Annotated in this window: 48 protein-coding genes and 1 riboswitch (2 of these 49 only partly in view); of the genes, 27 read left to right on the top strand and 21 right to left on the bottom strand. The window is 41.3% G+C overall.

All coding sequences use genetic code 11. The features are described from left to right. A protein-coding gene (gene dnaX, locus OQE68_RS23710; protein ID WP_180567916.1) for a DNA polymerase III subunit gamma/tau crosses the window boundary here: on the bottom strand, positions 1 to 2,066 show its 5' portion. Its footprint begins 169 nt before the window's first position; only the first 2,066 of its 2,235 coding nucleotides appear in the window; its start codon is at positions 2,064 to 2,066; its stop codon lies beyond the left edge, outside the window. A gap of 416 nt (positions 2,067 to 2,482) precedes the next feature. Further along, positions 2,483 to 2,618, top strand: a riboswitch (SAM-I-IV-variant riboswitch). 44 nt (positions 2,619 to 2,662) lie between these two features. Here dnaX and OQE68_RS23705 point away from each other — a divergent pair. From OQE68_RS23705 to OQE68_RS30995, 7 genes are all read left to right on the top strand, one after another. Then, the gene (locus OQE68_RS23705; protein WP_180567917.1) at positions 2,663 to 3,031 is read left to right on the top strand and encodes a hypothetical protein; all 369 of its coding nucleotides are present in this window, start codon (positions 2,663 to 2,665) and stop codon (positions 3,029 to 3,031) included. Positions 3,032 to 3,363: 332 nt separating this feature from the next. Next, positions 3,364 to 4,212 (top strand): LysM peptidoglycan-binding domain-containing protein, encoded by an 849-nt coding sequence (locus tag OQE68_RS23700; RefSeq protein WP_219339982.1) that lies wholly within the window; start codon positions 3,364 to 3,366, stop codon positions 4,210 to 4,212. Between the two features lie 453 nt (positions 4,213 to 4,665). After that, the gene (rarD, locus tag OQE68_RS23695; protein WP_180567918.1) at positions 4,666 to 5,562 is read left to right on the top strand and encodes an EamA family transporter RarD; all 897 of its coding nucleotides are present in this window, start codon (positions 4,666 to 4,668) and stop codon (positions 5,560 to 5,562) included. A gap of 105 nt (positions 5,563 to 5,667) precedes the next feature. Next, positions 5,668 to 6,618: a bifunctional helix-turn-helix transcriptional regulator/GNAT family N-acetyltransferase gene (locus tag OQE68_RS23690; RefSeq protein ID WP_180567919.1), complete on the top strand. Its 951-nt coding sequence runs from the start codon at positions 5,668 to 5,670 to the stop codon at positions 6,616 to 6,618. Between the two features lie 36 nt (positions 6,619 to 6,654). Beyond that, positions 6,655 to 7,407 carry an AzlC family ABC transporter permease gene (locus OQE68_RS23685; RefSeq protein ID WP_180567920.1) on the top strand — a complete coding sequence of 251 codons (753 nt, stop codon included), beginning with the start codon at positions 6,655 to 6,657 and terminating at the stop codon, positions 7,405 to 7,407. Next, positions 7,407 to 7,721, top strand: a complete 315-nt coding sequence (locus OQE68_RS23680; protein ID WP_180567921.1) for an AzlD domain-containing protein — start codon at positions 7,407 to 7,409, stop codon at positions 7,719 to 7,721. The genes OQE68_RS23685 and OQE68_RS23680 overlap by 1 nt, the downstream gene beginning before the upstream one ends. Positions 7,722 to 7,781: 60 nt before the next feature. Further along, positions 7,782 to 8,687, top strand: coding sequence for a CPBP family intramembrane glutamic endopeptidase (locus OQE68_RS30995; RefSeq protein ID WP_180567922.1), 906 nt, complete (start codon positions 7,782 to 7,784; stop codon positions 8,685 to 8,687). Here the strand turns inward: OQE68_RS30995 and OQE68_RS23670 are convergent. The 3 genes from OQE68_RS23670 to OQE68_RS23660 form a co-directional block, all read right to left on the bottom strand. After that, positions 8,662 to 9,609: a cobalamin-binding protein gene (locus OQE68_RS23670; RefSeq protein ID WP_180567923.1), complete on the bottom strand. Its 948-nt coding sequence runs from the start codon at positions 9,607 to 9,609 to the stop codon at positions 8,662 to 8,664. The two genes, OQE68_RS30995 and OQE68_RS23670, sit on opposite strands and share 26 nt — an antisense overlap. Further along, the gene (locus OQE68_RS23665; protein ID WP_180567924.1) at positions 9,606 to 9,860 is read right to left on the bottom strand and encodes a glutaredoxin family protein; all 255 of its coding nucleotides are present in this window, start codon (positions 9,858 to 9,860) and stop codon (positions 9,606 to 9,608) included. Before OQE68_RS23665 ends, OQE68_RS23670 begins: the two co-directional genes overlap by 4 nt. 65 nt (positions 9,861 to 9,925) lie before the next feature. Then, positions 9,926 to 11,119, bottom strand: coding sequence for a DUF5610 domain-containing protein (locus OQE68_RS23660; protein ID WP_180567925.1), 1,194 nt, complete (start codon positions 11,117 to 11,119; stop codon positions 9,926 to 9,928). A 140-nt stretch (positions 11,120 to 11,259) separates the two neighbouring features. Between OQE68_RS23660 and OQE68_RS23655 the strand changes: the two genes are divergently transcribed. Both OQE68_RS23655 and OQE68_RS23650 read left to right on the top strand, forming a co-directional pair. Beyond that, positions 11,260 to 12,750, top strand: a complete 1,491-nt coding sequence (locus OQE68_RS23655; protein ID WP_180567926.1) for a J domain-containing protein — start codon at positions 11,260 to 11,262, stop codon at positions 12,748 to 12,750. Between the two features lie 52 nt (positions 12,751 to 12,802). Then, positions 12,803 to 14,779: a monovalent cation:proton antiporter family protein gene (locus tag OQE68_RS23650; RefSeq protein WP_180567927.1), complete on the top strand. Its 1,977-nt coding sequence runs from the start codon at positions 12,803 to 12,805 to the stop codon at positions 14,777 to 14,779. Between the two features lie 64 nt (positions 14,780 to 14,843). On the opposite strand, the gene OQE68_RS23645 is transcribed toward OQE68_RS23650, so the two are convergent. Further along, the gene (locus OQE68_RS23645) at positions 14,844 to 15,179 is read right to left on the bottom strand and encodes a PilZ domain-containing protein (RefSeq protein ID WP_180567928.1); all 336 of its coding nucleotides are present in this window, start codon (positions 15,177 to 15,179) and stop codon (positions 14,844 to 14,846) included. Between the two features lie 238 nt (positions 15,180 to 15,417). On the opposite strand from OQE68_RS23645, the gene OQE68_RS23640 reads away from it, so the two are divergent. Both OQE68_RS23640 and OQE68_RS23635 read left to right on the top strand, forming a co-directional pair. Then, complete coding sequence (locus OQE68_RS23640) at positions 15,418 to 15,654, top strand: DUF6316 family protein (protein WP_180567929.1); 237 nt, start codon at positions 15,418 to 15,420, stop codon at positions 15,652 to 15,654. 79 nt (positions 15,655 to 15,733) lie between these two features. Then, positions 15,734 to 15,865 (top strand): hypothetical protein, encoded by a 132-nt coding sequence (locus OQE68_RS23635; protein ID WP_255490823.1) that lies wholly within the window; start codon positions 15,734 to 15,736, stop codon positions 15,863 to 15,865. Here OQE68_RS23635 and OQE68_RS23630 read toward each other — a convergent pair. Together OQE68_RS23630 and OQE68_RS23625 are read right to left on the bottom strand one after the other, a co-directional pair. Then, the gene (locus OQE68_RS23630) at positions 15,862 to 16,332 is read right to left on the bottom strand and encodes a transcription termination/antitermination NusG family protein (RefSeq protein ID WP_180567930.1); all 471 of its coding nucleotides are present in this window, start codon (positions 16,330 to 16,332) and stop codon (positions 15,862 to 15,864) included. The genes OQE68_RS23635 and OQE68_RS23630 overlap by 4 nt on opposite strands. Positions 16,333 to 16,662: 330 nt before the next feature. Next, the gene (locus OQE68_RS23625; protein WP_180567931.1) at positions 16,663 to 21,732 is read right to left on the bottom strand and encodes a M91 family zinc metallopeptidase; all 5,070 of its coding nucleotides are present in this window, start codon (positions 21,730 to 21,732) and stop codon (positions 16,663 to 16,665) included. A 271-nt stretch (positions 21,733 to 22,003) separates the two neighbouring features. Between OQE68_RS23625 and OQE68_RS23620 the strand changes: the two genes are divergently transcribed. Beyond that, positions 22,004 to 22,519: a GNAT family N-acetyltransferase gene (locus OQE68_RS23620; RefSeq protein ID WP_180567932.1), complete on the top strand. Its 516-nt coding sequence runs from the start codon at positions 22,004 to 22,006 to the stop codon at positions 22,517 to 22,519. On the opposite strand, the gene OQE68_RS23615 is transcribed toward OQE68_RS23620, so the two are convergent. Further along, the gene (locus OQE68_RS23615) at positions 22,516 to 22,755 is read right to left on the bottom strand and encodes a hypothetical protein (RefSeq protein ID WP_180567933.1); all 240 of its coding nucleotides are present in this window, start codon (positions 22,753 to 22,755) and stop codon (positions 22,516 to 22,518) included. The genes OQE68_RS23620 and OQE68_RS23615 overlap by 4 nt on opposite strands. 42 nt (positions 22,756 to 22,797) lie before the next feature. Then, positions 22,798 to 23,199, bottom strand: coding sequence for a hypothetical protein (locus OQE68_RS23610; protein WP_180567934.1), 402 nt, complete (start codon positions 23,197 to 23,199; stop codon positions 22,798 to 22,800). Positions 23,200 to 23,586: 387 nt separating this feature from the next. Between OQE68_RS23610 and OQE68_RS23605 the strand changes: the two genes are divergently transcribed. The 5 genes from OQE68_RS23605 to OQE68_RS23585 all read left to right on the top strand — a co-directional run bounded on the left by OQE68_RS23605 (position 23,587) and on the right by OQE68_RS23585 (position 26,536). After that, positions 23,587 to 23,859: a BufA1 family periplasmic bufferin-type metallophore gene (locus OQE68_RS23605; protein WP_219339983.1), complete on the top strand. Its 273-nt coding sequence runs from the start codon at positions 23,587 to 23,589 to the stop codon at positions 23,857 to 23,859. A gap of 117 nt (positions 23,860 to 23,976) precedes the next feature. After that, the gene (gene bufB, locus OQE68_RS23600) at positions 23,977 to 24,834 is read left to right on the top strand and encodes an MNIO family bufferin maturase (protein ID WP_180567935.1); all 858 of its coding nucleotides are present in this window, start codon (positions 23,977 to 23,979) and stop codon (positions 24,832 to 24,834) included. Next, positions 24,812 to 25,408: an HvfC/BufC N-terminal domain-containing protein gene (locus tag OQE68_RS23595; protein ID WP_180567936.1), complete on the top strand. Its 597-nt coding sequence runs from the start codon at positions 24,812 to 24,814 to the stop codon at positions 25,406 to 25,408. Before bufB ends, OQE68_RS23595 begins: the two co-directional genes overlap by 23 nt. Continuing rightward, positions 25,398 to 25,892, top strand: coding sequence for an RNA polymerase sigma factor (locus tag OQE68_RS23590; protein WP_180567937.1), 495 nt, complete (start codon positions 25,398 to 25,400; stop codon positions 25,890 to 25,892). Before OQE68_RS23595 ends, OQE68_RS23590 begins: the two co-directional genes overlap by 11 nt. After that, a complete protein-coding gene (locus OQE68_RS23585; protein ID WP_180567938.1) occupies positions 25,889 to 26,536 on the top strand; it encodes a hypothetical protein in 648 nt (215 codons plus the stop codon). Before OQE68_RS23590 ends, OQE68_RS23585 begins: the two co-directional genes overlap by 4 nt. A 36-nt stretch (positions 26,537 to 26,572) precedes the next feature. Here OQE68_RS23585 and OQE68_RS23580 read toward each other — a convergent pair whose 3' ends face one another. The 4 genes from OQE68_RS23580 to OQE68_RS23565 form a co-directional block, all read right to left on the bottom strand. Next, positions 26,573 to 26,938: a hypothetical protein gene (locus tag OQE68_RS23580; RefSeq protein WP_180567939.1), complete on the bottom strand. Its 366-nt coding sequence runs from the start codon at positions 26,936 to 26,938 to the stop codon at positions 26,573 to 26,575. 154 nt (positions 26,939 to 27,092) lie between these two features. Next, on the bottom strand, positions 27,093 to 28,040 hold the full coding sequence (locus OQE68_RS23575) for a 5-oxoprolinase subunit C family protein (RefSeq protein ID WP_180567940.1): 948 nt from the start codon (positions 28,038 to 28,040) through the stop codon (positions 27,093 to 27,095). A 15-nt stretch (positions 28,041 to 28,055) separates the two neighbouring features. Beyond that, positions 28,056 to 28,739 (bottom strand): 5-oxoprolinase subunit PxpB, encoded by a 684-nt coding sequence (pxpB, locus tag OQE68_RS23570; protein ID WP_180567941.1) that lies wholly within the window; start codon positions 28,737 to 28,739, stop codon positions 28,056 to 28,058. Between the two features lie 9 nt (positions 28,740 to 28,748). Next, complete coding sequence (locus OQE68_RS23565) at positions 28,749 to 29,516, bottom strand: 5-oxoprolinase subunit PxpA (RefSeq protein WP_180567942.1); 768 nt, start codon at positions 29,514 to 29,516, stop codon at positions 28,749 to 28,751. Positions 29,517 to 30,039: 523 nt separating this feature from the next. Between OQE68_RS23565 and OQE68_RS23560 the strand changes: the two genes are divergently transcribed. From OQE68_RS23560 to OQE68_RS23545, 4 genes are read left to right on the top strand one after another with little or no spacing between them, the layout of a single operon-like run. Then, positions 30,040 to 31,035: a TRAP transporter substrate-binding protein gene (locus tag OQE68_RS23560; protein ID WP_180567943.1), complete on the top strand. Its 996-nt coding sequence runs from the start codon at positions 30,040 to 30,042 to the stop codon at positions 31,033 to 31,035. Positions 31,036 to 31,057: 22 nt separating this feature from the next. Then, the gene (locus tag OQE68_RS23555) at positions 31,058 to 31,645 is read left to right on the top strand and encodes a TRAP transporter small permease (RefSeq protein ID WP_180567944.1); all 588 of its coding nucleotides are present in this window, start codon (positions 31,058 to 31,060) and stop codon (positions 31,643 to 31,645) included. Next, a complete protein-coding gene (locus OQE68_RS23550) occupies positions 31,645 to 32,970 on the top strand; it encodes a TRAP transporter large permease (RefSeq protein WP_180567945.1) in 1,326 nt (441 codons plus the stop codon). The genes OQE68_RS23555 and OQE68_RS23550 overlap by 1 nt, the downstream gene beginning before the upstream one ends. Before the next feature lie 30 nt (positions 32,971 to 33,000). After that, positions 33,001 to 33,519: a winged helix DNA-binding protein gene (locus OQE68_RS23545; protein WP_180567946.1), complete on the top strand. Its 519-nt coding sequence runs from the start codon at positions 33,001 to 33,003 to the stop codon at positions 33,517 to 33,519. Between the two features lie 37 nt (positions 33,520 to 33,556). Here the strand turns inward: OQE68_RS23545 and OQE68_RS23540 are convergent, their stop codons facing one another. Next, positions 33,557 to 34,048 (bottom strand): hypothetical protein, encoded by a 492-nt coding sequence (locus tag OQE68_RS23540; RefSeq protein ID WP_180567947.1) that lies wholly within the window; start codon positions 34,046 to 34,048, stop codon positions 33,557 to 33,559. Between the two features lie 389 nt (positions 34,049 to 34,437). On the opposite strand from OQE68_RS23540, the gene OQE68_RS23535 reads away from it, so the two are divergent. Then, a complete protein-coding gene (locus tag OQE68_RS23535; protein WP_180567948.1) occupies positions 34,438 to 34,908 on the top strand; it encodes an Hsp20 family protein in 471 nt (156 codons plus the stop codon). A 222-nt stretch (positions 34,909 to 35,130) separates the two neighbouring features. On the opposite strand, the gene OQE68_RS23530 is transcribed toward OQE68_RS23535, so the two are convergent. Continuing rightward, positions 35,131 to 35,550 (bottom strand): hypothetical protein, encoded by a 420-nt coding sequence (locus OQE68_RS23530; RefSeq protein ID WP_180567949.1) that lies wholly within the window; start codon positions 35,548 to 35,550, stop codon positions 35,131 to 35,133. Between the two features lie 26 nt (positions 35,551 to 35,576). Between OQE68_RS23530 and OQE68_RS23525 the strand changes: the two genes are divergently transcribed. Next, positions 35,577 to 36,650 carry an IS630 family transposase gene (locus OQE68_RS23525; RefSeq protein ID WP_266195779.1) on the top strand — a complete coding sequence of 358 codons (1,074 nt, stop codon included), beginning with the start codon at positions 35,577 to 35,579 and terminating at the stop codon, positions 36,648 to 36,650. Here OQE68_RS23525 and OQE68_RS23520 read toward each other — a convergent pair. The 3 genes from OQE68_RS23520 to gbdR form a co-directional block, all read right to left on the bottom strand. After that, a complete protein-coding gene (locus tag OQE68_RS23520; protein ID WP_180571405.1) occupies positions 36,643 to 45,672 on the bottom strand; it encodes a membrane-targeted effector domain-containing toxin in 9,030 nt (3,009 codons plus the stop codon). The two genes, OQE68_RS23525 and OQE68_RS23520, sit on opposite strands and share 8 nt — an antisense overlap. Positions 45,673 to 46,095: 423 nt before the next feature. Next, the gene (locus OQE68_RS23515; protein ID WP_266195447.1) at positions 46,096 to 47,559 is read right to left on the bottom strand and encodes an ISNCY family transposase; all 1,464 of its coding nucleotides are present in this window, start codon (positions 47,557 to 47,559) and stop codon (positions 46,096 to 46,098) included. Positions 47,560 to 48,083: 524 nt separating this feature from the next. After that, the gene (gene gbdR, locus OQE68_RS23510) at positions 48,084 to 49,070 is read right to left on the bottom strand and encodes a choline metabolism transcriptional regulator GbdR (RefSeq protein ID WP_180569800.1); all 987 of its coding nucleotides are present in this window, start codon (positions 49,068 to 49,070) and stop codon (positions 48,084 to 48,086) included. A 344-nt stretch (positions 49,071 to 49,414) separates the two neighbouring features. Between gbdR and OQE68_RS23505 the strand changes: the two genes are divergently transcribed. Then, positions 49,415 to 50,296 carry a LysR family transcriptional regulator gene (locus OQE68_RS23505; protein ID WP_180569799.1) on the top strand — a complete coding sequence of 294 codons (882 nt, stop codon included), beginning with the start codon at positions 49,415 to 49,417 and terminating at the stop codon, positions 50,294 to 50,296. Here OQE68_RS23505 and OQE68_RS23500 read toward each other — a convergent pair. After that, positions 50,276 to 50,476, bottom strand: coding sequence for a hypothetical protein (locus OQE68_RS23500; RefSeq protein ID WP_180569798.1), 201 nt, complete (start codon positions 50,474 to 50,476; stop codon positions 50,276 to 50,278). The two genes, OQE68_RS23505 and OQE68_RS23500, sit on opposite strands and share 21 nt — an antisense overlap. Before the next feature lie 464 nt (positions 50,477 to 50,940). Here OQE68_RS23500 and OQE68_RS23495 point away from each other — a divergent pair, with 464 nt between their 5' ends. Both OQE68_RS23495 and OQE68_RS23490 read left to right on the top strand, forming a co-directional pair. Then, a complete protein-coding gene (locus OQE68_RS23495; RefSeq protein WP_180569797.1) occupies positions 50,941 to 53,574 on the top strand; it encodes a glycosyl hydrolase family 18 protein in 2,634 nt (877 codons plus the stop codon). 198 nt (positions 53,575 to 53,772) lie between these two features. Further along, the gene (locus OQE68_RS23490; RefSeq protein ID WP_180569796.1) at positions 53,773 to 55,539 is read left to right on the top strand and encodes a M20/M25/M40 family metallo-hydrolase; all 1,767 of its coding nucleotides are present in this window, start codon (positions 53,773 to 53,775) and stop codon (positions 55,537 to 55,539) included. Positions 55,540 to 55,588: 49 nt separating this feature from the next. On the opposite strand, the gene OQE68_RS23485 is transcribed toward OQE68_RS23490, so the two are convergent. Together OQE68_RS23485 and OQE68_RS23480 are read right to left on the bottom strand one after the other, a co-directional pair. Beyond that, the gene (locus tag OQE68_RS23485) at positions 55,589 to 56,308 is read right to left on the bottom strand and encodes a DUF1223 domain-containing protein (protein ID WP_180569795.1); all 720 of its coding nucleotides are present in this window, start codon (positions 56,306 to 56,308) and stop codon (positions 55,589 to 55,591) included. A 159-nt stretch (positions 56,309 to 56,467) separates the two neighbouring features. Then, a complete protein-coding gene (locus tag OQE68_RS23480) occupies positions 56,468 to 57,223 on the bottom strand; it encodes a TSUP family transporter (protein WP_180569794.1) in 756 nt (251 codons plus the stop codon). Between the two features lie 227 nt (positions 57,224 to 57,450). On the opposite strand from OQE68_RS23480, the gene OQE68_RS23475 reads away from it, so the two are divergent. Continuing rightward, on the top strand, positions 57,451 to 57,671 hold the beginning of the coding sequence (locus OQE68_RS23475) for a class I SAM-dependent methyltransferase (RefSeq protein WP_180569793.1). It continues 409 nt past the right edge of the window; only the first 221 of its 630 coding nucleotides appear in the window; the start codon lies at positions 57,451 to 57,453; its stop codon lies off the right edge, out of view.

The raw sequence follows: 57,671 nt of genomic DNA, 5'->3' as shown, positions 1-57,671 counted from the left end.
TGATCAAGTGAAACTTGAATTTCAGTGGCAAAATAATGCGATAGCGCCTGGCTCACCCGCTGAATCTGACTGTCATTCAGTAATACAGTATGTTCTTTGGCAATGCGGAAATACCAACGTCCAGCAGTTATTTCGACCAGCTCCATTTGCTGGGCAATGGCATTGGCTGCACCACTGATTGACAGTTGAGAGTATAACTGTGGCCAGTCTGTCGGCTGTACGGTGTCCAAAGTAAATGTTTTTGCTACCTCTTCTTTAAGCATAGTCGCCGAGGGAGCAGGTTCAGCCATTTCTGTAGTCGATAGTGGTGTTCCAGTAGGAGCCACTGTTACAGTTAAGTCCGCAGCATGCTCCCTTTCATCCACAATGGCCTGCTTAAGTGCAGAGGTATTCGCTACTGGTATATCTACTGTATTTGCGGCAACCCCTGGCACTGGTTGTTTAGGATTTTTGATAGCTGCTGGAGTAGCACTTGTCACTGGCGGCTCTACAACAGATGATGATTGCTGATATGCACTGGCTGTGGAGTATTCGTAGTCTGGCACCATCGCTTCAGAATACTGCTGATAAGCTTCTAATTCAGCCACCGACTCATTGACTGTTGCCACCGGGTTCAAGGCCCTTGATGGTTGAGCTGTCACTTGCTGGCTAGGAGGCTCGGCAACAACTGGGTCATGTGCAGCAGGCACTGGTACTTGTACAGCACTAGCAGACGCATCTTCTATTGAATTGCTTGGTGTTGAGTCTTCTGCCGGTTGAGAAATGGTTGATTCAGTGTGTGTAGGAGATGTCTCTAACGGCTGTGGCTCAGTGGACTGCTCAGGCTGAGTAGTCGCTTCAACATGGCTTGCACTGCTTGAAGTATTGGTGGTTGAAACATTGCTGGTTTGATTCGGCTGAGAGCCAAGATCATGAGGTTTATCTGTAGTAGATAAGGCCTCATTACCAGGTAGTGGCTGAGTAGGTGGTATTACCGGCCCCTGCTGAGGGCGAAAAGCCAGCATCCGCAACAACACCATTTCAAACCCTGAGCGCGGGTCTGGCGCAATCGCTAAATCCTGTCGCCCCTGCAAGCCTATCTGATAAAATAGTTGCACATCTTCTGCCGTCATGGCTGTTGCGAGTGCCAAAACCTGCTGCTGATCCCCCTGACTGTTATCGACAGCATCCGGTACCATTTGCGCTAACGCAACCCGGTGGAGTACCGACAGCATATCTGCAAGTACGCTGGCGTAGTCAGGAGCAAATTCTGCTAAGTGTGCAACGGCGGCTAATACTGCAACAGGTTGTTGACTGGCTAATGCTGCTACCACTCGATAGACCTGCCGCTGATCAATCGTACCTAACATGGCAGCGACTTTATCTTCTGTCACCTGGCCATTACCAAAAGCGATGGCTTGATCCGTCAAGCTTAGTGCATCTCGCATACTGCCATCCGCAGCTCGACCTATTTGCCACAGCGCTGTTGACTCATAACCCACCTGTTCAGCCTCCAGTACTGTTGTCAGGTAGTCGACTATCCGCTCTGGTGGCATATTTTTTAGGCCAAACTGTAAACACCGAGACAAAATCGTGATTGGTAATTTTTGTGGGTCAGTCGTTGCTAGCAAAAATTTTACATGGGGCGGTGGTTCTTCAAGCGTTTTAAGCAATGCATTAAAGCTGTGGGCCGACAGCATATGTACCTCGTCAATCAGGTACACTTTAAAACGACCACGGGTCGGGGCATACTGCACATTATCCAGCAGTTCGCGGGTATCTTCCACTTTGGTTCGGGATGCCGCATCTACTTCCAATAGGTCAACAAAACGTCCCTGATCGATTTCCTGACAAGCAGAGCATTGGCCACAAGGCTCCGAGCTAATACCCGTTTCACAGTTCAAACATTTGGCTAAAATACGAGCAATGGTAGTTTTTCCTACCCCTCGCGTGCCAGTAAACAAATAGGCATGGTGTAACCGGCCATGATCCAGTGCATTAATTAATGCCTGGAGTACATGATTTTGTCCAACCATTGCTTTAAATGTTTTTGGCCGCCACTTTCTGGCCAATACCTGATAGCTCATTTAGCTGCCTGAAGTCGCTGATTGATGAGATGTTGCATACTACTTTACTACCGCAACAGATAAAACTTCTCAGTATATCAAACTTTGCTTTTACGCCTAAAATTTTACTAAGGGACGTGCACCTGTAGGATAATAGGGAGAACCTAATTATTAAGTCATTTCTATTATCAGATATCAGACGAAAGGATACTTGAGTTGCAAGATTGATACTGCTTTAATAGCCTCACAATATTGACTACTGGTGCTATTTTTATACATCAAGTTTGACTATATTGAGCTCTGGGTAAATAGCCATTGGCTAACATAAAAATATAGGCATAACGCCTTAATCAAGAGACAAAAAGCTTTAAGACATAAGCAGTACTCAGTGACTCTTAACAGAAAAATGTAGACGTTAACTTATTACCAACTGAATCGACATACATCAAGAATAGGACTGACGTCCTTGCCAACCTGCTAACCTAAGCAAGGTGGATTCCGGTGACGGAGATGTGGCCACGGCCCAATTGAGATGCAATCGTGCATCAAGGCTAGGCAACTAAATAGGCTCTCTCAAACCAAACGTCAGTTCTCTGTTTAAGTAGCAGGAGAACACGATGATCAATCAACACCTCTTTCAGCACAATAGCGCAAGTGCCTTTGCTCCCTTGCCCAAACCTGCTGATATTACCTCTCAACAGGAACTTGCTGAGTTCGCTGGTCATGTTGAGCATCAACAATATCACTGTCTGCTCTATTATTGGGCCAGCCAGCTGTGGATTAAGCAACCAAAGCGTCATAGCAAGCCATTATGGGTAGTGTATGTTGAATACCGTGACCATACCCGTAGCTGTCGCTATCAACCTTTTTACTTTGCCAGCTTACCCTTAGCTCGCCAGTTTATCCGCCAGCAAGTTACCCATTGTGAGCTACCCAATATTTCATCGAAAGCCACCCGAGAATTTCCTATTAAACGTACACATTAAAAACCTCTTACTGAAGCAAGCAAAACCTGAAAGAAACCCAACTCAATGGGTTTCTTTAAAATGCAATGGATTTGTTTAATAGGTATACCAGCCGTTTGGAGTATGCTTTTTACCCTACAACCGCTGTTTTTCAAGCTAAAGATCACATCAACTAGCACTTCGCCCAGTTAACCAGTTTTAGAAATAAGGTCTATGCTTAACAGTAAATTCAGCACTGCTAATCCAATTCAGGTCAATTAAATAATGATGTAAAAGAATCAATGGACCGCAAACAAATAAATACAACAGCAGTGGACTGATGTATTGCTGAGATAACCAGGGAGGACATTGACATGTTAACGCACACGGTAGTAGCAGGTGATACCTTAGGGCGAATTGCTAAGCAATATTACGGTGATGCCATGCGCTATCCAGAAATCGCCAAAGCTAACAAATTAGATGACATTAATCGCCTAGAAATCGGTCAACAATTGATTATACCTGATGTAGAGCAAACACAACCAGTCAAGCAACAGCCAGTAAAAAATGCAGTGGATACCGAAGAAGCAGAGACTGATAGTCTCGTTAGCTTGTCACAACTAGAAAAGATTCTCCCCCGCACTAAAGCAGAAACTTTGTCTCATTACTGTTCTGCAATTAATCGCTGTCTTCATAAATATCAAATCAATACACCACTGAGAATTGCCCACTTTATTGCCCAAATTGCCCATGAAAGTGGTGGGTTACGCTATGTCAGTGAAAACTTAAATTACAGTAAAGACGCGTTAATACAGGTGTTTGGTAAATATTTCCCCAACGACAATCTGGCTAGCCAGTATGCCCGAAACCCTGAAAAAATAGCCAACCGAGTTTATGCTAATCGCATGGGAAATGGCAATGAAAACAGTGGTGATGGCTGGCGTTTTCGTGGTCGCGGCTTTATCCAGCTGACGGGTAAATCAAACTATCAAGCTTATAAAAAAGACAGTGGTGTCGATGTAGTTAGTATGCCTGATGAGGTTGCGCAAAATCCTACTGTTGTCGTAGATGCTGCTGGATGGTACTGGAATAGAAACAACTTAAATCGCTATGCTGATCAAGACGACATTCGTACCATTACTCGTCGTATTAACGGTGGTTTAAATGGCCTGGATGACCGCCAGCATTACCTCACCCAGGCAAAGCAAGTGCTAGGCAGTTAAACGCGGTATTGTAACAAGTTGCTTTCCTCCCCCCCATGCAGTCACAAGCTGCATGGGTATACGCTAAATTCCACTTGCCTAACTCACTCATTCGCCTTAGGATAGGCCCCCTCTTCTTTTCTTATCCTGAATCTACATTCAGCAAAAATTAAATACATTGGACCTGAGCAAAACAAGGCCTGAGGTATAAGGCTTAAGAACAAATAGTGTTTGAGTCTGCCAGGGTAGCAGACAAGTTTAGTAATGAGTGATCACTCACAATCTATTCTTACCCAAACAGTGGAAAGAGAGTAGTCGCTTACCTTTTTCTCTGTACACCACTGGCTTTCATTTTTAGTTCATCACAAGTTAACAAGACACGGTGGATTCAAGACACTACAGGCATTCAAGGCACCACTGATTGTAGTTCGGGATGCCGAATTTTTGGCATTTTCAGTAAACGAGGTTGTATTTGTGACTGCCATTGATAATCAACGAATGGGGGTAATATCTGCCCTTATTGCTTTCTTTATTTGGGGTACTGCTCCCCTCTATTTTAAGTGGGTAGCAGACGTTCCTGCTCCGGAAGTACTGGTGCACCGAGTGATCTGGTCGGTGATTTTATTGCTGCCACTACTCTGCTTCACTGGGCAACTACGCAGTGCTTTCTCTTTATTAAAAAACAGACGACAGTTCAGCGGCTTGTTATTATCCTCCACATTAGCGGCCCTAAACTGGCTGACATTTATCTGGGCCATTGGCAATGATAAAGTGCTTGAAACCAGTTTAGGTTACTTTATTAACCCTTTGACAACCCTTTTACTGGGCTATCTATTTTTAGCCGAGCGATTATCTAAAAGACAATATTTTGCCGTGTGCTTAGCCATTATTGGTGTTGCGGTTGAACTATTGAGTTTGGGTAAGCTCCCTCTGGTCGCACTGATATTGTCCAGCAGCTTTAGTGTTTACACATTAGTACGAAAAAAAATCCAGGTACCCGCCATTCCTGGACTATTTATTGAGACATTACTAATGCTGCCTATTGCTGCAAGCTATTTTATTTATCTGTTAAATACGGATACTAATTACTTTAACTGGCAACAACTAGAACACTATAAACTGATCTTTGCAGGACTGATCACAACTATTCCACTACTATTTTTTGCTGTCGCTGCTATACGTCTACCCTTATCTACCATTGGCTTTATTCAGTACATCAGTCCAACAATGACATTCCTGATGGCTATTTGGTTGTTCAATGAACCTTTTAGCTTACCAAGACTAATCTGTTTCTTTCTGATTTGGACTGGGCTGATTATTTACAGTTTTGATATGAAGTGGCAGCAAACACCTGAAAAATGCACTGAATAGGGATAGTGTTTTAAACAACTATTGCCCATAACTATCAGGTGATAGTTGCTTAATTTGGGAGTCATTTATAGAATTACGTAAGAACTTACGTAATGGATTAAATAAATGCCGGATTTCATTGCAGCGCTTGGCTCCCAAGCATTAGGCAGCCGCTTAAAGCGACTAAGCGACCACTTTATGCAGGAAGTAACCGAGATTTATCAAACGGCCACCGTTGATATGCCTCCCCGGTTATTTCCCCTATTAAATTTAATCGCCAAACAGCAGCAGGCACCTATCAGCACACTTGCCGAACAGTTAGGTGTCAGCCATGCTGCAGTCAGCCAAATGGCAAACACCATGATTAAACTTGGGTTAGCCACTAAGCGCAGTGATAGTCAGGATGAACGCCGCCAGCTGTTAACGCTCACCCCCAAAGCGGTGCAACTAATACAACAGTTGCAACCCATTTGGCAGGCCATTAAAACGGCCATAGATGAATGTATTGATAGCAGCTCACATAATTTACTTGAGGCATTACAAGACATGGAGCAAGTGCTTAGCGAAAAAAGCCTACAACAGCGAGTACAAGAAAAATTTGCCAAACCCACTCTTGATATTACGATTGTCGGCTGGCAGCCTGTTTATAAACAAGCTTTCTACCAACTCAATCGACAGTGGGTTGATGAATATTTTGAGTTTTTACCCCTGGATAAACAACAACTGGAAGAGCCAGAAGATTACTACTTACATTCAGGTGGCGTGATCTTTTTTGCTCTCATCAAGCAACAGGCAGTGGGCACCTTCGCACTATACCCCACTCAACCAGGTGTTTATGAGTTATCAAAAATGGCCGTTGATCCAACATACCAAGGCTGCAACATTGGCCAACGCTTAATTGAGCATGCTATCGCCCAAGCTAATTTGTTGGGAGCAAAAAAAATTATCTTGGAAACAGCATCTAAATTAAAGCCCGCCTTAGCGCTGTATCAAAAAATGGGGTTTACTGTTTTACCACATCCAGAAGGCGAAGCTCGATTCACCAGAGCTGATGTTTATATGGAGCTGGATTTATAAATGACCGCTCGGATTTATTATTGAGATAAAGCAGTTATGCAAGAAGTTATTTTTAACAAATTTAATCACCCTGCCAGGCTAGCTTTTTTTGCGGGTGCCAAGCAAACGATTCCATTGCTTATAGGGGCTATTCCATTTGGTATTATCTACGGAACATTAGCCATTAACCAAGGCTTATCCCCCCTTGCCACATTGGCCATGTCAATATTTGTTTATGCTGGCTCCAGTCAATTTATTGCGGTTGGCCTACTCGCCGCCGGTACGAGTATTCCTATTATTATTCTAACCACTTTTATTGTGAATTTACGACATATGCTGTATGCAGTGACGTTGCTGCCTTTTGTTAAATCATTACCACAAAAGTGGCGCGCACTGTTAGCCTTTGGCTTAACAGATGAAACCTTTGCAGTAGCAGCCAAACGTTATTTTGACGACCAGAAAAAAAATCACTCACCTATCGCTGGGCATTGGTTTTATCTTGGCTCTATGACAGCCATGTATCTTAATTGGGCGCTTTGCACCCTAATTGGGATTACAGTAGGAAAATCCCTGCCAGACATGCAAAACTGGGGATTAGACTTTGCAATGTATGTCACCTTTATTGGTATGGTAGTTCCTTATTTAGTCAAACGTCCTCAATGGGCAGCCGTTGTGAGTGCCGGACTAGTGGCAGTAGTGGCTCATTCACTTCCTCATAAAGCGGGATTAATTATTGCCGCCTTAACAGGTGTCATTGTTGGTGTGCTTTGCGAACGGTTTATTTGCCCAAATAGTAAGGAAGCTAAATAATGAACGAAGTTATTCTGATTACTGGTATGGCTGCGGTAACCTTTTTTATTCGCTATGGCTTATTTGCTGTAGCAGGTCGGTTTCACTTTCCTGCCTGGCTCTCCCAGGCACTGACTTATGTACCACCTGCTGTATTAACGGCAATTATTGCTCCAGCTTTGTTAATGCCATCAGGCCAGCAAATTGAATTATCATTGGATAACAACTACTTAATTGCAGGTATCATGGCTATATTGATCGCCTGGTTTAGTAAAAACCTACTCGCCACCATCGTATTAGGTATGGCTATTTTTGGGGCTTTACAGTGGCTTTAGTGCTGCTGTAAATTTCCCCAAACCCAACTGACCTGCCATGCTGACTCCTGAAAACTTATTGTGAATATTCAATCGCTTAACCACATAACTACCCTACTTCCCACAAATACACTGATTGTCTTCAGTTTGCTCAGCCTTGCCATTTTAAGTTACTGGCTACCTTCTCGGTCTCAAAAAGCGGTTGTATCTAGGCCTTGGTTTAGCTTGCTCTGTATTACTCTAGCTGCTGCCTGGCTCTTCTCTTTCGTTCATTTATTAGGCATTATATGGTTAGTATTATTAGGTTTTTGTTTATTTTACAGTCAGCAGTTAAATCAAGCTTGGGCTAAATACCTTTTACATACATGCGCAGTTATTCTTGCATTAGCTCTCGCTTTGCATTTATTACCGGGTTTCAACAACCCTGTTATCCTTCCCACAACTACAATTAGCCATGATGCTCCTACTTTTCAGCTATTCGCCAACTTAGATAAGGCAGTAGCTGGGTTACTTATTCTTGGCCTACTTAATACTACAGGTACTAATCGTTATCTAAAACAACTTAAAATAAATGGCCACCTAATTGCGCTTGCCATCTTAGTTCCTTTAACTGTAGGGTTAATGATGAATGTCATTCAACTGGACATAAAAATTGGCTGGATTACCTTAGTATTCGCCTGGATCAATTTACTGTTTACTTGTATTGCAGAAGAAGCCTTTTTTCGCTTATTAATTCAAGCACCTTTAGCACAGTCATTACGCAGAATAAAATACAGCCAATGGATTGTTGTGAGTATTATGGGGTTATTATTTGGGTTAGCTCATTTAGGTGGTGGCTTACAATTTGCCATCATGGCTGCCTTGGCAGGCTTTGGTTTTAGCCTAGTATACCAACGCACTCGCTCTATTGAGCTAACTGTCCTTACTCATTTTGGATTAAACATTGTTCACTTTATTTGCTTTACTTATCCACTGGCGAACCAATAGAAGCTAACTGTTCACATAAAGATTGCATAGCTAATAATATGCGAGGGGTGGGTCGTAAAATATGATCAGCTTCCAAGTAAATCACCCGGTTTTGCTGAATAGCAGGCAGTTGTTTTAATTGCGCAGACCAGCCATTTTGTTGGGCACTGCTGGGGGCTACTATCACAGAGGGTGAAGTCACTAATAATTGTTCAATACTGATGATCGGAACCAGTGGTGCTAAATCAGCAAAGGGATTAACGCCACCACAACTTGATATCACATCATTAATAATATGATTTTTATTCACTGTCATTAACGGGGTTTGACTGACCAGAAAGAAGACAGTTGGTTGCTTTTTTTGCTGATTATTTTTTGTTGAATACTGAGTTTGGAGACTTTTTAAGCGTTGTCTGAATGTTTCTGCTGCACGGTTAGCCGTTTCCTCTACACCCGCCAACTTTCCTAACGCTTCCAATTGCTCCGGAATAGCGATTAGCCGAGTCGGCTCTGAAAAATAAATCGGATACCCCTGCCGTTGTAATGTTTGAATACCCGCATTGGCGTTTCCACTTCGCCAGGCCACAATCAAATCGGGCTGTAAACTGATAATGGTTTCTACTGCAATAGCATCAAACCGCCCTACCTGAGTGATTTGCTTCGCTTGTGCAGGGTAATTACTAAAGCTAATGACCCCGACGACTTTATCACCAGCGCCTGCTGCAAATAATAGTTCTGTTGTATGAGGCGCTAAACTAATGATACGTTTGGCTGGGGAGGTCAGCTTCACCCATTGCCGGGCATCATCTTTAACAGCAATTGCTGTACTCGCCGATAGCTGGCTTGAATAAGCCCCCCCCCAGAAAAACAAGCCAATACCAAGAGCACCCGTTAATAAGTGATCAACAAGTACTTTAAAGCACCAGCCGTATTTAATTCTCATGAAGCTTCAAGCTGGGTGACAATAAACTGATCCAACTCTTCTGCCGTAAAAGGCCAGCCTAACTCGGCCTGCTGGTTTGCTAGAGCAATTACAGGGATACGAATGCCGTAACGATCAAACAGGTCTGGATCAAAGGCAATTTCTTGCGCAGTAATAGTGAAATGATAGCGCTCAGCCACTGGTTGTAATAATGCCAGTGCTTGATCACATAAATGGCAACCAGTGGTGGTATACAGAATAACAGATGACATAACAATCACTTAGCGGCAAACAAGCCGCCAAGTGTAACCAAGTCAGACTGTTTTCACCATTTTTCTTAACTCGTTAATGGTTCTAGCAGTTTCTGACTGACTTCAGCTAACCGAGGAATCAACACCCCTTCATCAGCAAACAAGTCTTCAGCTTTGGTCAATAATTCTTGTAATAAATTAACTGGCTGGTTGAAACGCTCTGCCGCCTTCAAATAGGTTTGTTGCAGTTGTTCTGCATATTCAGCCAGTGGCTGCAAGCCAGCTGCTTTACTGGGAAGCCCTGCAACTGATTGATAAGTATCAGTCGCTTGCCGTACCTCTGCTGAATATAAATTGAGCGCAAAGCTCTGTAACTGAGAGGTATCAAAGTTAAGTGACAAGGCTTTTTCAAACGCAGTGGCGATGTCACCCTCATAAAAGTCATTGGCAAGGGCAAACACATCATTAAGTAAGCCATTGATGGCCTCTTGCTCCTCCAGGTCCAACTCTCCGTTAATAGCAAGCTGAAACTGCTGATGCTGATAGTATTCAAAGCTTTCTTCTGCAACAAGCGTCTGTCTACCATTGTGGTGGGCTTGGGCACGACCACTAAATGACTGATAGGCCTCTAATGCAGAGGCTTGGATAGTCACCACATCACCGTCACGCGTGGTCACCTTGAATGAAAAGTCTTGCTGACTGAGTACACTAGCTGTTTGCACATGACTGGTTAACTGACTACCAGATAAATCCGGAGCAGTGGCTGGTGCAGCTTCAACTGGGGTCGTAGTTGCTGGTGACTCACTGGTAGATGAATCAATGGTCGTTGTGGGTAAAAAGTGATCACGAAGCTGGGATAACCCCCGCTCAATTTGTTGAAATGCGCTATCCACCCCCTGATCAATGGTTTCTGATAAACCACCTAATGCATCCAAAACTTCCTTCGCTTCTGCAAACCCTTGCTGAACCCCCGCAATTGCCTGGTCAAATAAGCGGGTTAGCTGCTCTTCACCGGCGCCATTGGCAGCCTCCTTAGCAAGCCGACTAGCCACAAACTGCAATACATTCCCTGCTACCGTGCTAGCAGAAAACTCATTGACTGGCTGTACTTTTGTAATTGAGGGATCTGGTTCTGCCAGGTTATTCAATGATGAAGGCACAACAGACTGACTCTGCTCAAGCGCTTTATGGTTTTGAGCAGATGTTTGCTTATCAAGCCCTTGATACAGCGACTGTAACAATCCATTGGGCTGGTTAAGTGTGATGGGGTTAAATGACATATGAGTCACCCTTAATCTAGTAGCAGTTCCTTAACATAGGTATCGGCACGCTTTTTTAAACACTTGAACCATTAGCTATAATAATTTTGTTTGACTTAATCAGCCCTTATCACCGATGGTTTCTAAAATGAAAAACAACTATGGCTAAACCTTCCCGCCAACAACTGTTAGCGCAACTAAAACTGCCACCCAACGCCACTCTAGAAGACATCAAAAGGGCCTACCGATATCATGCAAAGCGGCTCCATCCTGATAAAAACCCCAGTCAAGACACCACAGAAGCATTTCAGCAACTACAACAGACGTATCGGTTATTAGTTAAGGATTTTCAACAAACTTCCCTAACATTGTCTGAAAGTCACGACACATCAGCCGTAGATATTACTGAACAAGTAAAGCGCAACCAGCAGCAGCTTGCAAAAACTTATGGTGTGAATACTTCCATCGAAAAACCACCCCACCTGTCGTCAACTGCTAGTTCTGAGACAACTATACTGCCCACCTGCCAACGCTGTGGTCAGTGTAAAATAAACTTAACTAAACGACAGTTTTGCCAGGTAATAGGGTTGCTCTACAAAAGTCGCCAACGACAAGTTGAGGGTATTTGGTGTTTAAGCTGCAGTTGGCGACTAAGTTTGTGGTATAACTGCCTTAATTTAATATTAGGGTGGTGGTCACTACCGGCAGGCCCCTGGCACACGTTAAAAGCCTTTTGGTATAATGCCACCAAAAGTTATCAACCAAAAAAACAGCTTGAATTACTCGTTACTTTAGTTAACGCCCTTTATCAGCAACATGATTATGGCAAAGCCGTTAATTTTGCTTATCAGCTGTTGTCGTCTGCCCCTCCACCCAATCGTGCCATCCAACATAACTGTTATCGATTATTAGACAACCTGGGTAATCCTCTTAAACCACCACTGCCCAATCTATTTCCCTGGTACTGGCCTGTTAGTCATGGTGGGTTAATTTTATTTTTACTTATCCTCATCACCAGTCCATTGGTTATTAACATTGCGCTACAACGGTCTTATCTCCCTTCAGAGCCTTTTAAAATTCGCCCTACGCCACTTTATACTAATGAGCGGCTGGGCTTGCATTACACCCTAACAGAAACCAAGCTTTATACCGCAGCCAACCTGACCAGCCCTGTCAAAGTATTATTAGGCAGTTATCATCCTATAAAAGTAACCAAAGTGATTAATAAAACCTGGCTACAAGTGACTTATAACAATAAGCGTTACTTTACCCGTGAAGCACTTATTGGTTTTGGCAATGCCCGCACAGCCAAAAAACTGAAATGTAACCAATACCCCCAACGTAAGCCATTTAGCGGAGAGTTAATGGGCAAGCAGGTTGGCCAGCAGTCTCTCAAACTAACCAACCTTTTTAAGCAGGATACGGTGATTACTTTTTATCAAGGCAAGCACCCCGTACAAAAAGCGTTCATTAATGCCAGCACAACAGCAGTACTTCCTCATTTACCCGCCGGTATTACCCACTTAAGTGCTACTTTTGGCAAATTTTATAATCAAGCCTGTGGCCAGTTTACCTATATTACAGGCACAATAAGCCAAAATATCACACTCTTTGGCCAGCAAGCGGAGTTATCATTAAAACCCTCTGCTTAGGGATTTTTACTTTCATTGAAATAGACCTTAGGGCACCAACTCTGGACTCGCTATGGATTTCTCTTTTTACAACCAACTACTGTTAATTTTTGCCTGCTCTGTCATGGCTATTGCTGTTTTGAATAAGCTGCGTATGCCACCTATTTTAGGTTACCTGGCAGTAGGTATTATCCTTGGCCCTGCGGTTAGCGATAGTATTGCTGATTACCAAACTATTGCCTTATTAGCTGAAATAGGTGTCGTATTTTTACTATTTTCAATTGGCTTAGAGTTTTCTTTTGCTCAGCTGACCGCCATGCGCCGAATGGTATTAGGTTTAGGGGGCGCTCAGGTACTCTCAGTCACTGCTGTTATTTTTCTGGTTGGTTGGTTATTGCAACTACCGGTATCCATCGCACTACTTGCCGCTGCTGGCATGGCGCTTTCTTCTACTGCCATCGTTTCAAAAGAGCTGACTGAACATAATGAGTTAAGAACAGAGCATGGCCAAACCACTATCGCTATTTTAATTTTTCAGGATATTGCCGCCGTATTATTTTTAACCTTAATTCCCGCCTTAGGTAATGACAGTTATCAAGCACTTGGCCATGCTGTATTGCTTGCTTTAGGGAAAAGCATTGGACTTTTCGTCGCGATGTTGCTTATTGGTAAATTCTTGTTACCCAAGTTATTTCATGAAGTTGCCACTGTTCGCTCTCAAGAACTTTTTCTGCTCACTGTGTTAGTTATTGCACTGTTTGCTGGATGGATTACCCACTTTTTGTCTTTATCAATGGCATTAGGAGGCTTTTTAGCTGGTATGATGTTAGGTGAAAGTCACTACAGACACCAGATTGAACATGATATCAGACCCTTCCGTGATGTGTTGCTAGGACTGTTTTTTGTCTCAGTAGGCGCCATGCTTAACTTGCACTTATTTGTCCAAAACTGGTTTATTATTCTCATCGCTACCGCTAGCTTACTCTTAGTCAAAAGCGTATTAATTACTTTGCTTGCTCAATTATTTGGCCAAAAAAGAGAAACCGCATTAACCACTGGTCTTTATCTCTCACAAAGTGGTGAGTTTTGTCTGGCATTGATTGCTTTAGCGGGTAAACAACAACTGGTTGACCAGGAAACGCAATCTATTCTGCTAGCTGTGAGTATTTTATCCATGGTGACTACACCTTTTCTCATTCGCTATAGCAGTTTAATTATTAAATGGCTGTTTCCCCAGTCTCCTATTACCCCCGCAGATACTCACGAACAAGAAATTGCTCAGCTTGCCCATAAGCTGAATCAACATACGATTATTTGCGGCTATGGTCGGGTGGGGCAATCTATTGGTCGATTTTTAAAACAACAACAGCTGCCTTATACGGCTTTGGATGATGACCCCATCAGAATCAAGGAAGCCAGCATCGCTGAGTCTCATATTTACTTTGGCGACTGTCGACGCACCGAGCTACTTAAAGCCATAGGCGTAGGTAAAGCCCGTTTAGCCATCGTTTGTATTGATGATCCTACGCAGGCCATTACCATCACCAAAAATATTCGCAGCTTACGCCATGATATCCCAATTATTGTCAGAACTCGTGATGATACTTATTTGGATGCCCTGAAATCAGCCGGTGCAACCGAAGTCATTCCTGAGGTGATGGAGTCTAGCTTAATGATTATCAGCCATGTATTAGTCATGCTTGACCAACCCGCTATCCAGGTTAGAAAACAAATAGACCAAGTAAGAAAAGATCGTTATCAACTATTACATGGCTACTATCAAGGTGAAAAAAGCACCCTTGTGGACCCTAAAGGCAAACCCAGACAAATACTGCATGCCATCACCCTGAGGGAAGATGCTGCTTGTATCAACCTGCCTGTGAGTGAGCTGTTACAGGTTAGCCCTACTGTGGAAATACAGGATATCAAAAGAAACGATCAGTCCATTGCTGACCAGCTTGATACTCCAATACAACAGGGTGATTGCATTTTAGTGTCCGGGTTAGCTGAAGAGATAGAGCAAGTAGAGACTTTGTTACTTTCAGGCTGACAACGCCTCTAGCCTGGGTATGCTATGGGCTACTCAACTAGTTGAGCTATCCCCCTTCTGTAACCTAACCCCCTTCTGCAAATAGGGCTAAGAATTTTTGGGCTTCTGGCTGTACTTCAGTAAACTGAAGCCCAATATGAAAGTTCACCGTTCTAATCACCACATGCCTTACTTGAGCGCGCGCATAAATTGTTAAACTCTTACTATTGTGGCTGGCCTGAATCATAACGGGAATAATCTGCCTCATTTTAAAGTTAGCTCCCGTCTCTAACAAAACCCCATGCTCAGACACATTAACCGTTTTGGCAGGAATAACTTTATCACCATCTTTTATTGCGGCTTTCCAACGGACAGCCCTACGCGGGGACCGCCTTTGCTCGTGCTGCTCTTGTTCTGTCATTTGCTATCAACTACTGGCTAATACTAAGTCAACTACTCATACCAAACAGTATAGCGTTATCCGAACAACTGCATCAGGACACAGTCATTTTATGTACCGTGATCAATGGTCAGGTATTTTAACAATCTGTTAGCGCACTGCTTTTAACTTCAATTAACCACTTGATTTTATACAGCTATCACTAACCAGGCATAGTTTCTGCCTTAGTTGCAGTATAATTATTAAGGGAGTACAACTGATGAATGATCCTCGCTCAGGCGAATTATCCTATCCAGGACAGCGCTCAGATCGTTTTATTTTTAAAGAGAATTATTGGTATTTTAAAACAAGAGAAGATTTAAATATTGGCCCTTTTCGCAGCCTGGATGATGCCAAAGAAAAAGTGAAAGATTATCTAGACTTTATCTCCCTTGCCAGTTCTTCAGCCTTACAGTCATATTTTTCATATATGTACGATTTAAGAAATTATTACTAGTAAAAATAATTGGCCATGAACACCAAATTCGACATTGCAGTAAGCCGCCGTGTCGAATTAGCTATTTTAAAGGAATCTTATGATGTATTTAAATCGATTAATCAGACAACTATTTTTTCTTATTACTTTTGGCATAATGCTTTCCTGGCTACCAACACCCGGTCAAGCATCAGCTTATGCTATAAAAGATACAACAACACTAACCGACTAACTCGCACCGATTAGTTCACTTTGATCCACTTCCAACCGGTGGCTCTGGTTAAGAAAGTTTAAAAGAACAACACAGCGGTCTAAGCCCTTATCACATAAATATACTGCTTTAAAGTATTTGAAAGGACCATCCTTAAATTCAACAAGCTGATCAGGCTTAAAGATAGGTTGTCCATCTAGTAGTGCTTGCTGTTTTATTATTTTTTCAACCAGCTCATCATCAACTTCAGCAAAAGTAGCGCCAAACCTGACAAACCCCAGCACCCCCCTGGTTGAGCGAACTTTTGAATATAATGTACCCACTTCTTCAGCCGCTCTTTTTTTCAAAAAGAGATACCCTGGAAATAAGGGTTCTTCTGCACCATTTTTCTTTTTCAACCAAGGGCAATAATTCTCAAAGTCTTGATTGTTGAGGTGTTGTACAGCTCTTTTTTCTTCCTTTGGTTTTGTTCTTAGCAAATACCACATAGTTACCTAGCCAATAGTCAACAAACAAACTCAAGCCAACTTCCTTGTCCAAAAAAGAAGCAGAGCACTTAGCTCATACTGTACAACTTTCAAACATCCATTCCCAATGAGCACATCAAGTTCAGTGAGCGTATTTTTAATTAATCAAACAGGTATAATAATATAGCTCGCACTCTTCAACATATAGGGGTAACTACCTATTGAACTGACTATCCCTCTGCTTTGCACCAGATTTTGAACCCAAATCCCTAGACACCTCTTCGCTAACAAAAGAAACTACCCCCCTTTACCCTAACATCTCACATTGAGAGCACTCACTTACATTAAGACTTAAAGGCTACCAACCACTGAGGCAGGCTGTTTGTAAAGATGATGACTACTAGATGACAAGTCATGTGGTGATGATATTGCAGCCCGATGCTCCTCAAACCCAGATAGTGCTTGGATAATCTGATCAATATGCTGCTGCTCTGACGGAGTTGCTACTACATGCTGTACTGCACCCGCTGCATTTTGGATAAACTGCTGCTGAACACCATCATTAGTTACCACCAACAAATGCTGATAACTCTTACCAGAGAAATAACCAGAAATATTTATTTCACGCACAACATATTGTTCACTAGCTGTCACGTTTGCAAATGGATTGGCAAATGTTGCGATTAACAATAAATCATTTTGATTCTGCCGGGCTAGCACTTTATCAAAAGTCGTGTCAAGAATAATACTATCTAGCTTCTGATCCGTTGCATAATTATCGATCTTCACTTGGCCTGCCATCGCGCCAATTACATAGCTGTCATGACCATCATTACCTTGCATATAGTCATTGCCACCATACCCCCTAATAACATTAGCTTGCTGATTGCCAATTAAGTGATCATCGTAAACTGTGCCTTCTGCTGATAAGTGATAACGACTTGCCAAACATTTGCCTGCTCCCCACTGCCAATCAGTTAGCTTATAATCCTCCCTTTTCAATTTAGCTATACAATTAACTACCTTTATACCTTCATAGGTTTTATCCTGATAATCACTTTCATGTGCCAGGCGTTTGCTTTTATAACGACTATTAATCGACAGCACATTATCAACCAGCGAATAAGCGATACCATCTCGGGTAATAAGGCGATAATCTCTTAAGGTTTTGCCACCATAAGGAAGAGCATCCCCCACATGAGTCGTCGTATCGATTATATTTTCTAATACTATTTGACGACCATCGACCATTTTAATAAGTAAATGATGATTTTTTCGGTGATATCCCTGCTGATAATGAACTACTTCATACTGGGTTTGGATTGACACTATTTCTGAGTCATCATAATTTAAATAAAGAGTATTAACCTGTTTTGCATGCTCAGTTTGCGGTTGAGGCTTAATAACCAGCTTACCTTTACCTCTCTCCACAAAAAAGCCCGCACCAGCATGATAACCGTAGTACTTCCCTTTTCTCTTCACCATGACCAAACCAGACTGATCAAAAAAGCTAAAATCTTCCTGTTCAAAGTGACCGCCTTCATTTGTGCCTTCAATTTGGTTGACCCTTAAATCAATACCAATCCCGGTAGGCACTGAATGATAGGTTTTATCCGCTATTTTTAAATACCTGACTGCCAGCTCAACCGGTGTAGGGGCTTCCTCTACACTTGGGCGTTGCCTGGGTAACAACGGAATCAACATAAAACCATCACGGGTTTGAAAGCTTAATTTATCGTTTATTAAGAAAAGTTCTTCTGTTTGTTGTTGATACATATTTTTAATGGTTAAACGTCGATAGCCAATCGCATCAAATAAAATAACTAGATCGTTTTCAATCAGCTGCCAGTCATATATTTCATCTAAAACATACTCCAGTCGTATTAAAGAAACATCCGCGCCATCTTCAGTAATTTCCCCTTGCCTTAACTCCCGTTGCACCAAGTAGATATCCTGTCCTGATCCGCCATCCACAACAGCATGATCAGTTAACGTAATGACATCATCTCCCCCTTTGGCATAAACACGGTCACCATAGTTAGCTAAAATACGATTATTATCATTAGAGCCATAAATAATATCACTGTAACCATTGTTGCCATCGCGAGTGCCAGCACCCGAGCCCGTTGTATGTTGAATATTTTGTAATGAACCAATTTCAGAGCCTTTTGCTGCCTCACCCGACTTGCCCGTTAATTTAAGCCATACTTTTCCCTTATCTAAATCAATGATAAAGCCATAGTATTGCTGTTCTGGTGAACCGGCTTCAGCACACTTTTTATAGGTATCAGCATGTAGAGTTAAGTTATTTTCCCCTTCTTTTCCATCTAATCGAAAATAGACACTCTCAGCCTTTTGGTTTTTTACCTGACGATTATATAGAGTAGCAATATCAGCAATAGCATCTAACGACACTGAAAAAGTGAAATTATCATCTAAATCGCCACCATGTAAATTTTTATAGCCACGCCCAAATATAAATTCATTTTTTTTCTTTCTCACGCCAAAGACAGTATCATTACCATTACCTATATTGAACAGCACCGCTTTATCTTTATGCTGGGCGATTGATACAGTATTAGACAAACCACCGGCACCGTTGTAAGCATCAATATAATCATCAGAGCCCACTACCTTGGGTATATTTTCCCATTTAACAGAGCCATCACCATGCCATACTGGAACCCGTTCTAACTCCACCTTAAACTCACCAAATACAACGGTGTCAATAACGCTTGCTAGTTCACTAGCTAATAACTCCTTAGAACGCTGGTAGGTTTGTTTTAAATATTCCTCTTGAGTTTTATTAACTCGATAAGCATCAACAACCCATTGATCCATATCTTTACCCCAAAAAGCCAACCACCCTTGGCGCAATCGATAACGCCAATTGTTTAGCTCTGGGACATAATCCCACACCGCTTCTACTTGTCGAATGGCTGAGTACATTTGTGAGCCTATGATCAACCCCACACTTAACCCAAGTCCGGCAGGCCCTAATATTGAGCTACCCGTAATCACTGCAGCTACTCCCAACCCCAGAGAAATAGCGGCACTAGCAACAGCAAAACCACCCTGCACATACAAGTCTTGTCGTGCTTTATTAGACAGCCCTTTATTCTTAGCATCATGAAAGGCTCTGTGAGCACTGTAAACATCAAAAGGCAAGGTAAGAAATGAAGCCCCCAGGCCACCACCACGACCAATTAATTGCCCCAACCGAGTACTGGCTGCAACAAATCGACCACTTTGCGTAGCATTAAAAATAATCCGCTGACCGATAATATTTAATTTTTTATTTAAGATTACCTCTGCAGGAATAGCCACTAAATTGGTAACTACCCCACTACTTTGCAAAATACCATCTTCAATATTTCCCTGTTTAAATGCTTGCTCTGCTGATTTTAATCCCGCATAAATGCCCCATATTTGCATCCCTACTCCTGGGGTTTGAGAGGCTACATTGCTAATCGTAAATCGTGCCCGACTATTTAAACCACTCAAACTAACCGGTTGCATAGAGGATTTATAAGTTGCATTGCTTAAATGGGTTATTCTGCTTCTCTCAGCATCATATGCAAAAGGATTAAACAGTGCAGTATTGTCTTCACCCTGTTCAGAGAGCGACTCAAAGGATCGTATGGTTTTCTCAAGTTGACTATCTAACTGCTGTTGTAAAGCAGCCTTCTCCGTATCACTTAATTGATGCTGCCCTTCAATAATTGACTTAAATGCATCAAGTTGGGTACGAACATCAGTAAACACATCATGAAGCTCTTTTTGGTAGGGATCAAAGTCTTCTGGTAGTGGACCTGATTCACTCAAACTAAAACCAAGTTCAAAGCGTTCAATAGCAACAGAGAGATTTTCTTTTTGAATATACAATAAGCCTAATAATTGCTCAGCCAAGTGATTACTTGGCTGAGCATCTACTACTTTCATTAACCGTTGAGTTGCTTCATTTAGTATGTGTAAAGCAGCAGCCTGACCATTGTAGTTAAATAAATCCAAAGCAGAAACTCGCTGTTCCCTGGTATTGAGGATTAAACCAAACTTATGAAAAAAATCACTTAGATAACTGATTCTTTCCAGTTGCTGCTGATAATATTTTAACCGAATGGGTAAGCGGTGCTCTGCACGAAGTAGGTTTTCTGTAATAGCAACATTTAAAAATTCAGTTGCTTTCTTTTTATTAAAGTGGTTCGTTACGTTATCATACTCATTTAATCCTACAGTAGCCTGTTCTTCACCATGAGGATTTTTTTGAGTGCTGATAGTGGTATCTTCAATATCATGTAATGCATGAATCAACTCATGCCCTAATGCAATAAACGTTGGACTATCAGTTAAGTGGGATTTTATAGTATCTAAACTACTTAAGTCATAAAAAATATCAACTGCTTCAAGCTTGTTATTTTCAATTGTCGCTCCTTCGCTAAATACAAAAGGTGAGTTTCGGGTAACATTAATAACTACACTACCTTTAAACCGGCTGCGCCCATTAGCCTTATTACTGGTAATAATCCGATGTAATAACGCATTACCTGCAGGCTTAGACGCTAACTTCGTAAGATCGTTTCTCACTTGAGACAAATCTTGCTCAAGTAGTTCTGCCCCCTTAGGAAGAGCCTGATAAACAGCCACATCGATATTAAGCTTAATTTTTTTAAAGCCAGACTTATAATATGCATTGTTTCTTTCAAAGCGCATATAACCCAGCTCAGGTAATTGAATACCACCAACAGACAATTGAGGGGTTTTTGCTTTCAACTTGTCCTGTGCTAACTGTATTAAATTACCTGTTAATTGAACAGGTTTAGAAAACAACGTATTCAAACTATTTAATAAAGTATGAAAACCCTTTATTAATTTGCTCGCAGGTTGCTGTAAATTATTTTCTTGAAATAAATTAGTTTGATAGTCACGTTCTAATTGAGTTATATTTTCCCTAATTACTTGATTAAGATCATCAAGTTTCAACCGCCTATTTTTATCATGGCGAAGTAATTTTTCAATATCTTTTAACGTAACTTCATTATTTGGATCAGCTAATGACATTACTGACTCTGCATCAGAATAAAATAGCTCTGATCGCAGCTGATAACGGTCTTCAAACTTCAGTACACCAGAAGATACATGTGTCGTATCATCAGTTGGCTCAGAATCAACAGCCATATCACGAGCTTGCCCACCGGCCATGTCTATATAACCCGTCCCCTCATCTAAATTAGCAACAGGAGTTGGCGAATCTTCTGGCAATATAATGGTTTCACGCTCACTTATACTATCATCATCAAAAGTAGTGAAAACATCACTAGCAGAATCCAAGTGAACACCCTCAGATGAGGTCATAGTGGTATTAACCCGCTCTTCGGCATTGTTGGGATTGGTAATATTTAAATTGTTATCACGAGACTTCATTGGTATGCTTAACTACTTAGTTAATTATTGGAATAACTACTAACACACAAAGGAAGTGGATGTTAACTCAGCTTAAGATAAAAGATATGTACAGTTATTGTCGTATTTAAACTAGAATTTTGTAAACCAATTGATTAAATCCATTAACAATCAATATTACTTATAGCTTGACAGCATCCACTTTTCCGTTTTTAAATACGGTAGATATAAAAACACAGGCTGTTTATTTGTTATACATAAACTTGTAATAGCAATTAAGTGATTAAATGCAGTGAAAATATCTAATGAAATAGCTCTTTTTTCTCTTACTGAAAAAGATGCTCACACAATATTCCAGTTAGTAGAAAACAATAGGCACTATCTCAGTCAGTTTCTATACTGGGTTGACTCTGTTCATGATGTAGCGTCAACCAAACAATATATTAATCAGCGAGTTAATAGTGGCCTACCTGGCGCTCAGTGGTTTAAAATTACATTTCATGATACAACTTGCGGTATCTTTGCTATTAAGTCCATCTCAGAAGATACAACGACAGCAGAAGTGGGTTATTGGCTTATCCCACAAGTTCAAGGGCAAGGAATCATTAGTAAAATAATCCAAGACATGGTAGTTTATTTAAAAGGTATAGATGCTGCGAAAGCTATTGAGTTTCGCTGTTTAGAGCAAAATCAAGGCAGTATTAAAGTGGCTATGAGAGCAGGTGCTATCCTTTTAAAAACCATCCCCCATTATATCTCTCTTAACGACTCATTGCAGAGTTTAAAAATATTTCAATTACCTATTTAAAAACTAAAAAAAGACTCAACTACTGGGCTTTCACCCAATAATTTACCTGACTCATTACTATATAGCTTTGCATATACTGTGTACTCTGCTACATCGTAAAGCACTATTTTAAATTTTCCATTTGGGCTAATCTCCTCCCTATAAGGTTCTGCTAATTCCTTTTCCAACCACTTTAAAAACAAGGGACCACCCACTACAACAATAACTAAAGACAGTATAATTAGTAATTTTTTCATATTCCCTACAACAAACCCTAAAAATCATTCGTGAAGGGTATATTAACCATTATTTTCTCGCGAACGTATTGCTAGCCGCCAGTGCACTAAGAAAATCATTAGGCTGATCACTACGACTATAATGGAGTGTATCATGCTTTGGAAACCATCTCGTTGTTCAGCTTTAAGTTCACGTACATATGAAGTATTTCGTTCGGAAGTTAACTCAGCTCCAGTAGGAAATATTTCAGGGTTATTTTTTCGGATATATTTTTCACGATTAGAAAAACAGTCTTGGTAAGACAGGTCTGATTGGTGGCACTTGTATTCATAACTTGAAAGTGTAAACTCAGGCAATGAGGCCTCAATAATATTCCAAGTGAACACACTAGTAGTAATTGCCAAACAAGCAACTGTAAAAAAACACACGGCTAGTGCATAAATTTCTACAACTGTTTTTTTCATATCTCTACACCTTCCTAAGATAAATGATTAATAACGCTAGTGTTATACTATTGATGTATTTTGCAAAACTGATGATGATTATTTGCAAATTTTGTGCAAATAGAAAACCAATAGAAGTGGTGCAAGATTAGGGATGTTTGTCGGCATCAAATAGATTTTAAAAGGTTGCCTTCAAATACAAGCAGACCTGTTATCAATCCCCACAATTTTTTTGCAATCAAACTTACTGCTAAATCGTTTCTTACTATGAGAGGCAAACACCCCAGCATCAACAAGATGTAAACCGTTTTCTCTTTATTTCTAATAAACAGAAGCAATGCCCTAGCAAATGCTACAGCCAAAGCGAAGGGTATATAAAAGTCTCATACGTTTTAGGAGAAAAACACAGTGAACAGCAAGCAAATTATGACAGCCACATTAATTGGAATTGGCTCAATCGCAACCACCGCCCATGCGGTGCCCGATGCTCCCACCGAGTGGGAAAAGTGTGCTGGCATTTCTAAGCCAGGTATGAACGATTGTGGTGCCTTAGACGGCTCTCATGGCTGTGCCGGTCAAGCCAAAAAAGGCAATGTTGACACCGAGTGGGTTTATGTCCCTAAAGGCACTTGTGAAAAGATCACTGGTGGTAAAGTGGCGGCTGTTAAGCCCGCTAAATAACGATCGATAAACCGTCTTTGTAGCCTAGAAGCCCACCATTGCGCACCCATATACCACGTTTTTAGGCTACTTTTTTAGAGCATCCCTATCAGCTTGTGAGCAGGTGGAGAAATTTTAATGTGGACACATACCTTAACAGATGCTGGCATTGGATTACGTAGCCCACATTTACAGGCCATTATTCGAGACAAACCGGATATCCCTTGGCTGGAAGTCCATATCTGCAATTTCCTTGGCGGTGGCTTAAACCGGATATTGCTACATAAAATTAGAGAAAATTACCCACTGAGTTTTCATGGGGTTAACCTCAATCTGGGTGGTGTTGACCCACTGGATAAAGGATATCTTCAAAAACTAAGCCAGGCAGTTGATGAGTTTCAACCAGCCCTTGTATCAGAGCATCTTTGCTTTACTAGCCTACAAGGCCACCACTTTCACGATTTATTACCTATTCCTTATACTGCAACTGCACTGCAATTAATAGCTGAACGCATTGATCAAGTCCAAACCTTATTAGCCAGACCTATTCTTATTGAGAATGTTTCCCGTTATATACATTATTCAGAAAGCGAAATGAGTGAGGCCGAATTTATTGCCGCACTTAGTAAAGAAACAGGGTGTGGTATTTTACTGGATATCAACAATGCCTATGTCAATCAACAAAACTTAGGCATTGATATCAATGAATTTCTTAATCGCTTACCTATGGCTAATGTGGGTGAGATCCATTTAGCAGGGTTTAGCGAAACTGACGATGGCTGGCTAATTGATACCCATGGTAGCCAGATAAGCGAACCTGTGTGGCAACTTTATCGTCAATTATGTAAAAACTACCCAGCGATACCTTGCTTAATAGAGCGGGATAATAATTTACCCTCACTGACTGAATTACTACAGGAGCAAGCTCAAGCCCAACGCATCATTAATCAATATAAGCGGAAGGATACCAGCAATGTTTATGCAGCAAGATACTGACCTACAAGCAAAATATGCTGCAAGCTTACACAATGTTGCTCAATCCATTATTGAGCAACAACCTGCTACGGCCATTTATAGCAATAACACCTTAGGTATTCATGTCCAATCTCTAAAGGCTAACTTTGCAGTTACCCATCAACTGTTGGGTGAAACAACATTTATTGCTCTAGCTCAGGTTTATAGCCAGCATTTTCCCGCCACTCACTGGGATATTAATTTATATGGCAATCAGTTTGCAGACTTTATTGCTTCTCAAGTCAACAGTGCTCAGGCAACATCATTGCCATGGTTATCAATTGCCTCAGTAGCCAGCATTGAATACAGTATTGTGTATGCCTACTATGCGGATGATGACGATAAAAAGCAGGGCTATCAATCATTAGCAGGAAGAATAGGAGCCGAGTTTTCAAACAAGGCACACAAATTACTAGCCGACCATTATCCTTATTGTGATTTTCCAAGTCATTGGCAGCCTAATAAACCAGTCGCTATCTGGCGAGAAGGGATTAAAATCAAGCTTTATCAACACTCGAAAATAACTCAAAAGGCTGAGGTGATTAATGGACAATAAAAACATGCTCAGCGCTAATCAACTTAATAGCCTATTTCAATATGCTCATACCTTATGTCAGCAAACGGATGATGCCTATGATTTGTTACAATCGGCAATGGAGTCCTTTTTGATTGAGTGTAAAAAGAAAGCGATTCAACATCCAGAAGCCTTCGTCCGCACCGTGATTCGTAATCGATTTTTCGACCAATATCGGCATGCAAAACGCTGGGAATCGGAGCCTTACGAAGAAGCCGCCAGTTATGATATTTCACCGGTCGATTTTGAGCATGATTATATTCATAGTCAGCAATTGGAAATAATCTGGGCGCAGATATCACCATTAGACAGAGACATTCTTTACCATTGGGCAGTGCTAGGCTATAGCACTGACGAATGTTGTGAGCAGTTAAATATGCCACGGGGGAGTTTTTTGTCGAGAATACATCGGCTTCGCAAGCACTGGCAAAACCAGAGCAATCAGGCAAAGGAGAGAGCGCTATGAATCATCAGTCTACGCCAAATAAGCCACTGCCACTTAAAGATGCCGTTACACAGGAAGTGAAAAAAGTGAATCTCAAGGCAAGTGAGCTTGAGCATTTAATAGCAATGCAAACGGCTGCCTTTGATAACACAACACCAGATCAGCAGCCCTCACAGAAAAAAGCCAGGTATTTAACCGGCATTTCCGCTTGTTTCGCTTTTATTATGGTCAGCCTGCTGATGGTACAAACACTATTTACAACCAAAGACTTAAGTGAGTCTATTGCGCTTGAAGTAGTCAACTACCATATCAAACAAAGCCCATTAGATGTAAAAACCGAGAGTTTTACCGGCATACGACAATATTTTACTAAGCTGGATTTTGTACCGCAACAGTCGTCTCTCATTAACAAATTAACTGGACCCACCTCAACCATGCTAGGTGGCCGCTATTGTTCAATTCAAGGCATAACAGCCGCCCAACTCCGCTACCAATTAAATGGCGATATTATCACCCTATATGAAGTGGGCTATGATGCCAAACACTTTGGCGACATCCCCAATATCGATTTAGGTGAGTCACCAAAAACAGTTATGTCAAAAGGTCTTGCGGTTAGCATGTGGGTAGAAATGGGATTACTAATGGTTAGTGTGACACAGCCTTAAGCGTTGGATCAGGTTACTTTATTTTATGATGGCCCACTAGGTTGGGTTGACTCCATCAGAACACAATAGTGGCGGGCAAAGTCCACCGTTAGAGGCAAATTCAATTGATTCATACTTAATTACATTATCTTCTTTAGGCGGTTTAGGCCAGTGTGGGCCTCCAAGAGCAAACTCAATGGGTGTAGTGACAATCCCCGGCCTAAATCCATCGCGCCCTATTGCGATATTGGCAAAATTTAAAGATAACGGACAAACCTTAAACTTACAGATAACTCCCTGCGTGGTTAACCTAAACTCTGGCGGCAAATCTATTGCTCTAAATTCATTATTCTTAGTTACTAATTCAGCATGTGCATTACTAATGCTTACAACAGTTAAGGCGACAGCTAACAGTTTTTTCATAATTCACTTTACTACTCTAATATAACGGTCAGAATATTATAGTTCATATGTCTTATAATTAATGTAAATTTTGTTTTCTATAGTGCTTTAATATGTAAAGAATACTTTCGTTCAGTTTAGGCGAAACTGAATTAAAAGGATTATAATCTATCCGTTAACGTTTGGACTGGATACCAAAAAACCGATTATAAATCATCCGTTCTGCTTCAGCTTGGTGAATATCTTTAATGGCAAATCGAATCTTGGTTCCTGGGCCTCGTTGGGATAATCGTGCTGCATCCAACGTCGTGACACAGCCAATTTTGGGGTAACCACCAATGGTTTGCCGATCTCTCAATAATACAATCGGCTGGCCATCTTTAGGGATTTGAATCGCGCCATAAGAAATCCCTTCAGAAATAATACCCTCTAGCAAGCTATTGACTGGTTCTCCCGTCAGGCGATAGCCCATTCGATCAATATCCTGGGTAATTTCGTATTTATTACTGAAAAACTTTTGAATTTCAGCTTGGGCAAAACTATTGCATTGATAGCCTAAAATAACCCCCAAAATCAGTGGTGCGGAATAGTCGGGAATAAATTGCTCAGGCACTCGCTTACTGACAAATGGTTGAACGACAGATGGCGACATAATGGGGTAAGGTAAGACATCACCTGTCGCTAACTTTTTACCATTGGCCTGCAAGCCGCCTATTCTTTCACGGACAACCGTCGCCGCACTACCCAATTGTTGGGTAATTTGTAATCCCCCCTTCACCGCTAGATAAGCTCTTAAGCCGGTTTTTGGTCGATTAAATGCAATCTGATCACCTTGATTAACCGGATAACTTTGCCAGGGCCTTACCGCTAAACCATTAATAGTTGCCCCCAGGTCAGCCCCCGTCATTGCAATAACCGTTGGTTGCTGAACCTCAAGCTGCAACATGCCAATGGTAATTTCCAGTTGTGCGGCATCAAAGGCATTATCCAGTAGTCGATTCGCCCATAAAAAAGCATGCTCATCCATCGGGCCACCGGTGGTTACTCCTATATGCTGATAGCCATAGCGACCAAAATCCTGAATTACACTGATCAAGCCTGGGTTGATGACCTTAAATGCCACTTGTCTCTCCCCCCATTACAATGTTCCTCCCAAGCTCAAAAATGCTTGCTTATCAATGGCCACAAATTTTACCAGGTCCCCCATATTGACTGGGGTGAGCGAATCTTGTTGAAAATCCACCAGATTCAGTGGCGTACGCCCTAAAATTTGCCAGCCGCCGGGTGACTCACTGGGGTAAATTGCCGTTTGAGTGTCAGCAATACCCAAACTGCCGGCAGGCACTCGGGTTCTTGGGGTAGTTTTTCTTGGAATAGCAATCTGTTTGTCAGTATTTCCCAGGTACGCAAAACCTGGGCTAAAACCAATAGCATAAACCGTGTAAAGCTCACTGCAATGAATATCAATAACTTCTTCAGCACTGCGATGGGTGTGCTGCTCAATAATGGGCATATCTAAAGCCACTTCAGGCCCATAATAAACAGGAATTTCAATGATTTTGCTAGATTCAACCAAAACTGAATGCTGCTCAACGTTTGCCAATAATTGCCGCAATAAGGCGTGAAATTCAAAAAAATTGGTTTTGCAAAGATTATACGTCAGGTGAATTGAATTATAAGATGGAATAATATCAATCACCCTATCACCAAGATTTTGACGAATTAACTGGGTGGCAACACTCACTTGTTGTGCTACTTCCCGTTCAATTTCATCACCCACATACACAATTAAAGAATCTTCAGTTAAAGGCTGAATTTTCATAACAGCCCCTTATTGCTGTGCTTGTAATGTAAGGGGGGGTATTAGTGATACGGCTAATGTCTGGCGAATATGACGCACGGCAGCCACTGCCTGGGCATTATCCCCATGAACACAAATCGTATCCGCATTTAAGGGGATTTCACCACCGTCTAATGTTGAGACTTTCCCTTCATGAATAATCCCCAACACTTGCTGTTCGATTTGTTCGATATCATTGAACACAGCACCAGGTTGATCTCGCTTAGCCAAATAGCCGTTAGAGTCATAAGCACGATCCGCAAATGCCTCAAACAACAAAGCAATACCTTGTTGATCCGCTAAATGCTGGGTTTTATCTCGGTTACCATTGGCTAAAACCACCAAAGCCAACTCTCGGTCATAGGCATGTATCGCTGCCATCACCGTGGCCAGCACTTCGCTATCTTTCATCATTTGGTTGTAGAGCGCGCCATGAGGCTTCACATAGCTAAGCCGGGTGCTATGGGTACGACAAATACCATCTAATGCTGCAATTTGATAAATCAGTAAGGTTTTGAGTTCTTGGGGTGAACACTGCATGGTTCGGCGACCAAAGCCCAGCAAGTCGGGATAGCCAGGGTGTGCCCCGATCACCACATCATATTCCTTAGCCATTGCGACAGTTAGGTCCATGGTCATTGGATCAGAAGCATGAAAACCACAGGCAATGTTCGCCATGTCAATATAGGGCATTACCTCAGCATCCATGCCTTTCTGCCAGCTACCAAAGCTTTCTCCCATGTCGCAATTTAGTTTCATTATTACACCCTCTTCACTCCAGACTTGATCAAAGCGCTTGTTCAAAACCGATCATCAACACTATCTAGACCCCAGCTTCCTAGACCTAAGCTTCAATAAGCAAATGAATAGTATCAAGGCTACTATTGATAACTACCGCTTATAACTACTGCTTATGCCTTTTACTGATACCTGCTACAGTCAAGCCAGCCGTTAGCTGTATGCGTTCAGGCTGATGACGTAACAGTGCAAATTCTTATTGTTGGGAAGTTACTGTCTATTAATAAAGTAAATACTTCGAATACATTTTACAAGTGTTTTGTATGTGTATTGACTTATAATTGCACTTGTCATACCGTAGGACCTACCAGTCGAATAAGAGAAATCCACTAACTGGGCTAGAGAAAATACTTACAAAAGCGAAAACGATGCTTAGCTGATCAACAAACTACTGATCAATTAACTAAAAGGTGCTGATGCCATCGAGCTAGCGAACCAAAGACTTAGGACACCTCTAATAAATAAGCCAATTGGAGTTAACCCCATGAAAAAGCTTGTGAAATTTGCAGCCTCTGCTTCTACGACATTAATGACTACTGCCTCACTACTGATAGGCTCTTCCAGTGCATTAGCTGCAACAAAATGGGATATGCCCACCCCTTACGCCGATGGTATTCACCACACAAAAAATGTGCGGATGTTTGCAGAAGAGGTAAAAACGCTCAGTAAAGGTGAGCTGAACATTAAAGTGCACTCAGGGGCATCTCTGTTTAAACATGGTGAAATTCACCGAGCCATTCGCACTGGCCAAGTCCCCATTGGTGAGTTGTTTATGGCAATGTTGGGTAATCACGACGAAGTGTTTAAACTGGATAATATTCCGTTTTTAGCCACTGATTTTGAGTCTGCCAAAAAACTATGGGATAGCTCGCGACCTGCCGTTGAAAAAAGCTTAGCGAAGGATGGATTAAAACTATTATTTGCTGTGCCTTGGCCTCCTCAAGGGATTTATTCGAAAAAGCCGGTTAGCGCAATTGGTGATTTGGCCAAGCTAAAAATGCGTTCATATAGCCCAACCTTATCGCGGCTTTCAGTTTTGTTAAAAGCAACGCCTACCACAGTACAAACCCCTGAAATTCCACAAGCATTTAGTACTGGCATTATTGATGCGATGATCACCTCGCCTTCAACAGGGGTCAGCAGCCAAGCATGGGACTATGTGTCGTATTATAATGATGCGCAAGCCTGGATCCCGAAAAATATGGTTATTGTCCATAATCGCAGTTTTAAACGACTCCCAAAAGCCGTACAAGCAGTGGTTATGAAGGCTGCAGCTGATGCTGAAAAACGCGGCTGGGAAATGGCCCAACAAGAAACCCAAGCCAAAACAGAAGCCTTGGCTAAAAATGGTATCAAGGTCTCCAAACCCGATGCTCAACTACAGGCTGACCTGGCTAAACTAGGGGAAATCATGACTAAAGAATGGGCAAAAGCCGCAGGTGATCGGGCTAAACAAATACTTGACGCTTATAATAAATAACCCATTCAGAGTAGTATTCATTATGCAAAATCCAACGACCACGCATTCAGCAGCCAGTCCCCCACCCCAATCAACTATCAGGGGGATTTTAAACTTTATTTACACGGCTTCAGGGGCATTAGCAGGTATCTGTATTTTAGCAATCACCCTGTTAATTCTCGCGCAAAGTGTGGGTCGTTGGTTTGGTGTGATTATTCCGTCTACTGAAGACTTCTCTGGTTTTCTACTGGCTGCATCCAGCTTTTTAGGGCTGGCTTACACCTTTCGCCATGGGGCCCATATTCGGGTCAATTTAGTGTGCAAACATTTACCTCAAGCGATTCGCCATAAGCTGGAAATCGTTGTGCTGTTTACTGCCGTATTACTTGGCATATTCATGAGTTACTACATGGCTTATATGGCTTATGAGTCGTATATTTTTGAAGAAGCATCAGCCGGTTATATTCCAGTCCCTTTATGGATTCCCCAAACCGCTCCCGTCATTGGCTTATTTATTTTTACTCTCGCACTTGTTGATGAGTTGATTACGTTATTGACTGGAAACCAGCCAGCCTACTTACAAGCTGAGCAGCAAGAAAGCCTGGAAATGCTGACTGAGGAGGGATGTTAATGGAAACGCTTACTATTTCATTGATTGTTATTATCGGCTTGTTTGCATTCTTAGCGGCAGGGATGTGGGTAGGGCTTTCCCTGTTTGCAGCAGCGTTGGCAGGCATGTATTTTTATGGCAATGATGCATTTGGCAATATCTATGCAACGTCCACTTGGGGTGCAATTTCCAGCTGGTCACTGACTGCCCTGCCCCTTTTTATCTGGATGGGAGAAATTTTATTTCGTACCCGTCTGGCAGAAGATTTATTTAAAGGCTTAAGTCCCTGGTTACAGCGTATCCCAGGAAAGTTACTCCACGTTAATATCATCAGTTGTGGTATTTTTGCCGCAGTATCTGGCTCATCCGCAGCGACAGCAGCCACCATTGGTAAAATGACCCTGCCTGAGCTTCGCAAACGGGGCTACTCAGATAAAATGGCCGTTGCCACCTTAGCCGGCTCTGGCACCTTAGGGCTATTAATTCCCCCTTCCATTATTTTAATTGTTTATGGGGTTGCTGCTGAGGTATCCATTGCCCGACTATTTATTGCAGGTATTTTGCCTGGGCTGCTACTGGTCAGTTTATTTATGGGCTTTACCATGATTTGGTCTGCGGTTAATAAAAATAAACTAACCACAACCCATGCAGCTGATGAGCCACCACCCGAATCGCTTAGCTTTAAAGCTAAAATAAAACAAACCGCGAGCTTAATCCCAGTGGTAGCGTTGATTACCTTTGTATTAGGCTCCATTTATGGCGGTTTAACCACGACTATTGAGGCAGCCGCGTTTGGGGTTTTGGGTGCACTGGTCCTGTCACTGTTAACTGGCACCCTCAGTAAGAAAACCTTTATGGACAGTTTAATGGGAGCCACCAAAACCTCCTGTATGATAGCGTTAATTTTGGCAGGGGCCGCGTTTCTCACTACAGCAATGGCATTTTTAGGTTTGCCAAATATGCTGGCCACCATGATTGCTGAACTTAACCTGTCTACGTTTATGCTGTTGCTGGCATTGACTGGGCTATTTATTTTTCTGGGTTGCTTCCTTGATGGTATTTCTGTCGTCGTATTAACAACTTCCGTAGTATTACCCATGATCAGCCAATCAGGTATTGACTTACTATGGTTTGGTATTTTCATTGTGCTGGTGGTAGAAATGTCCCAAATCACACCACCAGTAGGTTTTAATCTATTTGTTATTCAAGGACTAACTGGCAAAGATCTGTGGTATATTGCCAAAGCAGCACTGCCCTTCTTTTTACTCATATTATTAGCAGTGCTACTCATTATCCTGTTCCCGGAAATTGTCACCTTCCTGCCTGAACAGATGACAACTAACTAATTAAATAGGTGACTAATACAAGGGAACGACATGGCTGACGACCACGACCTCAACTCCATTGTTTCATCTTCGCACCTGGTTTCAGAGCTTAGTCGAGAACTCAGTGAGTTTGAATATGGGTTAACCATTGCTAACAACTCATTTCAGCGTTGGATGCTGCACTGCTCCAGTAGCAGTGGTGTTAATGAACTAACACCACTGGATGTATTAGTCATTCATCATATCAATCACCGAGACCGCTCTAAAAAAGTATCTGACATCTGTTTTATTCTTAACCTGGAAGATACCCATACGATTGCCTACTCTGTGCGCAAGCTCGTTAGCCTAGGCATGATCATCGGCACTAAACAAGGTAAAGAAACCTTTTATAACACTACTGAATCCGGGCAGAGCTATTGCCAAAAATACCGTAAAATTCGTGAAAGCTGCTTAATCAATTCGTTAAAAGCACTCAATCTGTCTAATAAAGAACTGGGGGAAGTTGCTAGTGCTTTACGTATGCTTTCAGGTCTTTATGACCAGGCATCCAGAGCTGCAGCCTCACTGTAATATTTTTCTGCTAATTGGCTAATCAAGTAAGAGCTGGCTAAATACCAGCTCTTACTTGATTAGGTGCTCGATCATTGTTTAAATTTGCCCATGTCCCTTTCTCCTGGTTAATGGGCTCGAACAGTATTTCATCTTTCTCCATGATTTTTAATTTATCTAGCCGAGTGCCAGTTCGAGTATTTAACCTATTAAGATTTTCTGTTAGCTCTTCTATGGAGTGAGTTAATTTATAAAACGTTTTTTTATCAAGATGACTCTGTTTTGCTAAAATAAAGTTTGCTTCCGCGATAATCTCAGGCAGCATCTCTAATAAGTGATATTCAGATATTATTTGTTTAGGAACATTCCTTCCCCTGAGCCAACACTTTAACTCGCCTATTTCATCTGAGCTTAACTTAGCTGCCACATGGGGAGCCACCTCAGTCAAATGGCTATCAAAAGAAACGACCATTGTTTCAGTCAGTGTATTGTCCGTATTCAATTGCTGACGAATACATTGAACTCGTGAGCCCACAACCTTAAAGTACATAATCATGCTCCTTTATCAATAGTACGAATATATAGTCAATTAACAGGCTAGTGGTGTATTACTAACAACGGTATAGCTATGACACGACTTCCTAAAGATTCAACACTAGCTACCTAAGGCAGCTAAGACTGCAGCTTTAAATTAATAAATAGTTCAATATCTGATACAATAATAAATCTGCCTTGCAGTTTGTCAAGACAGGAAGAAACCACCTTATTATAAATATTATTGATATAACAAAAGCCCCTTTATAAAAACAAATTCTTTATTTAACTATTGAACTCTTCAAAAAAGATCCCATCATATTTATTGAAACGGGGAGTTCAAGCAGAATCCACGTTTTAAATTTAATTGTAAGATTTCGTATTGCTTCTTTAGGAGGATATGACATGACTACATTTGATTTATCCCCATTATACCGCAGTAGTATTGGGTTTGATCAGCTAGCCTCTGCACTTGATTCAGCGTTGCGTAGTGATCAAACAGCCCCAGGTTATCCACCCTACAATATCGAAGCGCTTGATGAAAACCACTATGGTATTACCTTAGCTGTGGCAGGCTTCGAAGAAAGTGAGCTGGATATCCAAACAGAAAAGGGAGTGCTCACTATAAGCGGTAAGAAAGCTAAAAATAAAGAGCCACATAAATACCTATACCAAGGTATTGCAACACGTTCATTTGAACGAAAATTTAACCTGGCTGATTATGTTGAGGTAACAGAAGCTAGTTTAGTTAATGGTTTACTTAGTATTAGTTTAAAACGAGAAGTACCTGAGGCAATGAAGCCTAAATCAATCCCCATTACTCAAGGGGAAAATAAAGTCATTGAACACCAGAAAAAGGAGGATAAAGCCGCCTAATTAAAAATATGACAATTAGCTCTGATTAGAAGTGTTCATAGTTAACTTATTCAAGGAGGGCTATGCAATAACTAACCTTAACATGTTAATGCTAAAAAAACTGAGTGTATTCTGAAAACAACTAACAAAATAAACAACTCTAGGCGAGTTGTCTGTTTCGCTGAGCAGCAAAAAAGCAGCCACAAGGCTGCTTTTTTGCTTTTAAGGTTATAGGTTAAAACTTTAGCTTGTGGCTAATATCCATGCAGAAGCAATCGCTGTTTTTGTTTGACCATCAACAGGGGTTGGCGAGCTGGCCCAAGCATCGGCATCAAAAGAGGCTAATGATTGAATTAATTGATCTATCCCTTGCTTATCAATGACACTTCCATCATCAGTAATTACTTGGAAACCCTGATTTTCATTCCAATTTTCTATAGCAATATGATCACCTGCCTGGCCTTTAAAGCTAATATGCAAAGTATTATCAAACTCTAATTCTGGAATGCTAAAGTGAACATTATAAAGGCTGATATCTTTCAGGTTAAGTACATCACCAGTAGTATCTCCTTTTAATTGGTCGCTACCATCACCTTGCTGATAGATAATTTGATCCCTATCACTACCACTGACTAGTGGGCCGTGCGGAAAATAAGGTAACATTTATTGTTTTAATATAAAATAGTAGTATGAATACTACAAATGAATTTCGTTTAGCAAATAGCGATAAAGCAGAACTGAGCGCGTGGCTTCGACTAACAACTTTGCCACAAGGGTTAGCAATGAGGGCAAGACTGCTTTTATTGCTTGATGAGGGGCATAGTCCTACCTACATAGCCCTGTATCTGCAAACTTCCCGCAAAAGCATTTACAAGTGGAAAAACCGCTTTATTGAAGAAGGGGTAGATGGTTTGTTTGACCGTCCACGTCCTGGTAGACCTAGCCTAATAGATGAAGCAACCATACAAAAAGTTCTAACGTTGACAACTGAGCGTATTCCTCATGAGTCCACACACTGGAGTGTTCAGTTAATGTCAAAATATGCCGAAATTAGCACTTGGCAAGTGAGGCAAATATGGAAAGCTTTTGACCTGAAACCTCATCGGATTAAAACATTTAAGATTAGTAACGACCCTGACTTTGCAGAAAAAGTGGTGGATATAGTGGGGCTTTATATGAATCCTCCTACCAATGCAGTCGTTCTATCTGTTGATGAGAAATCACAAATACAAGCACTGGACAGAACCCAGCCGGGACTACCATTGAGTCCAGGAAAAATCGGCAGTCGAACCCATGATTATAAAAGGAATGGAACAGTTTGTTTATATACTGCATTCAATGTACTGACTGGCGAGGTGACAGGCAAAGTGACAGATAATCAACGTTCAAAAGAGTTTTTAAGCTTTTTGAAGCAGATTGAAAAGAAGACGCCAGAAGGGTATGAGTTGCATGTCATTCTTGATAATTTAAGTGCTCATAAGACACCTGATGTCATGAAATGGGTAAATAAAAAGCCGCATTTACACTTTCACTTCACTCCAACAAGTTCATCATGGTTGAATGCTGTGGAAGGGTGGTTCGCCCAGCTTGAGCGTAGAAGCTTATATAGAGGTGTATTTACAAGTGTTAAGGAACTTAAGGATGAAATCTACCGATTCATTAGCGTACATAATCGAGAACTAGCTAAACCATTTAAATGGGTAAAAAGTGCAAAAAGTATTATTGCCTCTGTGGAACGAGCAAAGAAACTGTTACCTAATTAGCCGCACGGCCCACTAGCTGGTCAAATCCCTGTCCACCGACAAGAGTATTAATACCCGACAGGCCATAAATACGATCATTGCCTTGTCCACCTAACAGGATATTGTTCGCTTCACTTCCCCAAATTTCATCTGCATATGCAGTACCCACTAGGTGTTGTACACCATTCAGTTTAATTTCTTGGTTACCTACATATAAACGCTGATATTCCCGAGATTCCGGAACTAGCACTGTTACTGTTGATATATCAGAAGTTACTTTTATTGCTGGATCAACTGCTAGCAGACTCAAGTCTAACGTATTTTCACCACCCCCTAAATCAATCTGCTGTAATTGACCTAATTTTTTCAGCTTCAGATAATCATCTTGATCCCTGCCAAGATAAGCATTGTTTGCAACCGTTTCGCCATCCAGTTCTACAACACTGACTGTATTGGCCTGAGAAGCTGTATTTTTTGTTGTATCTGAAGTGCCTTGATCAATGACTAAACTATCCCTTACAGGCGCTAATTGAGCTAACGTGTATAACTCAGTTTCAGATACCTCTGATTCTGCCAATATCAACGAAATATGACGATAGGTTTCGCTTAGGTAATAGTTTGTTATTTTAACTTCCGTGGTATTGGCCGTGCTAATTTTGCCATCATCTCCTTTAACCAATAGATGTAAATCCATCCCGTTGCGTGCTAATTGCAAATTATCCAAGCTAATAATTTGTTCCAGCACCAAAACGTCTTCACCCACTTCAGCCAAGTTGTCAATGGTTTTCAAACCTCGGCTGGCCTGAGTCACTTGATAACGATCACTGCCTTCACCACCACCAGCTACATCACTGCCACTGGAATTAAAAGTAATCACATCATCGCCGTCATTAGCATAAATAACTGTGCTGGATTGATCCGCATTTACTCTAATTTGATCCCCCGTTTGCGTGCCTTGTACAACGTTGCCTTTATTGCCATCAATAATAGTTTCTTGACTATTTTCTGCCAGAAGAACTAAACGGCTAACCTGACCTTGTTCATCCACAAGCAATTCTTGTTGATGGCCGTCATTCGACACAATACTGATATGTCGATAGTCATCACTGACAAAATAATTTTCAAGAATCACCTGACGGGTAATATAGGTTACTCCCCCTTGCTCATTTGGCCGCGGTAAATGGGCAGTAAGGACTAAGTTATCTCCTTCGCGTTGGCTGCTAATATCCTTAAATGCTGCACCAATAATAACACTATCCTGCTGTTTATCAGCGGCTACATTGTTAATAGTAACGGTACCTGCTAAAGCACCAATAACATAAGTATCATGCCCTTCTTTACCTTGCAGGTAATCATTACCACCATAACCACGTATCACATTGGCATCAGCATTACCAAGCAAGGTGTCATCAAATGCGGTACCTTCTGCCGATAACTGGTAACGACCTGCCAGTTGCTTACCGCTACCCCACTGCCAATCGGTTAATTTATAATCCTGCTTATTAAGCGTATGCAGCGTATTAACCGTAAAAACACCATTATTGTATCTATCATGATAATGGCTATGGGTTGCCAAGACTTTTGTTTGACCACTCTTGTCTTGTAACGAATAGGCAATACCATCTCGTGTAATGAGTAGAAAATCTCTCAGAACATTGCCGCCATAAGGTAATGCATCCCCAGCATGGGTGGTTTTATCAATAATATCTTCTAGAACTATTTGACGCCCATCTTGGAGTGTTACCACCAATGCATAGTTTTTACGGTGATAACCGGCGTTCCTGACAACCCCTCCGCTGAAGTGGTGATCATATTGTTCTGCTTGATAACGGGTTTCAATGGCCGTTATTTCAGAAGCATCATAATTCAAAAACACCTTATTAGTGGCAGGCTGGCTATTACCCTGCGCTTGTGGTTTAATAACCGTTTCGCCAGCCCCTCGTTCTATAAAATACTCAGAACCCGCTGGCGCACTTTGATGATCAGCATCACCCTGTAATACAATTAATTGGCTTTTATCCAGTTTTTCAAAATCATTTTCCTGATGTTGGCCACCTTGATTATTGCCATCAATACGGTTGTCAGCCAGATCAATAGTAACGCCCGTTTCTTCGTCAAAATAGGTTTTATCCCCTGCTTTTAAATAACGGGTAGACAGCTTAATTGATTCCGGTTGCTCAGCGGCTTGTGGTGTTCGGGTTTTATCCAGCTGTGGCACCAACATAAACCCATCCCGGGTTTGAAAGCTGAGATTGTCATTTTGTAAAACAAATTGACCGCCCTCTTCTTGATAAACAGATTTTACTGTTAACTGTTTATCTAACCCAGTAAAGCGAATAATTAAATCATTACCCACTAATTGCCAGTCGGTGATTTCTTCTAAAGCAAACTCCAAGCGTATAACAGATACTTGTGCACCGTCTTCCTCAATCATTCCATGACGAATTCCCCTCTGCACTAAATATACGTCCTGGCCAGCTCCACCATTAACATATGCACTATCGGTTAAGGTAATTATGTCATTACCACCGCGCCCAAACACCTGGTCACCAAAATTAGCGACTATATTATTGCTTTGTGCAGAGCCATAAATAATATCACTAAATCCATCATTACCTTCCTGAGCACCCACACCGGAACCTGTCGTATGATGAATATTTGCTAGTGCGCCAATTTCTGGTCCTTTCGCAGCTTCCCCAGTTTCACCGTATTTTTTCAGCCAAACTTTGCCCTGTTCTAAATCAATGACATATCCATAATAACGTTGAGCCGGAGAGCCTTCTTTAGCCCATTTATTAAAGGTGGCTGTATTAATGGTTAAGGTGTTTTCTCCCCCTTGGCCATCCAGACGGAAGTTAATAAAGTCATCACTGTTTTTCAGGCTACCATCTGGGTTTAGATTGGCTGCCAGTCGAGTTAAGGTGCCCAAATCTACAGAGAATGAAAAGTTATCATTCAGGTTACCACCAATTAAATGCTTATTACCTTGACCGAAAATAAATTCATTCCGTTTATCAGTGACGCCATAAATTTGATCGCGGCCACCACCAATATTAAACAACACGGCTTTATCTGGATTTATTGCATGGCTAATAGCATTCGCTAAGCCATTAGTGCCATTGCGGGCATCAATGATGTCATTACCACCGATCACATGGGGAAATTTCTCCCATTTATAAGAGCCATCCCCTTGCCATACTTGCTCATTGCGTAATTCAACATTAAAGCTGCCATACACAATGGTATCCACCGATTGACCTAATGTACCTTGTAATAGCTGCTCTGACCGCTCTCGGGTTTGTTTCAGGTAGTCATCATGTGTCTTATTCGCTTTATAAGCATCCAAGACCCATTCATCCATGTCTTGTCCCCAAAATGCCAACCAGCCTTGGCGCAACCGATGTCGCCAGTCATCCAACTCAGGTACATGATTCCAAACTTCTTCTACCTGGCGAACGGCAGAGTAAATTTGGGTGCCCACGATTAAAGCAACACTCAAGCCCAACCCAATCGGCCCCAGAGCTGCACTACCTGTTACCAGTGCCGCTACACCAAGCCCAAGTGACACAGCAGCACCAGCAACGGCAAAACCTCCTTGCACATACAAGTCCTGTCGTTGTTTATCCGTGAGTCCTTCTGCTCCCGCATCAGTAAAGGCTTTAACTGCACTATAGATATCAAAGGGTAAGGTAATTAACGCAGCTCCTAAGCCTGCACTACGCCCCAACAATTTACCTAAATTGCTACTGGCAGCGGCAAATCGAGAACTACTACCAGCCAACCGAGCCGTTAAACGCTGACCCAATTTAGGTAAGCTGCGATTTAAGGCAATTTCGGCTGGGATAGAGGCAATATTTGCTGCTACAGCGCCGGTTTGAATTAAACCTTCTTGTGTATCGCCTTTTTTGAAAGCATCCACTGCTGATTTTAAACCTGAATAAATACCCCACACCTGTAGACCAATGCCCGGGGTTTGTGCAGCAACATGTTTAATCGTGCCGGCATTTATTCTTGGACTGGCAATTTTACCCTGCAACTGACTGATATGCTGACCAGTTAATGGTGTGTCATTCTCTATCGCTTGTAATACCTGGGTTAATTGACGAGATGGGGTGCCATCAACCAGATTTTCAACTTTAATCCGTTCTTGCTTAGCCAGTGTTTTTAATATCACCGCACTTTCAACAAATTCATTCGTAGAAATAGAAGACAGGTGCTGTTTCAATGCTTTGCTATTAAAGCTTAAGTCAGCAGTCCAATCTCCACTTAAGTGATCCACAGCAATTGGCTGTCCCTGAATTTGGGCTCCTAATTGCCATAGTTGTACCCGGCTAATTTTTTGATCGCCCACTGTCAGCGGACCTTGACTCAAGTCCAGTTTAGATAAACGATCAATTTCAACCGGTATCTCTTGTTGTATTGTAGCCGTGGCAGCTTTTACACCTTCTTCCGCAAGAAACTGAGGTGTGATTTCATTTACCTGAAAGGCCGCTGCTGATGTACCTAGTTGTAAACGGTTAAGGTCAGAAAAATAATCGGTTAGAAAGCCCTGCAATGCCTGAGTATCAGTAAAGCCACTAATCCAACCCGTTTTGGGATCATAAAATGATAATTGGCTATTTTGTTTCGCCACTAAATAATAATGCTGACCAGACCGTAACGCTAATGTTTTATTGCCGCCATCAGTCAACTGCTCAGTAAGATTTCGAATCGTTAACTGGCCTAATGCACGTTGTGAATTTGCATTAGTAAAGGCTTGAGTAAGCTCCGCTTGTGCTACGCCATATTGCTGAACAGCGTCGGCTTCAACATTATTTTGTCTGTTTTTAGCAATTAACTCATTAACAAAGCGGGAACGGTTTTGATTGCCCAATAATGCTTGAACATCACCGCCCTGATGCTGGGTACTGGCAAACGCTAAAATATCAGCCAATGAGGTATTTTGTTTACGGTTAGCTGTCGGTGCTAACTCAACCGACAGTTGATGAGCTTTACCAAACTGCAACAGTTGTTTCGCCTGGTCAAAAGCCAGCTTATTCTTGCTAATAGTTTCCAGTTGAGTTCTTAGCCAGTGGTCTGGGCTACCCGTTTCCACAATAGCGCGGTCTGAAATGCCCGCTTCCGTTCGTGCCTGGTCAATGGTCTTAATTAGTTGTACTACTTCCTGACCAAGCGTATCAGAAGCCGTTGTGTGTAAAAAGTCTTGGACTTTACCTTGACTAAACTGCAGCTTTTTAACTAACTCAGGGTCATTAAAATCCGTTTGACTATCAATGCCCTTACCATCAATGGTTGCCCCTAAATCATGCAACATATCACGGCTAACGGTGAGTTCACCTATTTGTACTTTACCTGCCGTTTCATCCAGTGCAACCAGCCGATCTATTGTCGTCTCAACTGGCTGAGCAAGCTCAGCGATCTGTCCATTGAATTCAGGCATAGCCAGGGTTTGATGATCAATTTTTGCGACTTGTAATTGACTGTGTTGGGTACCTGAGACGTCATTGACCGTATTCAGGTAATTACTCAACACTTGTTGTAGTTGTACCGGTTGAGAAATACCATTAATTTCACCCAAAACAGCACTGTTAAGCTTAAATTGCCATTGGCCATTTTCTTGGTGGGCAGATATTGCCAAACTATGCTCACCCACTGTCAATAGGTAAGACTGCACATCAGTTGCGGTATTGGCTTGCAGTTTTGCAATCAATTCATTAATTGTTAATGCTTCTACTGGACCTAACCCTGTACCTGCTTGTAGTGCTAAATCCACTTGGTTGAGTTGATTCAAATAGCTCTTAATTGATGCTTGATCAGGTTCACTCAATAAGCCAAATGCTTTTTCATTACTCAACTCTGCCAAGGTATTAAACTTGGCTAACCAGCCATCTTGCGGGCTATCACCCATTGCTTGACTAGCCAAATAATCTGCATGAGCAGCCACAAACGCAAGTGAACGATTAATGGTTGTTAGATCGGTATTATCAAATACAGCGGTTACTGCAGGGCGTAAACTAATATCACCGTCAATACTCGCCAAGCGCTGATTAAACAGGTCTGTTAATTGGTTTTGTTTATTGTAAAGATCATCAATGGCTGCTGAATTGAGTACATTATTTTTATTAACAGTAGAATCAATACGACCGGGATTTCCACCAGGTAAACCAGTGTTAGTATTTAACTCCCAACGACCATTATTCGTTGCAATCGCAATACCTGGTTTTGCTGGATTCGTTGCATCCACAATACGCCAAGTGTTGTTGTCTTGATCAAACTTAACAGGATAATAAACACCTTCAATTGCTAGCACATGTGAAACGCGGCTATCTTTGTACTCATAAATACCATCACCCAGTGCATTACCTAGCTTTTCTTGGTTGATAGGTAATTCGTATGCAGACAATTGTTGTTTCGAAAGGCCTGAAGCAATAGTCTCTTGTACCTGATTTTTTGCAGTCCATTTTTTTTCTAATACATCAACTGCACTATCATCGTTAAATGATGCCGTAACATCATCCATGATAGTTGTTCTCTGCTCATTGACTGCAGCGCCAATAACCTCTCCAGTAGCAATATTTCGAACAACTTCACCCTTATCAAATGTGGTAGTTTGCTCTAAAACAACATATAAATTTTGATCCGTTTGCTTAATGGCTTTAACTCTAAAGTGGCTACCTGGTTGAAGCAGCACTTCCGCTTGCTCTGTTGCACCAGGGAGTTTCTCTCGTTGTGCATAAGCAGAAATATTGTAACCACTAGTTACACCTTCAATGGCATAAATAACGGTTCCTTTCCCACCTCGAAACTCTTTGACAAACTCGGCACTGGTTGAGGTTGATAAAAATCCTTTATCACCGAGCAGTTGGCCTGGGTTTAGTTGTTCTGCTAATCCGGATAAATTGTCTACTGGCAGTGCACGATAAACCGTACCATTATGAGGCTCCAGTTTACTTAAACCGATAACGGCATTAACCCCTCTATCTTTAACAAAAAACTCTAGCGGTTTTCCTCCACGCAACGCTTCATTTAGGTATACATATCCTTCTCTGGTATACCAGTTAATGCCTTCTACTTCTGCATCAGATAATTGAGCGCCGGCCTTTATCTTTTCACCAAGTGCTCTTCCATCTACAAGCTCTTGATCCTTAAGCGCACGATCAAAAGGCTTCTGTAAACGTGCTAGCTCTGTCAGGGAAGAGTCACCACCATTTAAAATAAAGGTTCCGTCTGCTAACTGTTGTATATTATTAGTTGATAATTCGGGTGTAATCAGCCCCGATTTTATTTGGACTAACTTCAAATGCGCTTTTACTTTATCCAGTTGAAATTGTACTAAGTGATCATCCGCTTGTGCTTCATTAATTGCATCGACTAGCTTGTCACGCAAGCTCTGGATAGCAGGATTACGTTTTGAACTTGGATGCTGTTGAATATATTCGCCGGCTTGTTTATAAAGCTCAAATGCCGCCAACACCCTATCTGCATCTTGCTGCTGCCATAGTTCATCTAAGCTCACTAATATTGCACGATAGCTTTCGCCTATAGGCTTACCAATAACTGAGGCTTGTTGAGTCAACTGCTCCCTGTTAGGAAGATTCCTCCAGATATCATTTAAATTATAAATGCTTGCTGGTGGGGGCGGTGCAACAGAGATTGTACCAGTACGGCTTTGATTAGCTAATTGGCCAATGACTGAAAGAGGTGCATTTTGTCCATCTACAGGCGCATCATGGATAGCTTGATAGATTTTACGTAGCGTGGCAAAGTCAAGCTTTTCCTGCTGATAAATTTCAGGTACTTGCTGGTCGACATAAGCTTTAACTTTTGGGGAAAACTCATTTACCAGCTGTTGTTTCCACCAGCTTGTAGAGTATTCCTGTGCTAAGCCATCAAAAGGTTTATTTAATAGCCAGCCATTGACATGATTCCAAGACAAGCGAGCCGCACTTTCATAGTAGCGTGCAATGCCTTCAGCAAAGGTTTCTTCTAAGCCTGCAGTGCCACCTTGTTGATAATAAGGGTCTAGAGATTGATAGTCATTTTGCCATGCTTGACCAAACGAACTTCGCTTACTTAGGTTCTCACCTTGACTTTCTGTCCCAATAATTCTGTCGATGGCATGTGCTGTTTCATGGAGTACCAAGTTGGATGATCCATGGCCCTGACCCATCGGAGGTATCACCCACTTGCCATTTGGATCAAGAATTACAGCGATCACCGAACCTCGCTGATTATTAAATGATCCAACACCAGGCACATCATCCCAAGTTTTACCTGCAGGCCAGCCTCGTGGTGTCACACCTTTTAAATGAGGATAATATGTAGTAATACTATCGTTAGTAACCACAACATTAATTTTGTGGGCTTTCATTAAATCTAAAATTTCTACAGGATATTTGACCAACTGTTCTGCAACGGCAACTCTCCCCTGTTCATTTACAGGACTGTTTGGATTTAGCTCAACTAACGAAAGGGCTTTTTGAAAATGTGCAAACTCAGGACTTATTAAAATGCTGGTAACAGCCCTTAAAGACCCAATACCCAGTTTATTGGTATTTTTTAAAATATTATTGGTTAGAGCATTGATATACCCCTGTGTAGCCGAAGAGTATCGGCTTTCTATCGCCATCAATAGTTCAGAAGGCGTTTTAAAGGTGCTCCCTAATAAATTTTGCAGCTCAGCCAATGACTTTGCCATCACCTCTTTATTTTTACGTACAGGCGATGATTGCTGACTAAGTTGTGTCACTTCCTGTTTAATTTGTGCCAACTGTAATTCATGCCAAACCTGATAGCGCCTTTCAACCACCTGAGATTTAAGCTCATTAATAGCCGGATTTCTTTTGGAGTTTTGATGATTTTGCTGGTATTTATTGACTTCAGCTAAAAGCTGTTTTAAGGAGTCATATTCAGCAACATCATTATTTCCCCTTACTGTTTCATACCCTTCATATAGTTTAAGCAGTTGTTGATAACTTTCGCCTTTCTTTTTGAACGATACTGATGCTGCTTTTTTAAAATCATCTAAGGGAATAATTGCCATACTTTATAAACTCTCAAATACAATACAAAAAACAGTAGCTGTTGATCACCGCCAACATACCAATAATAAAAAATTATCCGGACAGTTTAAAACTACGTTTTACAGGTTTTACGAAACCTAAATAAGGGTTTATCGCAACATAAACTGGACTTTCACTAATAGATACAAATAAAGTACTAATGCTAGCCCATTCTCAATCAATAATTAGTGCCTGACAGAAAAAGCAGTTATTTTCTCTTTTGGCTGAAATTTTCTCTGTTTTTATAAATTAACAATGACCATTTATGTCATCTTTTTGCTTGAAGGTGAAAATATGAATGCTTTCTGTACAGTTACTCCTAAATTTACTGTTTAGCAGTCAGCCGGACCTCTCCAGCCTAGATTGAATGTGTTGTTTTATATAATGGATCGAAGGTGCTGCAGCTAAGCTGCTTTTTTTCGTGACCTTTTTGCTTGGTGAAATCGTTCCTCTTTTTCTTGCTGATAAAGTAAGGCTCCCAATTTTTGAACATTCCGCGCTAATACCGCTAATGAAACATAACGCCTAAAACCATTAATGCCGTGATCTGGGCATCGATCAAGACCATGCACTTCGAGTGCATTAATCGCTGACTCAACAGCTGAATGCTGTTTTCTTGCTTTTTTAAACTTTTCATCACTTTCGCGTTTTTTTTCTTTTATTGATAAACGCCCTTTTTTCGGCAGCACCACTTTTTCTAACTCGCTGGCCAACAGCAACTGATTATCGGGTGAATGAAACCCTTTATCAAAACTACACTGGTGAAGCATAGGAAATTTGGCTTGGGTTGCTCTAACCATCACGACGGCAACATCAACATCTTGCTCATTTTCCATCACTCTATGGTGAAGGATAAAACCATGCTGACACTCCATTACACATACTTTAACGCCTAATTCCACTGGTACACCTGCTTTTCCTTTGCTTACCCACTCGGTATGGGGTTGAAATATTGAATATATCTTTTCATCATTTGGGATCTGTTCGCCCTTCAGTACTCGCCTGTGAATCTGCGACACTTGCCGTTGGGCATGAGAAAGATTGTTGGCAATATGTCGTAATGTCCAAACCGGGGCAGCAAGTAATTTGAGCTTCTCTAAGGTGAATTGGACTTTATCAATAAACCATTGTGTTTTGTTCAGGTAGTGTGTATGTGCTTTTTGTTTTTGTGCTTCAGCACTTTTAGCTTTTGACTGATTACTTTTCCGTGCACTTTTAAAGAGTTGTTTAAGCTCTATAAGATTATGCCTATGTTGTCGCCAATCACTTAAGCGATAATCCCTGCATACATTAGCCATCTGCTCAATCACTGTTCTCATGGCATCCCATAATAAATTGATATCGGTAGGGTAATGCACAGACGTTTCAACCACAAATGAGTCACAACGAGCTTGAAGGCTTTCTTCTTCGTTTTTTTTTAACAAAGTATGTCCAGCTTCCACAACTACCGTATTAATCTTATCCAGAATCTCTGGAGTCAAAAGCGATACATTATCTTTTAGCGTCTGCAAATGGTATTCAGTAAGGTCTTCCCAGTTGACGCCATGCCCTAACATCGCGCGAATGGTTCGGTGCTGATTCACCAGCTCGTGCAAACGATCATAATCACAATTTAAGTTAAGGCGCAAAACACCCATCACCAGTATTTTCCACAACTCCATACCAGGGCGACCACGATTTAGACTAACCCTATTCGCTATGGCGCTTTCTAAAATAGTGAATACTTTATGTCTAATTTCTGGTGTGACATAAATGTGTTGCAATCCCTTTAACAACTGAGGCACATCATCTCTGGATTTTGGATCAAACCTAATCTCTGAAATATCGGTTTCACCAAACTGAAGTTGTGGGTTTTTAACTAGCCTCATGCTATTTTCCCTGTGAAGTTTTGCTTATTTTAACTGAAAGACTAGGTAATTTAAGCATTTATTGTAATCAAGAAGGCAAACTTCGATAACATGTATCTTGCGCTAGGCCTTGGTAATAAAGAGGTTGCTCTTTTTCGGTCAGACACTAATTAGCTAATTTAACATCACCAGTGTAATAGCATTCAAGTAATATTAATTAAAACATTCGATTAATTTTTTTAATATCTCTAACAAACAATTATTAAACGACATACCAGCACATCAATAATTAACTATTAATCGAGCTGCCTTTTTTAACCCATAAATAGTTTTCCAGCTCGGTATACCCTTGATAGATATTAATTTTTTATCAACACCAAAATTATTACTACACTAAATAAACAAAACGTTAGTAAGTAAGTCGACAGAAACGTCATTACGAAAGGTTAGCCTGAATACTTCATCAGCTAATGAAGGCTTTGGGAGTGTTGGATCAGCTTATGACTGTTTTAGCAATAGGCAGGAGGGATGCAGCAGCCAACAGGCTACTGCAATGTCATGGATTTAGTATGGAGAGTTAGTCGCTCGTCTCGGGGAGGAATCCCAAAACAATCCCGATAACGTTTGCTAAAGTGTGGCGTTGAAACAAAGCCACAGGCGGCTGCCACATCAATAATCGATAGATTGGTTTGCTGAAGCAATTGACGAGCTCGTTGGAGCCTTAACTTCAAATAATACCTAGAGGGAGAACAATCAAGGTATTTTAAAAATAACCTTTCCAACTGACGGCGAGATAAGCCAACATAACTGGCCAGTTCATCTAGCGAAATCGTTTCTTCTAGGTTTGCTTCCATCAGTGCTACCGTTTCAACCAGTTTAGGTTGAGTCACACCCAACGTGTGTTTCAACGGCACTTTTTGTTGTTCAATTTCCGTACGAATTCGGTCGTATAAAAACATCTCTGAAATGTCTGCACTTAATCCGCGATCATGTTCACGACTGATTAAGTCTAACATCATATCCAAAGGCGCAGTTCCACCGCTGCAAGTTAACCGATCTCGATCAAATCGAAATAAGCCATTACAGACATTAAGTTTAGGAAACTCCTCTTTAAAACTGGCCATATGCTCCCAATGTATTGTACAACTATAGCCGTCTAATAATCCTCCTTTAGCTAGTAAATAACTGCCTGTACAAATAGCACCCAGCTTTACTTTCTTTTTTGCTTGGCGTTGTAACCATTGGATCAATGTTTTATTACACTGCTCCTTTACGTTTAAACCTCCACAAACAATAATCCAATCAAATACTTGATCTGTGGTGTAAAAGCTTCCATCTGTATGAACCGTGACGCCATCACTGGCTGTTACTGGCCCTCCATCACTTGAGAGAACCTTCCACTGGTAAAGGGGCTGTTGAGAAATATGATTGGCCATTCGTAAGGCTTCAACTGCAGATGCCTGCGAAATCATGGTGAAATTATCCACCAGCACGAAACCTATAGTACGAAAGGCAGAGTTATTTATTGTCATATTGCTAACTCCTCAAAGGCAAGACAGATCGCAGTCAATTTATTGTGATTGCTTATATTTATTGTTGTTTGTCATAAACTTGTATTTTTTTATTGCTTTTATACAAACTCTATGACCGTATATTTTTTGCACAAATTTTGTCTAAGTACCAACTTTTTTTAGCATTTTCTGAACGACGTTAACACCCCTTTACTGGGTTGAAACTCACACAAGAAGCCTTACCCTTTTAAAGCCAAGAGTTGGGCTTCACTTATACCACCTATCAGCGGTATATTGCAGTTTAATTAAAGCTATCTTGCTGTAGAACAAAGCGAATAACAAAAGTCTGTTTCTGAGGAGCAATAATGAGTCGCTGGGATGGCATCGAAGCATTTGTGGAAGTGGTTAAACAAGGGAGCTTTTCAGCTGCTGCCGAGCAGTTGAATGTCTCTAACTCCCATGTAAGTCGGCTGATCTCACGCCTGGAGGCCAGACTTGGTGCTCAACTATTGTATCGCTCCACCCGAAAAGTCACCTTAACGGATGTAGGCAGAGTCTATTTTGAACAGTGCCAACACTTACTTAGTGGCTTCCTTCAAGCAGAGCTTTCTGTGTCAGATATGCAAACTACACCACAAGGTTTGCTTAGAATGACCGTTGCCACTACCTTTGGCGAGCGATTTATTATTCCACTGCTGAATGACTTTTTAGCTGAGCACCCAGCCCTTGCCATTGATGTTAACCTCAGTAATCAAAACCTAGATATTATTCAAGGAGGCTATGACCTGGCGATTCGCATGGGCATTCTTAAAGACTCCTCATTGATTGCTAAACGAATTGGCCCCCGTCGATTGTTTATCTGTGCAACCCCCTGCTATTTAAAACAGTTTGGTACGCCTCACACCCTATCAGAGCTTCAGCAGCATAATTGCTTAATCGGCTCAACTGACTACTGGCTGGTCCAGCTGGAAGGTAAGTTAAAGGAGTATCGAGTCAAGGGACGTTGGCGTTGTAACAGTGGTCCTGCTTTATTTAACGCAGTAAGTAAAGGGCTGGGGCTCGCCCAACTGCCAGACTATTATGTTAAGCCGGCAATTGAACGAGGTGAGCTGCGAGTATTATTGGATCAATACCAACCGCCTCAAACAGCAGTGTGGGCCGTTTATCCTTACAACCGCCATCTGTCTCCAAAAGTACGACTGTTTGTAGATTATCTTAGCCAACATTTACCCAAAAGTCTGGGATAAGACTATTAAGAGTCTAAAGGCTATTGAGGGTCTATTTTCTACCCATTCTTTCCAATGGCCTGCACCAATATCAACTGCCTTTATTCCAATATTATCGTTTGGCTGAGCAACTAAAGACCACTCTATACCATCATGCCCTCCATCAGGAGTGCCATAAGGCCACTGAAAATCACCGTGCATGAAGACTTGATCCGCATCATAGGGCACCTCTACTAATTGTTTATGGCCTCTGCGCAAGCTTTAGTAATGAAAGCAGTTCAGAAGTATAAAATAATTGCCTGTCACATTACGTCATGACTCACAATCATAAAAATCATACTGCTACTAAATAGTAGACAAAAGTCTTATTTTGAAATATCCGCTCGACTACTCACAGCAAAAATAACTATTATTATATACTATTAATTTTAATTAGCTTTTTACTAATATATTGCAACGCATTAAAAATAAGGCATTTTTCCCAGCAGCTTTTATCTGCCACAGCTCATCGCAGCAAACCACTTTAAAACCAATCGCCTACTAATGTAAGGCCTATAAATCAAGTGATATTACGCTATACTTAACCTGTTACTTACCAACAATAATAACTCTTTAAAAAAAGGTCTTAGTTAACTTATATCCACTATTTCCAGGGAGGGAATGTAATGGTTGATCACCTAACAAGCAAAAGACAATTTGATGCAAAAAATAACAACCATTTTTTTGCATCTTCATTATTTACTGGTATGGTTAGTTTTTTCATCTCTACATCGACAACCGCCAACTCGGTAGAAATAACTCAAGCAGAGTCAGGTAATATACCTGACCAAACGATGACAGTGCCTTATGATTTTAAAGTCAGTAAATATACAGGCAAACGTAACCATTTCAAATTATTTTACGATTGGAAATGGGATGAACAAGACCCGTTTAAAGAGTACGCAGGTTTTCGTCCAGGTGACTACCACATTTACCTGGCTGAACGGACCGGATTAAACTGGAAAAATGAAATTCAATATAAAAAAATTCGCTTGGTAAAATCAGAGGACAGAAACTGGACTGCTACCAAAGAACATCACCAGCCATTTAATGTCACCCACAGTGGCAAAATAGTAGGGCTATATATGGGTGAATGGGGTGTTTGGGAGCGAGCCTATACCGCTGACTATATTGCTGCTAATAATATTACTCACCTGTTTTATTCTTTTGTTGGTATTTGCGATTATCAACGGCCAAATGCCACAGAAAATAATGGGTTAGACATTCAGTTTGGTAAAGACTCAAGAAACAAAGCAGTCATGCGAGCCAGCTGTGGTCAAGGCTTAGCACCCGATCAACATGACAACTTAAAAGGTGATTTAGTTAAAATTGGCGTAACCAAAAAACAACAAGATTTTGAAATATCACCTTATGATTATTTAGCTTATCCTCACCTACTCGATTCCATTAAAGCCATGAAGCAGCAATTTCCTCATTTAAAAGGCATGTTATCCGTTGGTGGCTGGACATTGAGTGATCCATTCTATGATATGGTAAAAACGCCAGAACGGCAGCAGACATTTATCCAATCCATTATTGATACCATCAAAGCGTATCCTGGGGTATTTGATGGTGTCGATTTAGATTGGGAATTTCCGGGTGGATCAGGGTTAAGTCCTAATTTAACGGCAGGTTATGTAGAAGATCGAGAGAATTTTACTGTTTTTGTAAAAGCTCTACGTCAAGCACTGACTAACGAATTTGGTAACAGTTTTCAATTAACAGCAGCACTTTCAGCCTCTCCAGCTAAATTGGCCGCTGTTGATTTAAATGCACTTAAAAATGACTTTACCTTTATTAATTTAATGACCTATGACCTTTATGGCGCTTGGGGAAAAGACCCTGCGCATCATACCGGTGTTTATGCCAAACCGGTTGCAGGTGCCTATAATGTTGAAGGTAATGCCACTGACGAGTTAGGAAATATTATTTTACATAATGGCCAACCAGTACCTGTAGCCAAAGTGATGCGTAATTATAGTGTAGAAGGTTCTGTAAAAACGGTTCAGCAATTATACCCTGAATTCCCGATGGCCAAATTAACGATTGGTGCTGCTAGTTATAGTCGTGGCTGGCAATATGTGAAAACAAAAGCCAAACATGCCAAGTTTTACTGGCATGGTAAAGCCCAACAATGGAGCAACAGTAATGGTAAGGGGCTAGGTAACAAAGGCACTTTTGAATTTGGCGTTAGTGACTTTCGTGATGTTTACGATCATTTTATGCAAGAAGATACACAACATTTGTATTATGATCGACAAGCAGAATCCGCCTATATTTGGCAACCTCATACCAACCTGAATAACGACAATTATCATTATGCTCATGTAGAGGCCTTTGACTCCCCTCGCTCGGTAATTGCCAAAGGTGAATTAATTAAAAAATACGGCTTAGGGGGTATTTTCGCCTGGGAGGCTCAAACAGATAATGGCTTAATTTTAAATGCCATGAATGCCGCCGTCTGTAACCCTTTACAAGACGGCAGTTATTACCAGTTTAACCAGCCTTATGCAGGGACAGTGACTAGTGAAGTGATTGCCACTGACAATAAGGGAAATCCCACTAAAGTCAAAGAAACCCTGCATAGCGCTGAAGTATTTCAGTTTGATGGCAAAGCCTTTTGTGACGCAACCACCCCAGGTAACCGAGCACCTCAAATTAAAATTTCGGGCCCTACCCAAGCAAAAGCCAATACAGCAGTTACCCTGGATGCCAGCCAATCAACTGACCCGGATGGTGATCAGCTGAGCTTCGAATGGAAAATACCTAATGGGATTAAAGTTAATAATACTCAGCGTGATAAAATCAGCTTTACAACACCTGCTGTACAACAAGACACCGTTTTTAAATTTGGATTAAGTGTTAGTGATGGTCAAACTCATGTGCAACGCCTTTGGTCTTTGCAAGTAACCAGTGGTGACCCAGGCAATGATTGTAATAAAGACCCTAATGCCAAAAACCACCCTGCCTGGCAGCCTAATAAAACCTATCAGTCAGGCGCTAAAGTCAGCCATCACTTTTTGGTTTGGCAATCCAACTGGTGGAATTCTGGCAATGAACCAGGCAAAACAGAAGCATGGAAACTACTGAGTAAAGTGATATTAAGCTGGCAAGCCAATAAAGCTTACCCAGCAGGTAGCACTATTCACCATCAGGGTACCCGTTACAAAGCCAAATGGTGGACAAAAGGGGAAGAGCCTGGGAAAGCCAGTGTGTGGCAATCGTTAGGCAAGCATCAGTGTTTATTAGTAGCTGATTAATGGATCAAGAACCTTGTATGAAAGGTATACTATTGTTTCTTACTAGTCAGCTTTTGAAGCTGTAATCAAAAACTGACTAGTCTTTATTTTCTTAATCTGCTTATTAAACAACTGCTTTTAGCTACTTTGTTGGTTTACTCTCTGAGCCTGAATTGTTATTTTGTATTAAAAAATAATAACAAAGTGCATGGAGGCTCAATGAACCAGTCATACCAAAAACGATCATTCCCAAGTAATCCTGCTGGAAAACGATCTTTTTATTCATCATTAGCTGCTATTGGTTTATTAGCTGGACTGTTGTCCGTTAGCGGCTGCCAACTATTCCAAAAATCATCACCATCCGATACAACTTCTCTTGATCAACTAATTGATAAACAGCTGTTACCCACGACTCAAGCTTTTATCAAATATGCCACTTATCGTACGCCTGATCGCACAAATGAAACCGTTATGCGACAGAATATGGCTAATTTACGCGACCATATTAATGGCATAATGAATGATTTCAACTCTCAACAGAGAGTAGATAAATTTTCACCCTTTGAATGGAAAAAGCACATAAGAGGACGTGATTACTGGTTATTTGGCTATCGAATAGGCAGAGGAACTAAAAAAGCATCTATTATCGCCCATTTAGATACTGTCCCACCCGGTAATAGCGACTGGAACCCTTTTGAAGCAAGAATCGAACAACACCAATACCGTGGTCAACTGACCGATTTTCTAGTAGGGAGAGGCGCCATTGATGATAAAGGGCCCGCGGTGGTCAGCCTACTAACGTTACAATCCCTTGCTAAAGAACTTGATGGCAACCCTTTACTTGATGACTGGCAACTGGAAATTCTATTTGATACTTCTGAAGAAACAGGGATGAGTATGCCACATTATATGAAAGACCCTAGGCAGCAACCTCCTACTGTAGGTGTCGTATTTGATTCTGCTTGGTGTGTCAGAGCTGAAAAAGGGATTGAACGGCCCATTTTCACTTTGCCAAGACAGCCTCAACAGTCATACAACCAGTTGTGGATAGCAGACTTATTTACCCCTGCGGGTCCTTCAAACCAGATTCCAGACACTGCGACTGCGATTATAAAAGGCCCTAGGCATCAACTAAAAGCCTATGCAAAACAAGTCATGACTGACTATAAACAGTTTACATTTGATGATGCTAATTATCGTCCTGCTACATTAAAAGTCATGTTAGAAGGTGATCAATTAATTCTAACGACCAAAGTTGCAGGTGCTCAGCATGGCTCAGTGCCCCATGCAAACCGAGCTGAAGGTGCAAACCCACTGGTCTCACTTGCAAACTATTTAGCAGGCAAGGTTAATCAAGGTTATCTCGCTCAGAATGATTTCAGCCAAATGACCCAGTTTATTGAGTGGATGTGGGGCACTTATGTTTTTGGCGAAAAACACCCACAGTTATTACAAGCTTATGATGATGTTTTCAACAAGGATAATGGTACCACTTACGCAGTCACTCGAGTAAAAGCTAATGATAAGCAAATACGGCTAAGGGTGGACATTCGTTATGCAACAGGCCATCAAACCTCTCAGTGGGATGGAGTTACTGAAGGCTTTTTACCAGGCAATAGTCGCTTTAAAGCGATATTTTCTGAGCTGACCGATACATTTAACCAACAACATCGAAGCCAAATAAAATCTTTCACTCAACGCTCCACCGCTCCAGACATACGCCGAGTTGATGGCCCTTTATTTAAATATATCGATGCCGCTTATAAATCAGTGAAAGGTGAAGAATGTCCTCGACTAGCTATTGGCGGAGGTACTGATGCCAAAGGGCATCCTAACTTACTTGCCGTGGGGCCCATGTTTGCAGGTGGAACAATGGGGCCTCCGGTCAATTACCATGGGGTTAATGAAGGTGCTCCCATTAATGAATTAAAAGCGAGTGCTAAAATATTGCAGCAGTCTCTATTGAATGTAATGAAAAACGAGTAATACCCTTCTCGTATGGTTTTTATGGTTTGGGTATAATAAAATAAGTTGTTTATTTTTCTAACCATCCTGCTACGGTCTGAACAGGTCGAAATCGTTCAGGCCGGGTTATCCAGCTAACGACGGCTAATTTTTGATTGTTAAGCAGTTCTACCGGTATAGTAAATTGCCATACGGATTGTTCACGCACTTGCTGTTGAAAGTCTAATACCACAAAATCGTGGGCCAGATTTTTACCACGATTTTCTCCGGATTTTATTGCCGTTTGTAAATTAAACCCTAACAGCGCAAAGTTAGCTTGCCAGTTGCCGGTTTTAGCAAATGTTACGGTAGCTTGATTATTAGTTAAATCTATAGTCAGCTCAGGTGCTGGCTGAGATTTTTGTCTTGGTAGTCCCTGTCCTTTAAACCAGCCTCGCCATTCAGCACCATCCACCACCCATCCAGGGGTATAGACCGAGCGAACATTACCATTAGCACTTAATGCCCGCTGCCGAGCTGAAAATTCGGCTTTACTGAAGCGATCTTTCCAACCCAGCCAATTCCAATAATCCACATGAAATGCCAGAGGAATAACGTCTTGCCATAGCCCTGGTGCAGCTGTAAGTTTTGACAGACTGCGATCAGCTGGCGGACAACTACTACAGCCTTCTGATGTATAGAGCTCGACAATACGAGCAGGTGGTCCTTGGTGAGAAAATTGCTGCCCCATTGCGTTGAGAGAGACTAGCCCAGTGATGACTAAAAGAAAATAACGGATTACATCGTTCACACCTTACCTCCTACTACCATACCTATACTCTTCCACACCTATACCCATCACTAATACTTCTAGGCTTTGTTATCATCATTATTAAATTACATTATTTTAGATGACCTTATGACCCTCACGATTCTTTCATGTTAACTCCAAAGTGAATAGCTAATCACTCTAATCCATTAATAGCTTCACACTCATCACTACACAAATAATGACGAGTAATGGCCTGATAATTTTACTGCCTTGTTTTAGCACTAAATGAGAACCACAATAAGCACCCACCACCTGACCAGCCGCCATGACCAATCCCACTGCCCACACTACCTGCCCGCCTAAAATAAAAAACACTAACGATGCAATATTACTTGCCCAATTCAGTACTTTGCTGTGAATAGTGGCTTGAGTCAGGCTAAATCCCATTAAGGTCATATAAGCAATGGTAAAAAAAGTGCCTGTTCCTGGGCCAAAAAAACCATCATAAAAACCAATACCAACTCCGATCAACATAGCAAAGGTTTTTCCTGTTATTTTTTGTTGTTGCTGATGAGTATTGATATTAGGATTTACCAACATATAAATGGCAATCCCTATTAGTAAAATAGGTATTAACTGGGTAAGAATGGCGTTATCTATTAATTGCACCACTACCGTTCCCACGGCAGCACCAATAAAAGTACAGCCAATCGCAAACAGTAACGACTTAATATCGACTTGTCTTTTCCTGGTAAAATGTATAACAGCTGTACTTGTACCAAAGCTGGCTTGTAATTTATTAGTCGCCAATGCTTGAGCGGGACTTAAACCAACAGATAATAACGTAGGCAACACCAATAACCCACCACCACCGGCAATCACATCTATACAGCCGGCCAAGCAGGCAATTGCAAATAATAATAGCCCTATTTCAAGGCTTAACGTCTCAAACATTGAGTATATCCTTACTGGCTTACTTCGATAGATACTACTCTATTAACATGGCTAATAATTTTCTTCAATATACCAATATAAACTAATCAAAATATGTCCACTACGCATATTTATTAGCAATGAAGAATAACAGGTCTATTACTCTTTTATTTATTTGCCAAAGTATTAAAATAACTAACATAAATCACTCACGAAGAGCATAAATGGAGAGTAATTCAGTTTACATTATGTCAAAATTAACAAGAAAATCTTCAAAACACATAATAACCAGCTGCGGCGTTAAAATATTAAAAGGCAGCCATCAATATATTAAAGATTTAAAAGCCCAAGGGTATCAGCCTGCAATCTATGGCCATAGAATCTGGCAATCTGGCTTCGTATTAATGAATTACTTAAAAAAGCACCCTCTGCCTAAACGAACCAAGGTCATGGAATTAGGCTGTGGTTG

Origin of the sequence: Spartinivicinus marinus (assembly GCF_026309355.1) — a bacterium.
In the GTDB taxonomy this organism is placed as follows: domain Bacteria; phylum Pseudomonadota; class Gammaproteobacteria; order Pseudomonadales; family Zooshikellaceae; genus Spartinivicinus; species Spartinivicinus marinus.
This window is presented reverse-complemented; position numbering and strand designations above follow the sequence as displayed.

What these genes read in the sequence shown, in the direction of transcription:
- OQE68_RS23705 (WP_180567917.1), top strand. Translation starts at nt 2,663, where the DNA reads ATGATCAATCAACACCTCTTTCAGCACAATAGCGCAAGTGCCTTTGCT.
- OQE68_RS23700 (WP_219339982.1), top strand. Translation starts at nt 3,364, where the DNA reads ATGTTAACGCACACGGTAGTAGCAGGTGATACCTTAGGGCGAATTGCT.
- OQE68_RS23690 (WP_180567919.1), top strand. Translation starts at nt 5,668, where the DNA reads ATGCCGGATTTCATTGCAGCGCTTGGCTCCCAAGCATTAGGCAGCCGC.
- OQE68_RS23685 (WP_180567920.1), top strand. Translation starts at nt 6,655, where the DNA reads ATGCAAGAAGTTATTTTTAACAAATTTAATCACCCTGCCAGGCTAGCT.
- OQE68_RS23680 (WP_180567921.1), top strand. Translation starts at nt 7,407, where the DNA reads ATGAACGAAGTTATTCTGATTACTGGTATGGCTGCGGTAACCTTTTTT.
- OQE68_RS23670 (WP_180567923.1), bottom strand. Translation starts at nt 9,609, where the DNA reads ATGAGAATTAAATACGGCTGGTGCTTTAAAGTACTTGTTGATCACTTA.
- OQE68_RS23665 (WP_180567924.1), bottom strand. Translation starts at nt 9,860, where the DNA reads ATGTCATCTGTTATTCTGTATACCACCACTGGTTGCCATTTATGTGAT.
- OQE68_RS23660 (WP_180567925.1), bottom strand. Translation starts at nt 11,119, where the DNA reads ATGTCATTTAACCCCATCACACTTAACCAGCCCAATGGATTGTTACAG.
- OQE68_RS23655 (WP_180567926.1), top strand. Translation starts at nt 11,260, where the DNA reads ATGGCTAAACCTTCCCGCCAACAACTGTTAGCGCAACTAAAACTGCCA.
- OQE68_RS23650 (WP_180567927.1), top strand. Translation starts at nt 12,803, where the DNA reads ATGGATTTCTCTTTTTACAACCAACTACTGTTAATTTTTGCCTGCTCT.
- OQE68_RS23645 (WP_180567928.1), bottom strand. Translation starts at nt 15,179, where the DNA reads ATGACAGAACAAGAGCAGCACGAGCAAAGGCGGTCCCCGCGTAGGGCT.
- OQE68_RS23640 (WP_180567929.1), top strand. Translation starts at nt 15,418, where the DNA reads ATGAATGATCCTCGCTCAGGCGAATTATCCTATCCAGGACAGCGCTCA.
- OQE68_RS23635 (WP_255490823.1), top strand. Translation starts at nt 15,734, where the DNA reads ATGATGTATTTAAATCGATTAATCAGACAACTATTTTTTCTTATTACT.
- OQE68_RS23630 (WP_180567930.1), bottom strand. Translation starts at nt 16,332, where the DNA reads ATGTGGTATTTGCTAAGAACAAAACCAAAGGAAGAAAAAAGAGCTGTA.
- OQE68_RS23625 (WP_180567931.1), bottom strand. Translation starts at nt 21,732, where the DNA reads ATGAAGTCTCGTGATAACAATTTAAATATTACCAATCCCAACAATGCC.
- OQE68_RS23615 (WP_180567933.1), bottom strand. Translation starts at nt 22,755, where the DNA reads ATGAAAAAATTACTAATTATACTGTCTTTAGTTATTGTTGTAGTGGGT.
- OQE68_RS23610 (WP_180567934.1), bottom strand. Translation starts at nt 23,199, where the DNA reads ATGAAAAAAACAGTTGTAGAAATTTATGCACTAGCCGTGTGTTTTTTT.
- bufB (WP_180567935.1), top strand. Translation starts at nt 23,977, where the DNA reads ATGTGGACACATACCTTAACAGATGCTGGCATTGGATTACGTAGCCCA.
- OQE68_RS23595 (WP_180567936.1), top strand. Translation starts at nt 24,812, where the DNA reads ATGTTTATGCAGCAAGATACTGACCTACAAGCAAAATATGCTGCAAGC.
- OQE68_RS23590 (WP_180567937.1), top strand. Translation starts at nt 25,398, where the DNA reads ATGGACAATAAAAACATGCTCAGCGCTAATCAACTTAATAGCCTATTT.
- OQE68_RS23585 (WP_180567938.1), top strand. Translation starts at nt 25,889, where the DNA reads ATGAATCATCAGTCTACGCCAAATAAGCCACTGCCACTTAAAGATGCC.
- OQE68_RS23580 (WP_180567939.1), bottom strand. Translation starts at nt 26,938, where the DNA reads ATGAAAAAACTGTTAGCTGTCGCCTTAACTGTTGTAAGCATTAGTAAT.
- pxpB (WP_180567941.1), bottom strand. Translation starts at nt 28,739, where the DNA reads ATGAAAATTCAGCCTTTAACTGAAGATTCTTTAATTGTGTATGTGGGT.
- OQE68_RS23565 (WP_180567942.1), bottom strand. Translation starts at nt 29,516, where the DNA reads ATGAAACTAAATTGCGACATGGGAGAAAGCTTTGGTAGCTGGCAGAAA.
- OQE68_RS23560 (WP_180567943.1), top strand. Translation starts at nt 30,040, where the DNA reads ATGAAAAAGCTTGTGAAATTTGCAGCCTCTGCTTCTACGACATTAATG.
- OQE68_RS23555 (WP_180567944.1), top strand. Translation starts at nt 31,058, where the DNA reads ATGCAAAATCCAACGACCACGCATTCAGCAGCCAGTCCCCCACCCCAA.
- OQE68_RS23550 (WP_180567945.1), top strand. Translation starts at nt 31,645, where the DNA reads ATGGAAACGCTTACTATTTCATTGATTGTTATTATCGGCTTGTTTGCA.
- OQE68_RS23545 (WP_180567946.1), top strand. Translation starts at nt 33,001, where the DNA reads ATGGCTGACGACCACGACCTCAACTCCATTGTTTCATCTTCGCACCTG.
- OQE68_RS23540 (WP_180567947.1), bottom strand. Translation starts at nt 34,048, where the DNA reads ATGTACTTTAAGGTTGTGGGCTCACGAGTTCAATGTATTCGTCAGCAA.
- OQE68_RS23535 (WP_180567948.1), top strand. Translation starts at nt 34,438, where the DNA reads ATGACTACATTTGATTTATCCCCATTATACCGCAGTAGTATTGGGTTT.
- OQE68_RS23530 (WP_180567949.1), bottom strand. Translation starts at nt 35,550, where the DNA reads ATGTTACCTTATTTTCCGCACGGCCCACTAGTCAGTGGTAGTGATAGG.
- OQE68_RS23525 (WP_266195779.1), top strand. Translation starts at nt 35,577, where the DNA reads ATGAATACTACAAATGAATTTCGTTTAGCAAATAGCGATAAAGCAGAA.
- OQE68_RS23520 (WP_180571405.1), bottom strand. Translation starts at nt 45,672, where the DNA reads ATGGCAATTATTCCCTTAGATGATTTTAAAAAAGCAGCATCAGTATCG.
- OQE68_RS23515 (WP_266195447.1), bottom strand. Translation starts at nt 47,559, where the DNA reads ATGAGGCTAGTTAAAAACCCACAACTTCAGTTTGGTGAAACCGATATT.
- gbdR (WP_180569800.1), bottom strand. Translation starts at nt 49,070, where the DNA reads ATGACAATAAATAACTCTGCCTTTCGTACTATAGGTTTCGTGCTGGTG.
- OQE68_RS23505 (WP_180569799.1), top strand. Translation starts at nt 49,415, where the DNA reads ATGAGTCGCTGGGATGGCATCGAAGCATTTGTGGAAGTGGTTAAACAA.
- OQE68_RS23500 (WP_180569798.1), bottom strand. Translation starts at nt 50,476, where the DNA reads ATGCACGGTGATTTTCAGTGGCCTTATGGCACTCCTGATGGAGGGCAT.
- OQE68_RS23495 (WP_180569797.1), top strand. Translation starts at nt 50,941, where the DNA reads ATGGTTGATCACCTAACAAGCAAAAGACAATTTGATGCAAAAAATAAC.
- OQE68_RS23490 (WP_180569796.1), top strand. Translation starts at nt 53,773, where the DNA reads ATGAACCAGTCATACCAAAAACGATCATTCCCAAGTAATCCTGCTGGA.
- OQE68_RS23480 (WP_180569794.1), bottom strand. Translation starts at nt 57,223, where the DNA reads ATGTTTGAGACGTTAAGCCTTGAAATAGGGCTATTATTATTTGCAATT.